This window comes from Granulicatella adiacens ATCC 49175, from assembly GCF_025150565.1.
In the GTDB taxonomy this organism is placed as follows: domain Bacteria; phylum Bacillota; class Bacilli; order Lactobacillales; family Aerococcaceae; genus Granulicatella; species Granulicatella adiacens.
Genome location: NZ_CP102283.1, coordinates 1557129 through 1614799, shown reverse-complemented (window position 1 = coordinate 1614799; position 57671 = coordinate 1557129). Strand labels below are relative to the sequence as shown.

General features: G+C 38.6%; 61 protein-coding genes, 2 tRNA genes, 1 pseudogene and 1 other annotated feature (1 of these 65 only partly in view). Of the genes and pseudogenes, 58 read left to right on the top strand and 6 right to left on the bottom strand.

Going from position 1 to position 57671, the window contains the following annotated elements:
* Positions 1-7: 7 nt before the first annotated feature.
* The 4 genes from NQ540_RS07955 (at position 8) to NQ540_RS07940 (ending at position 3256) form a co-directional block, all read left to right on the top strand.
* A tRNA-Arg gene (locus NQ540_RS07955) sits at positions 8-81 on the top strand.
* A gap of 10 nt (positions 82-91) precedes the next feature.
* Positions 92-165, top strand: a tRNA-Pro gene (locus NQ540_RS07950).
* Positions 166-296: 131 nt separating this feature from the next.
* The gene (locus tag NQ540_RS07945) at positions 297-758 is read left to right on the top strand and encodes a CtsR family transcriptional regulator (RefSeq protein ID WP_005607067.1); all 462 of its coding nucleotides are present in this window, start codon (positions 297-299) and stop codon (positions 756-758) included.
* A gap of 20 nt (positions 759-778) precedes the next feature.
* Complete coding sequence (locus NQ540_RS07940; RefSeq protein WP_005607065.1) at positions 779-3256, top strand: ATP-dependent Clp protease ATP-binding subunit; 2478 nt, start codon at positions 779-781, stop codon at positions 3254-3256.
* A 48-nt stretch (positions 3257-3304) separates the two neighbouring features.
* Here the strand turns inward: NQ540_RS07940 and NQ540_RS07935 are convergent, their stop codons facing one another.
* Positions 3305-4162, bottom strand: coding sequence for a helix-turn-helix domain-containing protein (locus NQ540_RS07935; protein WP_005607064.1), 858 nt, complete (start codon positions 4160-4162; stop codon positions 3305-3307).
* A 134-nt stretch (positions 4163-4296) separates the two neighbouring features.
* Here NQ540_RS07935 and NQ540_RS07930 point away from each other — a divergent pair, with 134 nt between their 5' ends.
* The 3 genes from NQ540_RS07930 (at position 4297) to NQ540_RS07920 (ending at position 7519) form a co-directional block, all read left to right on the top strand.
* Positions 4297-6039, top strand: coding sequence for a M3 family oligoendopeptidase (locus tag NQ540_RS07930; protein WP_005607062.1), 1743 nt, complete (start codon positions 4297-4299; stop codon positions 6037-6039).
* A gap of 616 nt (positions 6040-6655) precedes the next feature.
* Complete coding sequence (locus NQ540_RS07925) at positions 6656-7063, top strand: SRPBCC family protein (RefSeq protein ID WP_005607059.1); 408 nt, start codon at positions 6656-6658, stop codon at positions 7061-7063.
* A 93-nt stretch (positions 7064-7156) separates the two neighbouring features.
* Positions 7157-7519 (top strand): MarR family winged helix-turn-helix transcriptional regulator, encoded by a 363-nt coding sequence (locus NQ540_RS07920; RefSeq protein WP_223429366.1) that lies wholly within the window; start codon positions 7157-7159, stop codon positions 7517-7519.
* Positions 7520-7589: 70 nt separating this feature from the next.
* On the opposite strand, the gene NQ540_RS07915 is transcribed toward NQ540_RS07920, so the two are convergent.
* On the bottom strand, positions 7590-7994 hold the full coding sequence (locus tag NQ540_RS07915; protein ID WP_005607054.1) for a hypothetical protein: 405 nt from the start codon (positions 7992-7994) through the stop codon (positions 7590-7592).
* Between the two features lie 220 nt (positions 7995-8214).
* Between NQ540_RS07915 and NQ540_RS07910 the strand changes: the two genes are divergently transcribed.
* Complete coding sequence (locus NQ540_RS07910; RefSeq protein ID WP_005607050.1) at positions 8215-10440, top strand: pneumococcal-type histidine triad protein; 2226 nt, start codon at positions 8215-8217, stop codon at positions 10438-10440.
* Between the two features lie 147 nt (positions 10441-10587).
* Positions 10588-11913, top strand: coding sequence for a C1 family peptidase (locus NQ540_RS07905; RefSeq protein WP_005607047.1), 1326 nt, complete (start codon positions 10588-10590; stop codon positions 11911-11913).
* A gap of 691 nt (positions 11914-12604) precedes the next feature.
* Here NQ540_RS07905 and NQ540_RS07900 read toward each other — a convergent pair.
* Positions 12605-15130, bottom strand: coding sequence for an ABC transporter ATP-binding protein/permease (locus NQ540_RS07900; RefSeq protein ID WP_039849143.1), 2526 nt, complete (start codon positions 15128-15130; stop codon positions 12605-12607).
* A gap of 148 nt (positions 15131-15278) precedes the next feature.
* Between NQ540_RS07900 and NQ540_RS07895 the strand changes: the two genes are divergently transcribed.
* Entirely contained in the window at positions 15279-15683 is a 405-nt protein-coding gene (locus NQ540_RS07895) for a cytidine deaminase (RefSeq protein ID WP_039849142.1), read from the top strand.
* A 35-nt stretch (positions 15684-15718) separates the two neighbouring features.
* Here the strand turns inward: NQ540_RS07895 and NQ540_RS07890 are convergent, their stop codons facing one another.
* Positions 15719-16432, bottom strand: coding sequence for an SMI1/KNR4 family protein (locus NQ540_RS07890; protein WP_005607042.1), 714 nt, complete (start codon positions 16430-16432; stop codon positions 15719-15721).
* A gap of 143 nt (positions 16433-16575) precedes the next feature.
* Between NQ540_RS07890 and NQ540_RS07885 the strand changes: the two genes are divergently transcribed.
* The 9 genes and pseudogenes from NQ540_RS07885 to NQ540_RS07845 all read left to right on the top strand — a co-directional run bounded on the left by NQ540_RS07885 (position 16576) and on the right by NQ540_RS07845 (position 25826).
* Entirely contained in the window at positions 16576-17136 is a 561-nt protein-coding gene (locus NQ540_RS07885; protein ID WP_005607041.1) for a LemA family protein, read from the top strand.
* A 32-nt stretch (positions 17137-17168) separates the two neighbouring features.
* The gene (gene htpX, locus NQ540_RS07880) at positions 17169-18059 is read left to right on the top strand and encodes a zinc metalloprotease HtpX (protein WP_005607040.1); all 891 of its coding nucleotides are present in this window, start codon (positions 17169-17171) and stop codon (positions 18057-18059) included.
* A 54-nt stretch (positions 18060-18113) separates the two neighbouring features.
* A complete protein-coding gene (locus tag NQ540_RS07875) occupies positions 18114-18419 on the top strand; it encodes a hypothetical protein (protein WP_005607039.1) in 306 nt (101 codons plus the stop codon).
* A gap of 208 nt (positions 18420-18627) precedes the next feature.
* Positions 18628-19395, top strand: coding sequence for a hypothetical protein (locus tag NQ540_RS07870; protein WP_050755103.1), 768 nt, complete (start codon positions 18628-18630; stop codon positions 19393-19395).
* Between the two features lie 170 nt (positions 19396-19565).
* Positions 19566-20639 carry a D-alanine--D-alanine ligase gene (locus NQ540_RS07865; protein ID WP_005607036.1) on the top strand — a complete coding sequence of 358 codons (1074 nt, stop codon included), beginning with the start codon at positions 19566-19568 and terminating at the stop codon, positions 20637-20639.
* A gap of 11 nt (positions 20640-20650) precedes the next feature.
* Positions 20651-22036, top strand: coding sequence for a UDP-N-acetylmuramoyl-tripeptide--D-alanyl-D-alanine ligase (locus NQ540_RS07860; protein WP_005607035.1), 1386 nt, complete (start codon positions 20651-20653; stop codon positions 22034-22036).
* Positions 22037-22623: 587 nt separating this feature from the next.
* Entirely contained in the window at positions 22624-24153 is a 1530-nt protein-coding gene (locus NQ540_RS07855) for a DEAD/DEAH box helicase (protein WP_039849140.1), read from the top strand.
* Between the two features lie 109 nt (positions 24154-24262).
* On the top strand, positions 24263-24973 hold the full coding sequence (locus NQ540_RS07850; RefSeq protein WP_005607032.1) for a CPBP family intramembrane glutamic endopeptidase: 711 nt from the start codon (positions 24263-24265) through the stop codon (positions 24971-24973).
* Between the two features lie 171 nt (positions 24974-25144).
* Positions 25145-25826: pseudogene (locus NQ540_RS07845) on the top strand (CPBP family intramembrane glutamic endopeptidase).
* A 60-nt stretch (positions 25827-25886) separates the two neighbouring features.
* Here the strand turns inward: NQ540_RS07845 and NQ540_RS07840 are convergent.
* Complete coding sequence (locus NQ540_RS07840) at positions 25887-26738, bottom strand: IS3 family transposase (RefSeq protein ID WP_233420212.1); 852 nt, start codon at positions 26736-26738, stop codon at positions 25887-25889.
* On the bottom strand, positions 26717-27271 hold the full coding sequence (locus tag NQ540_RS07835; protein WP_005608245.1) for a transposase: 555 nt from the start codon (positions 27269-27271) through the stop codon (positions 26717-26719). The genes NQ540_RS07840 and NQ540_RS07835 overlap by 22 nt, the downstream gene beginning before the upstream one ends.
* A 419-nt stretch (positions 27272-27690) precedes the next feature.
* Here NQ540_RS07835 and NQ540_RS07830 point away from each other — a divergent pair, with 419 nt between their 5' ends.
* The 39 genes from NQ540_RS07830 to NQ540_RS07640 all read left to right on the top strand — a co-directional run.
* Positions 27691-28722, top strand: coding sequence for a lipoate--protein ligase (locus NQ540_RS07830; RefSeq protein ID WP_005607025.1), 1032 nt, complete (start codon positions 27691-27693; stop codon positions 28720-28722).
* A 152-nt stretch (positions 28723-28874) separates the two neighbouring features.
* A complete protein-coding gene (locus tag NQ540_RS07825; protein WP_005607023.1) occupies positions 28875-29531 on the top strand; it encodes a DUF443 domain-containing protein in 657 nt (218 codons plus the stop codon).
* A gap of 35 nt (positions 29532-29566) precedes the next feature.
* Positions 29567-30223 (top strand): DUF443 domain-containing protein, encoded by a 657-nt coding sequence (locus NQ540_RS07820; RefSeq protein ID WP_005607021.1) that lies wholly within the window; start codon positions 29567-29569, stop codon positions 30221-30223.
* 34 nt (positions 30224-30257) lie between these two features.
* Complete coding sequence (locus tag NQ540_RS07815) at positions 30258-30917, top strand: DUF443 domain-containing protein (protein WP_005607019.1); 660 nt, start codon at positions 30258-30260, stop codon at positions 30915-30917.
* 2 nt (positions 30918-30919) lie between these two features.
* Positions 30920-31165, top strand: coding sequence for a hypothetical protein (locus NQ540_RS07810; RefSeq protein WP_005607017.1), 246 nt, complete (start codon positions 30920-30922; stop codon positions 31163-31165).
* On the top strand, positions 31147-31299 hold the full coding sequence (locus tag NQ540_RS07805; RefSeq protein ID WP_005607015.1) for a hypothetical protein: 153 nt from the start codon (positions 31147-31149) through the stop codon (positions 31297-31299). Before NQ540_RS07810 ends, NQ540_RS07805 begins: the two co-directional genes overlap by 19 nt.
* Positions 31300-31307: 8 nt before the next feature.
* Positions 31308-31733, top strand: coding sequence for a hypothetical protein (locus NQ540_RS07800; RefSeq protein ID WP_005607013.1), 426 nt, complete (start codon positions 31308-31310; stop codon positions 31731-31733).
* 25 nt (positions 31734-31758) lie between these two features.
* The gene (locus NQ540_RS07795; protein ID WP_005607011.1) at positions 31759-32184 is read left to right on the top strand and encodes a hypothetical protein; all 426 of its coding nucleotides are present in this window, start codon (positions 31759-31761) and stop codon (positions 32182-32184) included.
* Positions 32185-32212: 28 nt separating this feature from the next.
* Positions 32213-32638 carry a hypothetical protein gene (locus tag NQ540_RS07790; RefSeq protein ID WP_005607009.1) on the top strand — a complete coding sequence of 142 codons (426 nt, stop codon included), beginning with the start codon at positions 32213-32215 and terminating at the stop codon, positions 32636-32638.
* A gap of 22 nt (positions 32639-32660) precedes the next feature.
* Positions 32661-33086: a hypothetical protein gene (locus NQ540_RS07785; RefSeq protein WP_005607007.1), complete on the top strand. Its 426-nt coding sequence runs from the start codon at positions 32661-32663 to the stop codon at positions 33084-33086.
* 30 nt (positions 33087-33116) lie between these two features.
* Positions 33117-33545 (top strand): hypothetical protein, encoded by a 429-nt coding sequence (locus NQ540_RS07780; protein ID WP_005607005.1) that lies wholly within the window; start codon positions 33117-33119, stop codon positions 33543-33545.
* A gap of 26 nt (positions 33546-33571) precedes the next feature.
* Entirely contained in the window at positions 33572-33997 is a 426-nt protein-coding gene (locus NQ540_RS07775) for a hypothetical protein (protein ID WP_005607003.1), read from the top strand.
* Between the two features lie 25 nt (positions 33998-34022).
* Positions 34023-34451: a hypothetical protein gene (locus NQ540_RS07770; RefSeq protein WP_083789004.1), complete on the top strand. Its 429-nt coding sequence runs from the start codon at positions 34023-34025 to the stop codon at positions 34449-34451.
* A gap of 25 nt (positions 34452-34476) precedes the next feature.
* Entirely contained in the window at positions 34477-34824 is a 348-nt protein-coding gene (locus tag NQ540_RS07765) for a hypothetical protein (RefSeq protein ID WP_324602847.1), read from the top strand.
* 109 nt (positions 34825-34933) lie between these two features.
* Positions 34934-35359 carry a hypothetical protein gene (locus NQ540_RS07760; protein WP_005606998.1) on the top strand — a complete coding sequence of 142 codons (426 nt, stop codon included), beginning with the start codon at positions 34934-34936 and terminating at the stop codon, positions 35357-35359.
* Positions 35360-35372: 13 nt separating this feature from the next.
* On the top strand, positions 35373-35798 hold the full coding sequence (locus tag NQ540_RS07755; protein WP_050755101.1) for a hypothetical protein: 426 nt from the start codon (positions 35373-35375) through the stop codon (positions 35796-35798).
* 51 nt (positions 35799-35849) lie between these two features.
* Positions 35850-36275, top strand: coding sequence for a hypothetical protein (locus NQ540_RS07750; protein ID WP_050755100.1), 426 nt, complete (start codon positions 35850-35852; stop codon positions 36273-36275).
* A gap of 18 nt (positions 36276-36293) precedes the next feature.
* Positions 36294-36719, top strand: coding sequence for a hypothetical protein (locus NQ540_RS07745; protein WP_005606992.1), 426 nt, complete (start codon positions 36294-36296; stop codon positions 36717-36719).
* A gap of 15 nt (positions 36720-36734) precedes the next feature.
* A complete protein-coding gene (locus tag NQ540_RS07740) occupies positions 36735-37142 on the top strand; it encodes a hypothetical protein (protein WP_083789002.1) in 408 nt (135 codons plus the stop codon).
* A 29-nt stretch (positions 37143-37171) separates the two neighbouring features.
* On the top strand, positions 37172-37831 hold the full coding sequence (locus NQ540_RS07735; RefSeq protein WP_039849138.1) for a DUF443 domain-containing protein: 660 nt from the start codon (positions 37172-37174) through the stop codon (positions 37829-37831).
* 14 nt (positions 37832-37845) lie between these two features.
* Entirely contained in the window at positions 37846-38502 is a 657-nt protein-coding gene (locus NQ540_RS07730; protein WP_005606987.1) for a DUF443 domain-containing protein, read from the top strand.
* Positions 38503-38550: 48 nt separating this feature from the next.
* On the top strand, positions 38551-39303 hold the full coding sequence (locus NQ540_RS07725; RefSeq protein WP_005606986.1) for a DUF1310 family protein: 753 nt from the start codon (positions 38551-38553) through the stop codon (positions 39301-39303).
* Positions 39304-39448: 145 nt separating this feature from the next.
* The gene (locus tag NQ540_RS07720; RefSeq protein ID WP_039849136.1) at positions 39449-39805 is read left to right on the top strand and encodes a hypothetical protein; all 357 of its coding nucleotides are present in this window, start codon (positions 39449-39451) and stop codon (positions 39803-39805) included.
* 20 nt (positions 39806-39825) lie between these two features.
* Positions 39826-40647: an alpha/beta hydrolase gene (locus NQ540_RS07715; protein ID WP_039849135.1), complete on the top strand. Its 822-nt coding sequence runs from the start codon at positions 39826-39828 to the stop codon at positions 40645-40647.
* Between the two features lie 55 nt (positions 40648-40702).
* Positions 40703-40917: a binding site (T-box leader), on the top strand.
* 58 nt (positions 40918-40975) lie between these two features.
* Complete coding sequence (locus NQ540_RS07710) at positions 40976-43618, top strand: valine--tRNA ligase (RefSeq protein ID WP_005606981.1); 2643 nt, start codon at positions 40976-40978, stop codon at positions 43616-43618.
* 107 nt (positions 43619-43725) lie between these two features.
* A complete protein-coding gene (locus NQ540_RS07705; protein ID WP_005606978.1) occupies positions 43726-44997 on the top strand; it encodes a bifunctional folylpolyglutamate synthase/dihydrofolate synthase in 1272 nt (423 codons plus the stop codon).
* Between the two features lie 43 nt (positions 44998-45040).
* Positions 45041-45724, top strand: a complete 684-nt coding sequence (radC, locus tag NQ540_RS07700; protein ID WP_005606977.1) for a RadC family protein — start codon at positions 45041-45043, stop codon at positions 45722-45724.
* Positions 45725-46021: 297 nt separating this feature from the next.
* Positions 46022-46222: a cold-shock protein gene (locus tag NQ540_RS07695; protein WP_039849134.1), complete on the top strand. Its 201-nt coding sequence runs from the start codon at positions 46022-46024 to the stop codon at positions 46220-46222.
* 152 nt (positions 46223-46374) lie between these two features.
* Positions 46375-46515, top strand: a complete 141-nt coding sequence (locus NQ540_RS07690) for a hypothetical protein (protein ID WP_223429367.1) — start codon at positions 46375-46377, stop codon at positions 46513-46515.
* 136 nt (positions 46516-46651) lie between these two features.
* Positions 46652-49753, top strand: coding sequence for a SpaA isopeptide-forming pilin-related protein (locus NQ540_RS07685; protein ID WP_005606970.1), 3102 nt, complete (start codon positions 46652-46654; stop codon positions 49751-49753).
* 308 nt (positions 49754-50061) lie between these two features.
* Positions 50062-51063 (top strand): rod shape-determining protein, encoded by a 1002-nt coding sequence (locus NQ540_RS07680; protein ID WP_005606968.1) that lies wholly within the window; start codon positions 50062-50064, stop codon positions 51061-51063.
* Positions 51064-51097: 34 nt separating this feature from the next.
* The gene (gene mreC / locus NQ540_RS07675) at positions 51098-51946 is read left to right on the top strand and encodes a rod shape-determining protein MreC (protein WP_005606967.1); all 849 of its coding nucleotides are present in this window, start codon (positions 51098-51100) and stop codon (positions 51944-51946) included.
* Positions 51946-52506 (top strand): rod shape-determining protein MreD, encoded by a 561-nt coding sequence (gene mreD / locus NQ540_RS07670; RefSeq protein ID WP_005606966.1) that lies wholly within the window; start codon positions 51946-51948, stop codon positions 52504-52506. The genes mreC and mreD overlap by 1 nt, the downstream gene beginning before the upstream one ends.
* Before the next feature lie 121 nt (positions 52507-52627).
* A complete protein-coding gene (locus NQ540_RS07665; protein ID WP_005606965.1) occupies positions 52628-53269 on the top strand; it encodes a Pr6Pr family membrane protein in 642 nt (213 codons plus the stop codon).
* Between the two features lie 14 nt (positions 53270-53283).
* Positions 53284-54363 (top strand): rod shape-determining protein, encoded by a 1080-nt coding sequence (gene mreB / locus NQ540_RS07660; protein WP_005606964.1) that lies wholly within the window; start codon positions 53284-53286, stop codon positions 54361-54363.
* Positions 54360-54554, top strand: a complete 195-nt coding sequence (locus NQ540_RS07655; protein ID WP_005606963.1) for a DNA-directed RNA polymerase subunit beta — start codon at positions 54360-54362, stop codon at positions 54552-54554. The genes mreB and NQ540_RS07655 overlap by 4 nt, the downstream gene beginning before the upstream one ends.
* Positions 54555-54625: 71 nt before the next feature.
* Complete coding sequence (clpP, locus tag NQ540_RS07650) at positions 54626-55219, top strand: ATP-dependent Clp endopeptidase proteolytic subunit ClpP (protein ID WP_005606962.1); 594 nt, start codon at positions 54626-54628, stop codon at positions 55217-55219.
* Between the two features lie 187 nt (positions 55220-55406).
* Positions 55407-57161, top strand: coding sequence for a flavocytochrome c (locus tag NQ540_RS07645; protein ID WP_005606961.1), 1755 nt, complete (start codon positions 55407-55409; stop codon positions 57159-57161).
* A gap of 262 nt (positions 57162-57423) precedes the next feature.
* Positions 57424-57671, top strand: the 5' end (the start) of a protein-coding gene (locus NQ540_RS07640) for a phosphotransferase enzyme family protein (protein ID WP_005606957.1). It continues 868 nt past the right edge of the window; only the first 248 of its 1116 coding nucleotides appear in the window; it begins with the start codon at positions 57424-57426; its stop codon lies off the right edge, out of view.

The following is a 57671-nucleotide window of genomic DNA, read 5'->3' as shown; positions in this document are numbered from 1 at the left end:
ATACAATGCACCCATAGCTCAATTGGATAGAGTACTTGACTACGAATCAAGCGGTTACAGGTTCGACTCCTGTTGGGTGCATTTTTTCTTACGGGAATTAGCTCAGCTTGGTAGAGCACTTGGTTTGGGACCAAGGGGTCGTAGGTTCGAATCCTGTATTCCCGATAGTTATGAAGAAAAGAAGCTAAACATTTGTTTAGCTTCTTTTTTTTGTTTAAAAGCAATATAATTGGCAAGGAGAGAAAACTTCTGTATAATTAAAGTCAAATATAGTCAAGGTTAAAGGAGGAAGATGAATGCAAAATCAAAATATGTCCGATTTGATAGAAAGTTATTTGAAAAATGTATTGCTTTCGAATGAAACAGTAGAAATCAGACGCAGTGAGATTGCAGATCAATTCAATTGCGTTCCTTCTCAAATTAATTACGTGATTAATACTCGTTTTACCATCCAACAAGGGTATGTCGTAGAAAGTAAGCGAGGTGGCGGTGGATATATCCGCATAATGAAAGTAAATTTAGTGGATGAAATGGATGTTCTAAATACTTTAGGAGATTTAATTCCGCCTCAACTATCAGTACGAGAAGCAAATCATTTATTACAAAATTTATATGAGAACGAATTAATATCAAAACGTGAAGCCCAAATGATGGCTTTGATGATGGAAAAGGACACGTTTCCAGTTTCTGTTAAAAACGGAGATGAAATTCGTAGTATTATGATGAAAAAATTAATCGATAACTTGAAGTATCGTTAGAAACAGAAAGGATAAAGTCCATGAGTGAAATTTTTACACCAAAAGCAAAAAGTGCGATGGTTTTAGCTGCTAGAGAAGCTATTTTATTTAAGCATCAGGCTGTTGGAACAGAGCATTTATTATTAGGATTAATCTTGGAACAAGAAGGGATTGCTGGTCATGTACTACGTGCAGCAGGCCTCACAGCAGAAATTGTTCGTACGGAAATCGAATCACTGACTGGATATGGCTCAAACCGTAAACAGATGGATCCTTATTTAATGCCTTATTCTCCTAGAGCAAAAAAGGTGATTTTATCTGCTACAGATGAAGCAAAACGCCTCGAAGTGCCACAAGTTGGAACAGAACACTTATTATTAGCCTTATTACGTGAGGAAGTATTAGCAACGAAGATTCTTCGTGATAACCAAGTTGACCCTCAAGAATTAATGAAAGAAATCTACGGGAAAATAGGAATTCAACCAGCTAATTCAGGAGCTGCTAAAAGAAAAGCTCGCCAAGAATCTAGCCAAGAGGGAACGCCTACATTAAATGGATTAGCACGTGATTTAACAGAACTAGCGCGCCAAGGTAAGATTGATCCAGTGGTTGGTCGTGAAGAAGAAGTACGTCGTATTATTCAAATCATTAGTCGTCGTACGAAAAATAATCCAGTCCTTGTTGGGGAACCAGGTGTTGGTAAAACAGCTATTGTCGAAGGGTTGGCTCAACGAATGGTTTCTGGTGAAGTTCCTGAAGAAATCGCTGAGAAGCGCTTAATGATGTTAGATATGGGTGCAGTCGTTGCTGGAACGAAATATCGTGGTGAATTCGAAGAGCGCATGAAGAAAATTTTGGATGAAGTGTACCGTGAACAAGATGTGATTCTCTTTATTGATGAGTTGCATACGTTGATTGGCGCAGGTGGAGCGGAAGGTTCGATTGATGCTTCTAATATCTTAAAACCAGCGCTTGCCCGTGGAGAAATCCAAGTCATTGGGGCAACAACTTTAGACGAGTATCAAAAATATATTGAGAAAGATGCTGCATTAGAGCGTCGATTTGCCTCCATTCAAGTGAATGAACCGAGTGCAGATGATACCGTTGAAATCTTAAAAGGCCTTCGCAAACGTTATGAAGAGCATCACCGCGTGGAAATCACTGACGCAGCGATTGAAGCAGCAGTTCAATTATCAGTCCGTTATATTACGTCTCGTAAATTACCAGATAAAGCTATCGACTTGATGGACGAAACAGCAGCTAAAGCTCGACTAGATCGTAGTGGCAAACACTCACCGCTTCAAAAACTCGAAGTAGAAGTGGCAGAACTAGCAGTGAAGAAAGACGAAGCGATTCGTGAGCAAAAATTCGAAGAAGCAGCTCGTTTACGCAAGAAAGAACAAGCCAAACGCGACAAGCTTGAAAAACTACGCAAGAAAGTAGAAGTTGAAGCCAAACAAGAATTCGTCGCAGCCATCACAGACGAAGATATCGCAGAAGTGGTATCGCAATGGACAGGAATTCCATTGAAACAAATGGAGAAAAAAGAAAGTGAACGTCTGGTACATCTTGAAAAAGAATTGCACCAACGAGTGATTGGACAAGAAGAAGCCGTTTCAGCGGTCGCTCGTTCGATTCGCCGTGCTCGTAGCGGATTGAAGGATCCAAAACGTCCAATCGGTTCATTCTTATTCCTTGGATCTACAGGGGTTGGTAAGACAGAGTTAGCTAAAACTCTAGCAGAAGCGATGTTTGGCGACCAAGACGCGCTCGTTCGTATCGATATGTCTGAGTACATGGAGAAACACGCGGTTAGCCGTTTAGTGGGTTCACCTCCAGGATACGTTGGATTCGATGAAGGCGGACAATTAACAGAGAAGATTCGCAACAAACCTTACTCTGTGATTCTTTTAGATGAAATTGAAAAAGCCCACCCAGATGTGTTTAATATCTTATTACAAGTCTTAGATGATGGACATTTGACAGATTCGAAAGGACGTAAAGTCGACTTCAGAAATACGATTCTAATCATGACATCAAACCTTGGGGCAACGGCTCTAAGAGATGAAAAATCAGTTGGTTTCGGTGCGAAAACCGTACAACATGACCATGCCGCAATGGAAAAACGCATTCGCGAAGAGTTGAAGAATGCGTTCCGTCCAGAGCTATTAAACCGTATCGACGAAATTATCGTCTTCCATAAATTAACGAAACCTGAACTACGTCAAATCGTTCAATTGATGACAAAAGACATTAAGACTCGTCTTGCGGAACTCAATATCGAATTGAAATTTACTTCTGGTGTGATTGATTTAATCGCAGAAGAAGGATTCGATCCAGAATATGGGGCACGCCCAATTCGTCGTGCAATTCAAAAGAAAATCGAAGACCCACTTAGTGAAGCACTCCTCAGTGGAGAAGTTCGCTTCGGACAAAAAGTAACAATCGGTTCTCAAAAAGGGAAAGTGACGATTAAAGAAACAAAAGTCGCTCCTAAAAAAGAAGCAGTAAAAGCATAACATAATAAAAATAGCCACTTCTATACTCTATAGAAGTGGCTATTTATTTTAGTAACTTTGTTTTTGTAAGAGCAAGTGACAGAGCGTGAGGTCACTCATATCTTTTACGTTAAGACCTGTTTGTTCTGCAAAACGGTCGATGCGATACTGCAAGGTATTCCGGTGTAAGAATAATTTTTTGCTAGCTTTTGAAACGTTTCCGTGGGCATCCCAAAGTGCTTCAACGAACTCTTTTACTTCTTCTACGTTTAAAAGAAGGAGTAGTTCATCCGCAATCGGGGCAATATCCACCAGTCCATTGGCGATTCCCCATAGTAGAACAGGAGAAAACTCGAGGCAAGAACGTTTGTGAGAATGTAATAAATATTCAACAAATAGAGCTTTCTCGGCTTGGTATAGTAAGGGTGTATTCGTATTGGTCGCCCAGCGGTTCCCAATAAAGATTTGTAGCTCTACCGCAAAGTCGTCTTCAATAGCGGATTTTACTTCAAAAAGAGTGCTAGCAAGAGCGGTTGAGACTCCCGGATTCACGACCAGCGTGTAATGATGGCGGAAGTTTTTGAAGATGGCAAGCGATCCAACGGTTAGGTTCTCGACAAATTCTAACCAGTCTTTTTCGTGAAAGACGCCTTCCTGTTTTGGAAAGACGGCTAAATGCACGCTTTGAATATATGCGGTCTCGCTTGGAAGAGCCCCTTTTCCTTCCAAGTAGGCAAGCCAAGGATGCGTTGGTGCTGTTGTTTTTGTCGGTTGTATAGTTAATGTTTGAATGAGGAATCGTTCGCGCTCTGATAAACTTTCTTCTAAGAGAAAAATCGTTTCACCGTTCAACTCTACAGGAACAGCATTTTGAGTCGATTCTCCAAGAACGGCATCAGGGAACAATTCTTTCCAAGTCTTTTTCATAAGAACTCCTTTTTGAAAACTGTTTGCCTCTTAAGTATACACGTTGTTTGTGGGAGAATAAAGGTACTTACACTATGAATTTTCAGAAAAATTGGGTAGAATAAAACATATAGTGAAAATAAGGGGGATCCAAAATGTCAACAGAATGGTCATTAAAAGAAATCTATCCTTCATTTGAAAGTGAAGAGTTTAAACGTGACTTTGAACGTTTTTCAAACTTTAGAGAGGTATTCAATAGCTTAACGCTAGAAGATAACTTAGAGTCTATCAAAGAGGCAATTGAGGCCTTAGAAGAGTTCAGCGTTTTAAGCAGCCGTCTTGGAAACTACATTAATTTAACATTAACAGCGAACACAACAGACGAAACAGCGAATAAATACCGTACTTTATTCGGTAATGCATATGCTTCGTTAAACAGTGCGTATACAAAAGTCTACAAATTTATCGGAAGCGTGGAAACAGATATTACGGCAGACGAAGATTTAAAAGACTACGAATTCTACTTTGCAGAAGCGAAACAACAATACAAACATCTATTATCGGATGAATTAGAAGATGTCATTGCGAAATTCTCTATTAGCGGAGGAGATGGTTGGGAACAACTCTTCGAAGCGATGACTTCAGGCGTTGAAGGCGAATTTAAAGGCGAAAAAGTAACGCTTAGCGAAATTCGTAATATGGCGTATGATGCTGATGCAGCGGTTCGTAAAGAAGCGTACGAAACTGAATTAAAAATGTACGATACGATCAAAGAACCAATTGCATTTGCCTTAAACAATATTAAACAACAAGTGCTAACAGAAATAAGCTTACGTGGTTTTGAATCTCCACTCGCACAAACATTAGAAGCATCTCGTATGTCTCGTCAAACATTGGATGCACTTCTTGAAGCGATTCGCGAATATTTACCACAATTCCGCGCTTACTTAAAGCATAAAGCTTCCCTCTTAGGTCATGAAAATGGATTACCATTCTACGACTTATTTGCACCAATCGGAGAAAGCTCACGTCGTTTCACAATCGAAGAGTCGAAAGAATTCTTATTAGAAAATTTCAAAGGGTTCTCAGAAGATTTAGCACAGATGACAAAAGAAGCATACGAAAATAACTACATCGACTTCTTACCACGTAAAGGAAAAGTGGGGGGCGCGTTCTGTAGCAACCTACCATTCATCAAACAATCACGTATCTTAACAAACTTCTCTGGCTCATTAAGCGACGTTGTAACGATTGCGCACGAATTAGGACATGCGTACCACGGTTTACATATCGAAAATCACCGTGTATTAAACCAAGAGTACTCAATGCCTGTTGCTGAAACTGCGTCAACCTTCAACGAAAATATCGTAATGAACACAGTGATTAGACAAGCGAGCGATGCTGAAAAAGTAGCGTTACTTGAATCACAATTACAAGATACAACACAAATCATCGTGGACATCTATTCACGTTACTTATTTGAATCAGCGGTATTTGAAAACCGTGAGAAGAGCTTCATGTTCTCGAAAGATTTAGAACAATTAATGTTGGATGCGCAAAAAGAAGCATACGGCGATGGATTAGATCCAGACGCAATGCATCCATATATGTGGGCTTGCAAACCGCACTACTACAGCAGCGGCTTAAGCTTCTACAACTTCCCATACGCATTCGGAGGATTGTTCTCTAAAGGATTATATGCCATCTATCAAGAGCAACCTGAAGGATTCGTTGAAAAATATCAAGAGTTATTGCGTGCGACAACAGTAACTTCTGCGGAAGATACTGCGAAGGTGTTGGGCGTGGATGTTGAGGACAGCGCATTTTGGAAGAAGGCACTCGCGCAAGTTGCCGACAACATCGAGCAGTTCATTGCTTTAACTCCGGTAAAAGCATAAAAACATCTTGCGATGTTTAGTCCAATCCGTTGGAATAAAACAAAATAATTAATAGTGCTATAAAGTACTTCGAGCCCTTTCGGAACTCTTCATAGCAATCATTATAGCTGTATCGGGCTGAGTCTTACGTCTCAGCTCCTATCGAGCCTCAAAGTGACTCTAGGAAATAAATTTCCAGAGTCACTAATTCGCATCGATTACATTCGCTATGATGATTGCTATAGAATCCGAAGGGCTCTTTCGTACTTTTATGGAGTTTGTTTTTGTTTTATTCCTGCGAGTTTGTAGGGCTTCGCAAGATATTTTTATGCTTTCCTTTTTTGATGGACTGCTGCGATGTTATCGGCAATGCTTAGGAAGGGAACGCATTGTCACTGAGAGTTACTTGAAGGGAGGAGAAGAGACCTCAATAGTGGTGGGGACTTCGTTAGAGGAAGGGGCCACGTTTTATTGCCGAATCCGAAGGGCTCTTTCATTCTTTTTAAGAATATTCTATCCTAGTTGTGAATTTCCATGATTTGTATGCTAGTAATAAAATCAATAAAGATTCTATTCTGTTTGACACTAATGATAAAAATATTTATAATAAGTATACTTATTATAAGGAGGAAGAATTATGGAATTTAGTTTTAGCTTAAAAATCCAAACAACTAAAGAAGAGGCTTGGGAGTACTATGCCAATATTGAAAAATGGTATACTTGGGAGGAAGATTTAAAAAATATTACTTTAAAAGGTAATTTTGAAACAGGTTCAAAAGGAATTATGGAGCTTGAAGGCATGCCTCCAATGGAATACGAACTTACTCATGTAAAAGTATTTGAAGAATTTTGGGATAAAACGGCTACTCCATTTGGGGATATACTTTTTGGACATCAAATTATCGATAATAATGATGGGAGTGTAATTATAAAACATTCTGTAAGCTTAGATAGTGAAGATATCCAACACTTGGAATTTTTAAAACAAGTTTTTTCAGATGTTCCAGACTCTATCTTTATTCTAAAAAAATACTTAGAAAGTTAAGGTGATCTTTGATTGTTTACATCAAAATATAAGAATGATTCTGAGAAATCGACCGGTTTGCTATTTATGAGAGCCTATAATAAATGGCATTTTATGATTAAACAAGAACTAAAAAAAATTAACCTAACACATCCTCAGTTTGTAGTCTTAGCTGCACTTGCTTATTTACTGCAAACTGAAAATGAGGTTACTCAAGTAATGATTTCTAAACTTTCGGGAATAGATGTTATGACGGTGTCTCAAATTTTAAGTTTGTTGGAAAAAAAGGATTTTGTAAAAAGACAAGAACATTCCAGAGATACTAGAGCAAAAGCCGTTATTTTGAATGAAAAAGCTGAATTAATATTAAAAGAAGCAGTACCTAAAATTGAACATATTGACGAAATGTTCTTTGGAAAATTAGGGAATGATGAAGATACTTTTAAGTATTATCTTGGAAGATTGAATGAGGAATAAAAAAACACCGGTTTAGCCGGTGTTTTTTTGTAAATGAAATATATAGGAATATCGTCTCCATTAAAGAGTTTTAAGCCTGTTTTCTTCGTTTGAAGAATTTGTAGATAAGGAATAACAATTGGTGAAATAAAACAATTGCAAGGATATACAAGATGCCCTCGTGAGTGATGAGAAATTCTTTTTTTGAAATATCAAAAGTTCCAACAAACAAAGCAAGTAGCGTAGAGAAACTTAAAGCTATTGATTTTTTCCACTCAAGGAGGTTCGTATTCTTAACTGCCATTTTAAAAAGTGGAAACAGATAAATTCCAGATAGCAAAATACAACCAACAAGCGATTGGAAATCAAATCGGAATACCCCTCCTTTTGGAGCTTGGCTAATGACATCCATGAATTTAGCCCAGATAAAAATAACTCCCCAAAACAATCCGTATAAGGTATTCATCAAGATGAGTTTTTTGAAAGAAGAATTCATAATAAGCTCCTTTTGGTAATTGATTTTCTGTTAGTATAATTCAAATTTTTTATTTATCGATTAAAACTCGATTCTTTTAGGAATTTTTTAAACAGTTATAGTTAGAGTTAAAAGTTTAAGATTGAAGATTTTCCTCACAAAGTGGTTGACAGAAGCGAGGTAGGGTAGTATATTGTAAAACGTAATAAATACGATTTAGAATATTTTTGGGGGAAATTCAATGAAATTACTAAAGAAATCACTCTTTATTGGAAGTGCCAGTATCGCTCTATTAGGTGGATTAGTTTGGGTGAATCAACAAGGCGCTGTGAAACAAGAAGAAGCAGTTACTGAGGATACAACAAAAGAAGAAATCGATAAGGAAAAAATGGCCAAATACGAGAAAGCGGCTGAAGAAATTAAAAAGAATAAACCTAAAACGATCGTGGGTGAAGTTTTTACGAATGGATATCTTAAAAAACACGGAGATCACTATCATTTCGTCTATGGAGAAGTTCCAAAAGATGCTATTTTCGAGCATAAAGACGGGAAAACACCTTATCCGTTGAATTCTACCGAGGACCATTATACTTTCGATTTCAAAGATGTTGTTGAGGAGAATGAGCTTGGATATGTGGTGAGACACGGAGACCATTACCACTTTATTTATAAGAGTCAATTGAATCAAACCGCGCATTCGTTTTCTTCACCAGGTCTAGTTCAATCCAATTTTGGAGGGACAACAGGAGCATTCCTGTCAACGCCTCCTTCAAGTTCTAGAGAGGAGGATCAAACACCTGATACCTCTTCAGGTGAAAAACAATTTCCAGGAATTCATTATCCTACGAGCGATGGATTTTTATTTGATGGAAATCATATTATTGGAAAAACAAGTAAGTATTTATTAGTAGCTCATAATGGTAGTTTAAAAGATGTTCATGTAATTCCTTATGAGCAACTCGTAAATAGTCAATGGGAATATTTGATTCCTAAGGAAAACCTAGAAGAAGCCAGAGCACGGTATTATGGTCGAAAGGTTGAGGAAGCACCCGAGACTAACGAACCAAATACCACGCAGGAACCGACTCCTTCAGAAAATACGACCCAAGAGAATAAAGAGGAAAAAGAATTAGAGAGAAAAATCGAGGAAAAAATTGCTCGAATTATGAAAGAATATGGGGTTAAACGAGACCAAATTGTGGTTGATAAGGAAAAGAACTCCATTATTTATCCTCATGGAGATCATCATCATGCTGAACCGATTGATGAGAGTAAACCGTTTAGTGGTGGGCATTCTCATCACAATTATGAAACCTCTAAACCAGAAGATGGAGTAGCCAAAAAACGGAATAATAAAGTGTATACTGGTGCGGAATTAGAAGAAGCAATTGCGCTGTTGAAAGCAAGCACCTTTAACAATCAGGCCTTTACTTTAGCCAACGGTCAAAAGCGTGTTTCATTCACATTTGCTCCGGGAATCGATGAGAAATTAGGAACGAATATGATTGTGAAACTCACGACTCCAGACGGTCATCAATTAGAGAAACTATCTGGTCGAGTGTTTGGAGATGGAGTTGGAAATATTGCCAATTTTGAACTTCTTAAATCATATCTTCCAGGAGAAACATTTAAGTATAGTATCACTTCAAAAGATTATCCAGAAGTTCATTATGAAGGGACATTCACAGTGACTGCATCTCTTGCTTATGAAATGGCTAGTCATACTATTTTCTATCCGTTTTATGCCGGGGACACTCATCTCAGATTGAAACCACAGTATAAGATTCCGGGAGGAACGGAAGCATTAGTACGTGTGTTTGATGAATTCCACGGGACACCATATTTGGAAAATAATTATAAATTAGGGGAAATCCAGTTGCCGATTCCTGAAGCCTATAAAGGGGTTACTTCTACTCCAGGGAATGTCATTCGTGTGACCTTTATGGCGAACCCTTACGAAGAAAATGAATCGTATTATGTGGTCGAAGTTCCTGTCTTAGATCCAAAACAAAAGACCGAAGAACCGGGAGTGCTCAAACAATTCCAAGAGCATGCGCAAAAAGACGCAGAAAATACGAAACCAACCACAGCAACTGCAGGGGAAAAGGAACAAGGAGAAAAAGAAAAACAACCAGAAGAGACGCCTCAGAGCACTTCAGAAGAACAAAAGGAAACAACGAAAGAAGAGAAACCTTCAGACTCAACTTCTAAGCCAAGCACTTCGCAATCCCAATCTGAAACTCCATCGACTCCAAAGCCTCATGAAAATGAAGGAAGTGAGCCTAGTTTAGATTCAGGAGAGAATGAAGAGCCTGCAGTGGACCCTGTCCAAGAAAAACTTGCTAAGTTTGCAGCTGGTTATGGCGTAGGATTAGATAGTTTAGTGTTTAATATGGATGGCACAGCGGAATTGCGCTTGCCGGACGGACGGTCCATTCCAATTAATATGGCAGATTTTACAAAATAAGAGGGTATTAGAAAAAGACGGTAGGGATACCGTCTTTTTTGATGGAAGCAAAATATAAATGATATTGTTGCTTTTTTATTAAATCGTATTGCATCCGTTTCTTAAGAGGAGTACGATAAGAATATTAAGGTTAAAGGAGATGAAGTTATGTTTACGTTAACGAAGGAATTGACGAAACAATATAAAGAAAGTTTTCAAAGTAAACCAGAGCGTATTGTGGCGCAAAATGCTGCGGTGAAGAATGGTTTGAAAGGTGCTAGTGAAACGGTCGCTTCTGTTGTGGAAAATCAGCCGGTGTATTCGATTGATTTAGAACACGGAAAAGTAGCCAATCAAAAGGCTTCTGGTCGTTGCTGGATGTTTGCGGCGCTCAATACATTCCGCCACAGACTTTTTAATAACTTCAAGCTCGAAGAATTCGAACTCTCACAAAGCTATACTTTCTTCTGGGATAAATACGAAAAGGCGAATTATTTCCATGAAAATATTTTGAAAACAGCGGGCGAACCTGTGACAAGCCGCAATGTAGCCTTCCTTTTACAAACCCCTCAACAAGACGGTGGGCAATGGGATATGATCGTGTCTATCTTCAAGAAATATGGGGTTGTGCCAAAGAGTGTGATGCCGGAAAGTTTTTCAAGCTCGGCTTCAAGCGATTTGAACAAATACTTAAATAAAAAACTTCGCCAAGATGCAAAAGTGCTTCGTGACCTAGTGGCAAGAGGTGCTAGCGAAGCGGAAATCAACGAAACGCGTAAGCAATTAATGCAAGAAGTGTATGACTTACTTAGCGTGACTCTTGGAACTCCACCAGAAACATTCGACTTCGAATATCGTGATAAAGACAAGGAATTCCACCGTCACTTGAATTTGACACCACAAAGCTTCTTCGAACAATTCGTGGGCTTAAACTTGGACGATTATGTGTCTATCATCAATTCACCGACAGCGGACAAACCATTCAACTGTTCCTACACTGTTGATATGCTTGGAAATGTCGTTGGCAACCAAGTGCGCTACTTGAACCTTGATATGGCAACCTTCAAAGAGTTAGCGATTCGCCAATTAGAACAAGGGGAATCTGTATGGTTCGGTTGCGATGTCGGTCAATCTTCAAACCGTGGTAACGGTCGTCTTGCGCTGAATAACTTTGACCTTAAAGGTTTAACGGGAATCGATTATTCACTCACAAAAGGCGAACGTCTTGAATACGGCGATAGCTTAATGACGCACGCAATGGTATTAACAGGGGTGAACCTTGTCGATGGTAAACCAAATCGCTGGAAAGTGGAAAATAGTTGGGGTGAAGAATCTGGGGTTGAAGGGTTCTGGATGATGAGCGATGCGTGGATGGATGAGTATACGTATCAGATTGTTATCAGAAAAGATTTGCTTACAAAAGAGCAACTCGACGCTTTCAACAGCGAGCCAATTGTATTAGCGCCTTGGGATCCAATGGGGTCTCTAGCCTAGGATGTGAGACATCGCGCTGAGAAATGGACCGTTGGACCGGAACGCCGGAAGGGACTCGGAACGAGTCGTGCGGACGTTTCGGGAAACGCACGGCATTTCTGCGATGGCGAGCTCAACTACAAAGGATGTGAGACATCGCGCTTAGAAATGGACCGTTGGACTGGAACGCCGGAAGGGACTCGGAACGAGTCGTGCGGACGTTTCAGGAAACGCACGCCATTTCTGCGATGGCGAGCTCAACTTCATCAAAAAACTGAATCAGTGTCACTTTAAACATCTTCAGATGTATGCATAAAACAAAATAAGTCCTCTGGACATCTTCATAGTGGTGACAGTAAAGGCACCGGATTGAGCCGAAGTCTCAATTCCTAGCAAGCTTCAAACCGAGGGTAAGTGATGAATCACGAACCCTCGGTAATTCACATTGCTTGCACCTCTTTACTGTTCCCACTATAGAGTCCAGAGGATTTTTGTTTTTTTAGTTTAGGTAATAGAATCCGTGCTTCCTAGAGCCAAATCAATTGGTTGTGAAAAGTCGAGTTGTCTTGTGCTTTTTAGGGCTAGGGGTGCTGAATACGGCTTTCTAAAATTAACATAACTGTTAATTAACATATATGTTAATTTTGGAAATGTAGGCAATAAAAAAGGTGGGTAAAGTCTTGGACTTTATCCACCTTTTGAAGTGTTGTGGTTATTCGCTGCGGAGCGATTCGACTGGATCTTTCTTCGCTGCAATGCGTGAAGGGATGAGACCGGCTAAGACTGTAAGAACGATAGAAATGACAATTAGGATAAAAGCGGCATCCCATGGTAATTGTGCAACTCCGTCGACCTTGGTTGTCTGTGCAACAATCGCATTAATAGGGAAAGTTGCAAGGAGCGTAATCGTGATACCGAGTACCCCGGAAATAAATCCTTCGATAGCAGTTTCTGCAGTAAAGATGCGACGGATATCTTTCTTCGAAGCCCCCATTGCACGTAGGATTCCGATTTCTTTTGTACGTTCGAGAACTGAGATGTACGTGATAATCGCAATCATAATTGACGATACAATGAGCGAAATAGCTACGAAGCCAACAAGTACTGTTGTAATCACACCCACCATTGTTGTAATGGATGACATGATGGTTTGAATATCGTCAGAGTAGGCGAGCACTTTATCGTCGTCGCCGGCATCTTTTTTCGCCGTGTTATAGGCGTTGATGAAGTCCTTCAACTCTTGTTTTTGTTGGAAAGAAGAGGTGTAGAACTCGATGGCAGCCGGTTTGGATTTGTCGATAACACCCAATTTTGCCAGGTTTTCTTCGTAAGTGGCAGCCAAGTTGTCGTTGTATTGTTGGACGTATTGCGCTTGTTGTTCAGGCGTCATTTTTGCCAATTGAATTTTTTCTTCTTCGGTTAAATCAGCCGAATTGAATGGTTTTGGATCTTTGGCAAATTCTTTTCCAGTAAATACATTGATGGTTGGTTTGGCTTCTTGCTCCTTCACGATGTCACTATTTTGAATTTGCTCAGAAGTGTAATCGATAAGGGCGCTTGTATAGGCCACACCACCAGAAGGAGAGTTCACACTAGATCTTGTGCCTTCTTTTTGACGAAGAACACCGACGATTTTAAGCTCAAGGCCATTCTCGATTTGTGTCTTCATATACGATTTGTCGTCAATTTTATTAATCCATTGGTTGTTCTCCTTAACGAATCGGTTCGTGTTGACAACGGCTTTGAATGTTTTTCCGATGAAATCACTATATTGATATGTTTGAGAACCTAATTCATCTAGTTTTTTTGCATCGTTTAATTCGCTAGGATCTTTGATACGTAAACTATAGAGTAGCAAATCACTAATTTCGTTATTCTCATCGGCAATCAGAACGATTTCTGATTTATCTGTTGGCAAACGTCCTTCCAAAACATCGTACTGACTTTCTAACATGTTCGTATCACTCGAAAGTTCACTCCAATAGTCAATATTATGCAAGTAGCCTTTCATTGTTTGGTTAGAAGTTTCGACTTCATCTGCAAGAGTGGAAGGAAGGATACTTTTTGGGCCATCGGAAGTATCGCTCGCATAAATGTAAGGTTGTAAATTGTATTGGTAACGAACATCTTTTGTAAGTGCTTCGACTTGAGAAGCATTCTCTTCCAAATATTTTTTAAAAGAAGCTAAATCATTTTTACCAATTTGTTTTTTTAATAATTTTGTAAGGACAGTATTAACGCCAAGCTCATTATTGTCTTTATAAGGCTTATCGCTTAAGTCCGGGGAGGTCGCTAACAGATTGCTTTGGTTCTGCTCGCTAATCGTCAGTGGAAGAGAGACAAGGGTATCTTCTTGCACCTTTTTTACGTAGTCGCTCACACCATTCGAGAGCGCTAGGATAAGGGCAATCCCGATAATCCCGATGGAACCAGCAAAGGCGGTTAGGAAGGTACGGCCTTTCTTCGTCAATAAGTTATTAAATGAAAGAGCAAGAGCCGTCATAAAGTTCATTTTCGTCTTCGTGAACTGAATGTCGCCTTGTGTTTTCTCTTCTGTTAGTTCGTATGGATTCGAATCGCTCAAGATGTTTCCATCTAATACTTGTACGATACGTGTGGAGTACGTCTTTGCAAGTTCTGGGTTATGCGTCACCATGATAACCAGCCGTTCCTTGGCGATGTCTTTTAATAACTCCATGATTTGAACTGAGGTCTCAGAATCAAGCGCTCCTGTAGGTTCGTCGGCTAAAACGACTTTTGGATTATTCACAAGGGCACGCGCAATCGCGATTCGTTGCATTTGTCCCCCAGACATCTGACTTGGTTTCTTATATAAATGGTCTTTTAGGCCAACTCGTTCGAGCGCTTCGATGGCACGTTTTTTGCGTTCAGCTTTTGAAACACCAGAGAGCGTCATCGCAATCTCGACGTTAGAGAGTGCCGTTTGGTGACCAATCAGATTATAGGATTGGAAAACAAATCCGATCGTGTGGTTTCTGTAACTATCCCAATCGCGGTCTTTAAATTGCTTTGTTGATTTTCCTTGGATGAGTAAATCACCAGATGTGTATTGATCGAGTCCACCGATGATATTTAATAGGGTGGTTTTCCCAGAACCCGATTGCCCGAGAATGGAGACAAACTCATTTTCACGGAAGCGAATCGATATATCCTTCAACGCGTGAAACTCTTGATTAGCTGTATGATAAACTTTTGAAATATGTTGTAGCTGTAACATCATTTAGCTCCTTTCGTAGTTGGGTTAAGTGTACCACAGTTGAAGGGGCATAACCTAGGACTCTGGTCGGAAATTTAAATTTTTGAGTATTGAAACTATTGTTAAAATCTGTATAATAGGAATACAACACAAAAAAGGAGTTCAACGAATGACAATTGATAAAGTAGCTCTTATGGAGCAAGCAAAAGAAGTGTTAAAAAATGCCTACTGTCCTTATTCCAAATTTCCTGTAGGTGCGGCTGTTTTATACAAGGATGGACGTGTGATTACAGGGGCGAATGTGGAAAATGTATCGTTTGGTGTGACAAACTGTGCCGAACGTAGTGCTATTTTTTATGGAGCTTCGCAAGGCTATCGCCAAGGAGATATTGCAGCTATTGCGGTTGCAGGAAAGACAGAAGGCTTCCTACCTCCTTGTAATATTTGCCGTCAAGTCATGGTTGAATTCTGTGGACCAGAAACTCCAGTATTTCTATTGAACGGAAAAGGAGATATCCTTGAATTGAAATTAGAGGAGTTAGTTCCTTACTCATTTACAACATTGAATATGTAATCGAAAAGGCTTTAGAACATTGTTCTAAAGCCTTTTTATGATTCTGGCTGGCTGTATTGATAACAGATTTGATACTCTGGATACGAAGAAAATTGTAAGGAGAGATACGATTGTACAAACTGAAATCTCTCCAGAGCAATGTTTCGCTCATTTTCATTTTTAGAATGTTCCAAGAGGTATGCTATCCAACGAAGAAATAGCTGGGGAGTGGTATCTTGCAGAATTTCAAGTAGCTCTTCTTGATAGGGGAAGTTTTCTTGTCCCATGTGTTGGTTTAAAGTATGAATAGAGATCCAATCTTTTGAATCATAAGAAAGCTCTTCGGTAGTTTCGTGTAATTGTTCTAGAAATGAAGAGAAGTTCTCCGCTAAGGTGAGCCATTGATCCATTTCCGTATCCACTAAACGAATACTTGGTTCGGAATGGGGGCCTTTTTGGACATCAAAGCAATAATAGATAGGGCCATCCTGGAAGAAAACAATCAAATACTCAGGCAGAGAAGTCTGTTCACTTTGCCATTTTTCGCAAAGAATACTAGGGAAAAAATCACCCGAAGTAAAGCCGCAAATTCCATTACACAAAGCATAATCAATCCCAAATCGAGTAGGCTCGCTTGTATAGATTTTAGTGTTTTTGAAGTATCCTGCTCCATTTTCGTGAATAAAATCGATATATGCTTTAGGAATAGGCAAAGGATACTCTTCAGGGATATCCTGTTGGATGGGGGATAAAAAGTGGTTTTGAATCATAAATCTCCTTCAGGCTGTTCATTTTGACTAGAGAGGGATGTACACAGCCTCGTAATCTGATATAATATATTTATCTTCTATTTTACACGTATTTTTGAAAATATGGTATAATAGGGGTACTTAAATTAAAGGAGCGTGACATTATGTCAGTAGTATTTACTATTTTAGGAATTGTCGTTGTGCTAGCTATTTGGGGCGTTTTCGCTTATAACAGCCTTGTACAACAAAAAAACTGGGTGAAGGAAGCATGGGCACAAATCGATGTTCAATTGCAACGTCGTAATGACTTAATTCCAAACCTTGTTGAAACGGTTAAAGGATATGCAAAACACGAACAAGAAACATTATCTCAAGTAATTGCGATGAGAAACCAAATCGCTGGGATGGGAAATGACGTTTCACCACAAGAAAAAATGGATGCATCTAACCAATTATCAGGTGCTTTAAAAACTGTTTTTGCTTTGGCTGAAAGCTATCCAGATTTAAAAGCCAACACTAATTTCTTAAACTTACAAGAAGAATTGACAAATACAGAAAACAAAATTTCTTATTCTCGCCAATTGTACAATTCAAGTGTTGCGAAATACAATATTACTGTTGAATCTATTCCAACAAACATTGTTGCTGGATTTGGTGGATTTACAAAAGAAGAATTGTTAGAAACTCCAGTAGAAGCTCGTAAAGTTCCTGAAGTTAAATTCTAATTAATAGTTAATCTGAAGGAAGGAGTACTGATATGTTACATCAGCAAATTGCTTCTAATAAAAGAAGAACAATTGTTGTGATTGCTTTATATATGGTGCTCTTCATCGCGGTAGGAATCGGTATTGGGTATTTCACATTAAATAATGCAACAGCTGGAGTAATCCTTGCTGTAGTGATTGGTGGAATTTATTCATTGATGATGATTTCGAATGCGACAAATGTAGTGATGCAGTTAAATCATGCCCGAGAAATCACGGATAAGAATCAAGCGCCAATGTTATGGAATATTGTGACAGATATGTCGATGGTTGCTCAAGTTCCAATGCCTCGAGTGTTTATTATTCAAGACGAATCTCCAAATGCTTTTGCAACAGGAAGTTCACCTCAAACAGCAGCAGTAGCAGTGACAACAGGGTTACTTGAACGATTAAATCGTGAGGAATTGGAAGGCGTTATTGCTCATGAATTTGGGCATATTCGCAACTATGATGTTCGTTTACAAACCATCGCTATTGCGCTTGGAGCAGTCATAGCATTACTGGTTCAATTCGGTAGTCGAATGATGTTCTGGGGTGGCGGAAGAAGAAGTAGTGATAATGATGATGAAGACGGAGCCAATGCAATTTTTATGGTAATTGGTCTAGTCGCAATGATTCTTGGACCATTTATGTCGACGATTTTACAACTCGCATTATCCAGAAACCGTGAATATTTAGCGGATGCAACAGCAGTCGAATTTACAAGAAATCCTTATGGACTTATTTCTGCCCTAAGAAAGATTTCTGAAGCACCGCCAATGACGGAAGCGAATAAACAAAGTGCAACATTATACATTTCGAATCCGTTTGGAGAAAGTGGAGATTCACTTTTTGCAACCCACCCTTCAACGGAAAACCGTATTAAACGTTTAGAAAAAATGTAGAAATTAGACTGGGGGCTTCCTCAGTCTTTTTGTTTTCAGAAAGAGGTTAAGTGGATGTCGTTTATTAGAAAAAATGTACTACTGGAAGAAGGGACGTACTTATATTATCTACATGAAGAAAGTCTCTTTCACGAAGAATCTTATAAGGAATTATGTGTATATATTGAAGGGTTAGAATCTATTTCATTAGAGGACTTTAAAAATCTTGTTTTTCTTCATCACCAAGTGATTCGTCATTTAGTGTATCATTTTGATCCTGTGGATATTGTTGAATTAAAGAACTTTCCAACAGATTACTGGGAAGTGATTGAAAGAATAGACATTGCGGTGAAAAGAATCACTCAGAAAGTCAAATGCTAAGAATGGACACTCCTATAGAAGGGAGAAAGAGAGTTGAAGAAATCACTTCAACTCTTTTTATGTGTAAAGGGAGGAAATTCTACTTTAGAATGTTGCTAAATTGTTACAAAAGAAAACGGTTCATTTGCAAAATGTAATCTAATTTATATGTTTTATAGTTTGAAAATCATTTATAATGGAGATTATAAAACTTAGGAGGTGGGAGTCTGTGGCAAAACAATTGTATATCCATTATGATAGCGTATCGAACCATGTGTTGGCGAAATCGATCGCGTTCCATTTGTCTGCCTTACCACAGTCTGAAATCCCTCAAAATATCCTCCTTTTGAATGGGAAATCTAGTCTTGCCACTCATGATTCTTATACTGGATTTATGTGGATTAAAGGACGCAAAAATGTGTTGGAATATCTTCAAGGTGTAGCAGAAGGAAAAGAAGCTCCATCAAACTGGGTTGATTTTGACTCTATTGAATTCGTTCATCAACTCACACCGCAAGAGATTGCGGATCTACTCTATATCTCTCATGCGAAAACACATTTACACTCACCGTTTTTCTATAAATTACAAAATAATTTTATTTACCTATGTTTGGATAATGAATATTCTAAAGTGTATTATCGAAAAATCGAACAGTTTTTACCACTCTTATCAAGACAAGTACAAATTGAGATGACGGAAATTTTAAATCAATCACCGAAGTTTTTCTTCTTTGGTTCTGAAAAAGAAGCAGAAGCGATTTCGATTGAAGCTTTGAAAGAAATGATGCCTCTTTACCGCGAAGGAATCAGTTTGGCATTTGATCAAGTGAATAAGCAAGAGGATATTTATGAAATACCGATTTTCTTGACGGAAGATCGTTACCATTACGCAAATAAAGCAGTGACACAAAACGTGCGTATTGGACAATTAACGTATAACGAAACGTATCAAAATTGGAAAATTTCAGCAAAATTACCAATGACGGATGCCATTTAAAACACTTTTCAAAGAGAATCTTTGGAAAGTGTTTTTTGTTGGTTTTGTCTGAACTTGTAAGGTTTCCGCCGTTTTGTTATACTGTAACGTGCAAGGTTATTATCTAAAATAACAGACATGGACCACATAGATTGGTCGTTCGCTGGAAGCGAATAGTTTGGAGGATTCATATGAAAGTTGTTGTCATTTATGGCGGAAAAAGTGCCGAGCATGATATTTCAATCTTAACGGCAGGATCAATTATTAAAGAGATTTATTTTGAATATTACGATGTAGAGCCCGTGTATATTACAAAAGAAGGAACTTGGTTAAAAGGGGAAGCATTAAAGGCTCCAGTTGCCTTTGATCAAGCGCTTCGTTTAACAGAAGGGCTGGAAGCTCGTTTTGCAACGGTTGAAGGGGAAGTATCCACAGGAGTTCGCATTCAACCAAGTGATATTGCAGGACCGGATACAGTCGTTTTTCCAATTTTACATGGACCAAACGGAGAAGACGGAACCATTCAAGGACTATTTGAAATTCTAGATTTACCTTATGTAGGATGTGGCGTTTTAGCAAGTGCCAATGGGATGGATAAAATTGCTAGTAAGCACCTGTTCCAACAAGCAGGAATTCCACAAGTGCCATTTGTTCCTTTTGTGAAGGCAGATTTCAAAAAATCTCCTGAAGCGATTTACAATCGTATTGAAGGAACGCTGCGTTATCCAGTGTTTGTGAAGCCTGCTAACATGGGATCAAGCGTAGGGATTTCAAAAGCAACAAATCGTGAAGAATTAACCGCTGCGATTGAGGAAGCTCTCAAATACGACCGCCGTATTGTTGTAGAGCAAGGAATTGATGCCCGCGAAGTCGAAGTAGCGGTTCTTGGAAACGATGAAGTGAATACTTCAGTTGTTGGAGAAGTGGTCAAACAAGCAGGATTCTACGATTACAATGAAAAATACATCAACAATACAACAACACTTCAAATTCCAGCTGCAATTCCTGAGGAAGTTTCCGCAAAAATTCGTGAATATGCCGAAACGGCTTTCCGTGCGATTGATGGCAGTGGATTAACCCGTTGTGATTTCTTCCTTACTGAAACACAAGAAGTCTTCATTAATGAAGTGAATACAATGCCTGGGTTCACACAATTTAGTATGTATCCAAAATTATGGGAAGCAATGGGGATTTCTTATAAAGATTTAGTCGAAGAATTGATTCGTTTAGCCCTTAAACGCTATAACGATCGTCATGCAGAGTAAGGAGAAGAACGATGAGTATTGGAACAGTTGCCGAAATCACAAAAGCAGTTGGCGCGATTGATTATCAATCGGCACATCGATTCGAAACGATTGAGTCAGTAGCCTTTGATACTAGAAAATTAGGTCCGAATAGCCTGTTTGTTCCTCTAAAAGGGCAAACAGACGGACATGATTATATTGAACAAGCGATTCAAGCCGGCGCAACAGCCGTGTTATGGGGAAAAAAAGATCTTACACCACCAGAGGGAATCTGCGCCATTTGGGTAGAAGACCCTCTTGAAGCTTTTCAAAAATTAGCGAAATGGTACTTAGAAAAAGTATCTCCTCGTGTCGTTGGAATTACAGGAAGTTCTGGCAAAACTACGACGAAAGACATGACAGCAGCCGCTCTTGGCGCACGCTACCGTGTCTATAAAACACAAGGGAACTTCAATAACGATATCGGCTTACCACAAACGATTTTAGATATGCCGGAATCAACTGAAGCACTTGTCTTAGAAATGGGAATGAGTAATTTCCACGAAATCGAGTTCTTATCAAAATTAGCACGCCCAGAAGTTGTTGCGATTACGCTCATTGGTGAGTCGCACATGGAACAACTCGGAAGTAAGGAAGGTATTGCAAAAGCCAAACTTGAAATCCTTTCTGGACTACAAGAAAAAGGAACCTTTATTTATCCAGCGCATGAAGACTTAATTACAGCAGGGATTGCGCAAGCTGAAAAACCAGCAACCTTCAAAATCGTTACAGTCGGCGAAGGAAGCAAGGAACTCTCAACTAAAAATATCGAACTGTATTCAGACCACACTGCGTTTGAATTAGTGACACCAACTGAAACTGTGGCAGTAACATTGCCAGTTCTTGGAGCGTATAATGTTTCAAACGCACTTTTAGCCATTGAAATTGCACGCACGTTAGAGGTACCACTCTCAGATATCGTGTCTGCCTTAGCGAACTTCGAATTAACGAAGAACCGTACGCAATGGGTGAAAGGACAAAACGGAGTAGCCATCTTAAACGATGCTTACAACGCCAGCCCAATCGCGATGAAATCGGTGATTCAATCATTTGTTTCAGTTGAAGCAACAGGCCGTCGCGTCCTTGTTCTTGGAGATATCCGCGAACTCGGAGAACATTCGAAAGAATTGCACGCCAGCATCTCAGAAGTCATTTCTCCAAGCGAAGTCGCACTTGTGTACTTGTACGGCGAAGAAATGGAAGCACTCTATGATGCGTTGAAAGACCAGTTTGAAATAGCAGCGCTTCACCATTACATGGACAAAGAAGCTTTGATTGCTGACTTAAAAGCCGAACTTAAAGAAGGCGACCAAGTCCTCATCAAATCAAGCAACGGCACAGGCTTACTCGCCGTTGTCGATGCCTTAAAAGCAGAATAACAAATATAAAGGAAAGTGAGAGACGCACAAACGTCTCTCGCTTTTTTGTCCCCTCATGGAGAACTACCCATTATAAAGTGTCCCCATTTCTCAACCGCACCACGAGAAGCAAACTCCCACCTCCTCCCGCTTTTAAAGGTTGTCAATGCGCTGTGAATACGGGCGGAAAATCTAGCGGATTCAATAGTAGCAGTAATGGGGAATCGCATTAAATGCGAATTAGCTGGAGTTAGAAATTGATTTCTTACTCCAGCTTTGAGGCTTTAAAGGTGAGAGACGAAAGACTCGAACCGTTGCCCCATTACAGCTATTATTGAAAAATCCGCAAGGATTTGGAGCCCGTAAATTCTTATTCCCTAAGCTTTTTCAAAGAATAAAAAGCAGCAGTCGGCGGTCTGTATTCTTTGCATTCTCGCTGGATGCGTGCTATACTATTCGCTGAGTTGAGAAATGTACACACATTTATAATAGATAGTTTGAAATTTAAACGATTGTAGAAGTCTGGTGCTCTTACGAAAAGCTCCAGACTTTTGTTATGAAGGGAAATCCCTCGTGTGCTTCTCACCGAAGTATCCAAGGAGGAAAATATGAAATTTAATGAATTAGGATTGGATTCTGCCTTACTAGAATCTATCGAAAAAATGGGGTTTGAAGAAGCAACTCCCATTCAAGCACAAACCATTCCAAAAGCATTGCAAGGCTTAGATGTGATTGGGCAAGCGCAAACAGGGACTGGTAAAACAGCCGCATTTGGTTTGCCAATGCTTCAAAAAATCGACCCAAGTAAAAAAGGCGTACAAGGACTTGTCATCGCACCAACTCGTGAACTTGCGATTCAAACACAAGAAGAATTGTTCCGTCTCGGACGCGACAAAAAAATTCGTGTACAAGCGGTTTACGGTGGAGCGGACATTAACCGTCAAATTCGCCAATTAAAAGAGAATCCACAAATCGTTGTGGGAACTCCAGGTCGTTTATTAGACCACATTTCACGCCGTACATTGAAACTAGGGGCAGTGGAAACACTTGTCTTAGACGAAGCGGATGAAATGTTAAACATGGGATTCTTAGAAGATATCGAATCGATTATCAAACAAGTTCCAGAAAACCGCCAAACGCTTTTATTCTCTGCAACAATGCCAGATGATATTAAACGTATCGGTGTTCAATTTATGAAAGATCCAGAGCATGTTCGTATCAAATCAAATGAGATGACTGCGACATTAATCGATCAATATTTCGTAAAATGTAAAGACTACGAGAAATTCGATATTATGACACGTTTATTAGACGTTCAAACGCCTGAATTAACTATCGTATTCGGACGTACAAAACGTCGTGTAGATGAATTAGCACGCGGACTTGAAATGCGTGGCTACCGTGCAGAAGGAATCCACGGGGACTTAAGCCAACAAAAACGTATGAGCGTTCTTCGTGACTTCAAGAACAACCATTTAGACATCTTAGTCGCTACAGACGTTGCGGCACGTGGACTAGATATCTCTGGCGTTACACACGTCTATAACTACGATATCCCACAAGACCCAGAAAGCTATGTACACCGTATCGGACGTACAGGTCGTGCGGGTCAAGAAGGAATGTCTGTAACATTCGTGACACCAAACGAAATGGATTACCTACGTGTGATTGAAGAATTAACACGCAAACGTATGACAAGTCTTCGTCCACCAACGCAAACAGAAGCCTTGGAAGGACAAACAAAAACAGCCATCGAGTCTATCGACGAAATGATGAAAACTGTGGAACCAAGACGTTTCAAAGAAGCGGTCTCTTACTTATTAGACGAGTACGAACCAGAAGAATTGGCAGCTCTATTACTTAAGAGCATGATTAAAGATCCAACTGAAATTCCAGTTAAAATCACGCCAGAACGTCCATTGCCAAGCCGCAAACGTGGCAACAGCCGTGGAAACTACAACCGTAATGACCGTAAAGACAACCGCGGACGTAACGGAAAAGGAAGCTTCAAGCGTAAAGAAGATCGTCGTGGCCGTGGCTTAGAAGACGAATATACACGCGGATATAAAGGGAAAGATTCTCGCCGCCGTAACAACAAAAAGAAATCTGACAAAGGATTTACCATCCGTCAGAAATAATGAATGGAGCAGACTAGTAAAACGCTAGTCTGCTTTTTTTAGAATCTCATATTGACAGTGTCTGCTATAAAACGGTAGTATAAGGAAAAAACATATGAGGTAGAAGTAAATGGGTGCTCGATTGAAAAAACCGCTTTGGGTTCTATTCTTTTTTGTAATGAAGATTGCCATAAATGAAGGAATTGAATTTGTGTTCAAAATGAATTTGTGGAATCTAGGTCGTCAAGCGGATATGTGGGAGTTAATTGTTACGATTATTTGCGGTGGCATTTTGGTATTTTGTATGTACAAAGTACACACAAAATTATTTAAGCCAACAGTAAAAAGAAAGTTTCAACTGATGGATTTAATTTTTGTTTTTGTAACGTATATTGCTCTCACATTTTCAAGCTATTTTATTTATAATTTGTGGAGTTCAATGGCTTATGGGACAGGTCGATCAAAACTAGTTGATTTTTTCTTTAGGGCAGGTCTACCACTTACAACAGATAAATATATTTTTGCTTTAGAAGTACTAAGAATCGTTTGTTTTGCACCTTTGATTGAAGAACTTTTTTATAGAGGATTTCTGAATAATTTACTTCGAGGAAAAGTGAATACTTTTGTTAGAATGTCCATTGTATCAATTCTATTTACAGCTGTTCATTTTCCGACTTATATCCATAATTGGATACAGTTTTTAGCTTATCTTATTGGTTCTATTGTTTTTTTTCTTGTGTATGAACGAAGAAGAAGTTTGTTTGACGCAATTTTATTACACAGCCTTTATAATGGACTTCTTGTAATCTTGTTCATCGAAATACCGAGACGTTTCTTTTAGAAGATTAGTCAGTGACTTCTTATTAGGAGTCACTTTTTTTGTAGATTTTTGTTTTAGGTTCATTTTAGTTTTAAGGAGTACTCTCTTATTAAGGAAGACGCCAAAAGAAACAAGCGATTTTCTTTCAATAGAACAGTGTTTTGATACAATAAGGAAAAGAGGGAACCAATCATGACTGTCTTAACTAAAATCAGACCAAAAGAACCATTAAAAACTTTAAAGTGGGTTGACATCCTCATCGTGACGATGATCATGTTCGGGGAGTTTATCATCCGATCCACACAACAATTTCTACAGAGTTTACAATCTGTAACGGAAGTGGTCCAGTAGTATACGGAGACGACAACGTCCTATAGCGACGGGGCAGCGTATTCGAGTAACTTTACCTACTAGCGATTGCACTCTTGTACTTAGTCATCCGTCATTACGACTTCAAGCAGTTGAAGGTCCGTTTTCACTGGTCCGTACTCATCTGGGTACCGGTATTATTCACGATTGTCGGACTGTTTGGCGATGTCGTAACCACGCTGAGCGGCGAATATAATTACTTCGACCCAGCGCTTATGGGCTGTTAAATGGTTTCTACGAAGAGTTCTTCTTCCTTGGATTAATGACATCGGTGAAGGAAGAGCATCAGTGGAAGGCCTTGGCGTTCTCAACCCTTGTTCGATTCTCATTCCATACGTATCAAGGAATGTTGTGGGCAATGGTTATCGGAGTCGTGTATGGATTATTCTACTATTTCATGTACAAAAAAGTGATGAAAAACCTATTACCATTCTTCCTTATGCACGCATTGGCAGATATGTTTGGTTCAAGCTTCATCTACTTATTAATCGCATGGGCATACTAACACTGAGCAAAGCGCATCCTCGAAATGATATGTACCCAGAATCCTGGACACATTTTTAAATTAAGCTGAACACATGGATGTTTCCCTGTATAGAACAGGGGGCATCCATTTTGTTTTTTCTTGAATTCTTTTGTTATTGTAATAATCTATATATTCTTCCACAGCCGTTTGAAATTCCTTAAAGGTAGAATATTCCATTTCAAAACCGTAGAACATTTCGTTCTTCATTCTGGCGAAAAACGTTTCTATAATGCAATTATCATAACAATTTCCTTTTCGGGACATTGATTGAATAATCCCTCGTTCATTTAATGATCTTTGGTAAAATGCGTGTTGATATTGCCAACCTTGATCAGAATGGAGAATCAATCCATTAACATCAGGGAATTTTTTGAAAGCTCTATTTAGCATCCTTTGAATCTGTTCTAAGTCGGGGCTTAGAGAAAGATCATAGGAGATTATTTCATTAGTAGACATATCTAAGATTGGAGAAAAGAAACATTTTCCCCAAGAAAAAGTGAATTGAGATACATCTGTACTCCATTTTTGAAGAGGCCTTTTGGCCACAAAATCTCTGTTAATAATATTATCAGCAACTTTTCCAACACTACCACGATAAGAATGGTATTTTTGTTTAGGGCGTTTTCCAAACAAATCATTTATATGCATCAGACGTTGAATTCTTTTATGATTAACAACGTAACCTCTACGACGAAGTTCTTGGTAAATTCTTCTAACACCATATCTACCTTTATTTTCATGAAAGATTGTTTGGATTTCCAATAATAAATCCCCATTCTTTTCAGCCACAGCATCTACTTTATTTAATTCAAAATAATAAGTAGATTTAGCCATTTTCATCGCTTTAAGAAGATATTTTAGTTGGTATCCTACTTCTCGAAGTTCCTTGATGATCGCTGCTTTCGCGCCTTGAGAAGCGCAGCTTCCTGTTCTTTTCTCAAGGCTCTCAGTTTTTTTATAACAGCAATTTCAGCTTCTAAATATGCATTTCGCTCACGTAATCGAACTAATTCTTCTCGTTCGGATTCTGAAAGGTTACCAGTCACAGCCTTTTTATTCATAATAAGCTCCTTAGATAATGCTTGTCTACGTTTCTCATTCTTTAGACCATTATATCCATAAGTTAGGTACTTGTGAACCCAAGAACTTAATAATCCGCGACTAATTCCTGCTGGAAAAGAAACCTCTGAAAGAGTCTTCCCGTTTAAAACCTGTAGAATAAATGTCAATTTTTCTTCTGCTGTCCATTTTCTTTGCCTTTTAACGCGCTCTAATCCTTTAGGTCCGTGAATTTTTTCAATTTTATCCCAATCCAGTATTTTTCTTTGGAAACTCCTTTTCATAACTTTTTCAGGCGTTTCGGCCCATATTCCTTGTCGATATAATTCTACACATTTCATTTTGAATTCAAATGAGTAACGCATAATAAATACCCCCTTTACTGGTTTGTCCAGTAAAGGGGGTACATATCAAAAGGGTGCGCTTTTTATGTTTCCTCATTCTTCTTGCGGATTTTTGATAGTAACTATAACGTTGCAACGGTGTAAGTCTGGGTCTTACACCTTTGAAGCTTCAAACGCGGAGTTTGGAATGGTCCAACTCCGCGTAATTCACATTCAATGCGAATCACGTTACAGTTACTATAAAACCGCAAGAATTCGAGGAAACATCAATGCGGGATTTCCGGTTGACTGACTATGAAAGGCTGCAATTACCATATATGGTAATTGCGTGTTGGAGTGGAGTAAAAATAGTGTAAAATCAAGCTTCTTTCTTATGTGTGAGGAGGGCGGTTATGGTATGATAGCGCTAGTGATATCAGTAAAAGCGAGGGGATTTTTAGATGTTTTATGTAAAAAATCAACGAAATGGGAAAGAAATCTACGATGCAACGACAAACTTAGCCATCGAATATTTCTTATTAAATGAGAAGAAACTCGATGAACCAATTCTGTTATTTTATATTAACGAAAATGCGATTATCATCGGGAAAAACCAAAATACCATCGAAGAAATCAATCAAGATGGTGTTGATAAACTTGGCGTACAAGTCGTTCGTCGTTTCTCAGGTGGTGGAGCCGTATATCACGATATGGGAAATATTTGCTTCTGCTTCATTACAGAAGATGATGGCGATAGCTTCCGTGACTTTGGGAAATTCACAGAACCAGTGATTGAAGCCCTCCATAAGATGGGAGCGACAGGGGCAGAGTTACAAGGACGTAACGACCTTCTGATTGACGGTAAGAAATTTTCTGGAAATGCGATGTATTCAAACAATGGCCGTTTAACAGCGCACGGAACATTAATGTTGGATCTAGATGTGAGCATTTTGCCACAAATTTTACGTCCAAAACAAGAGAAAATCGAGTCAAAAGGAATCAAGTCGGTTCGTTCACGCGTGACAAATATCAAACCGTACTTAGCGCCTGAATACCAAGACTTAGACATCTTACAATTCCGCGAAGTACTCTTGAAAAACATCTTCAATGTGGAAGATACATCAACGATTAAAGAGTATGTTCTAACGGATGAAGACTGGGTGCGTGTAGAAGAATTACGCAGAAAGTACTTCAACAACCCGGATTGGAACTACGGAAAAAATCCAAAATTCGAATTCAAACAGTCCAAACGTACACCAGCCGGACAAATCGAGTTCAGCTTGAATGTTGAAAAGAATGCCATCAAAGACATTAAGATTAACGGAGACTTCTTCGGTCTTGGTGAAATCAGCGATGTAGAAAAAGCCCTTGTAGGCGTAGGATACAACCGCGAAGACTTAACAAAAGCCTTCGAAGCCATCGACATCCGCCGTTACTTCGGTAATGTGACAGTGGACATCCTAGTGAACCTATTACTAGGGGTAGAAGAATAAAATAGAATACTCGGCTACAGTGGCCGATGATGCAACCGAACCTGGCAGTAATGCTGGGTTCTTTTTTATGAAAAGAATAGTCAATTAAAATCCTACAGTATATAATGAAGTAATAATGACTTTTATTTAATTTTTTCGGGAGGAAATGAAATTTGAACGAGCTTGACATCAGATGGACGAAGTTTACTTTTTACAAATTTGTTACGGATTCAAATGGGAAAACCTATGTGATGGATACCCGTACGATATCGAACAAATTATTAGAATTCGGAAACCTTTCGTCTTCTATTAGTGTGGATATGATTGAAATCGATCCAAACAATACAGCATTCGAGCAAAAAGCCACACTGACAAAAGAGTTTGTAGGCCTTACGGGTGCGGTGCAAGTGTTTAGTACACTCACTTTTCGAATGATTACCAATTTTTTTGCAACGAATCCTTTGTATCAGCAACTTTTTATGAAGTTTTTCCTGTTTGCTTGTTCGCTGTTCATTTCTTTTCTTCTTGCAAAGTTTTACTTCTATGTTTATGACAAACAAGCGAAAGAGAACCTTCCGGAACAATCAAAAAGATATAGAGCTACATTTAAAGTGCATTCGCAAAGAAGATTTTCAGGATATCTTTTTGTAGCTATTATTGGCGCTTTATTCTTGGTATTTTTAAGCACGAATAATGGAACAGAAGGAGCGATTCTAGTAATGAATTCGTTACTTTCACTAGTGTTCTTTATTGTTTGTTTAGGGATGTGTCCTGTAGATTTGTATTACAGAGACCAAATATTTATTTTAGAAAGCATTAAAGAGATTTAGTAACGCTATCGTTAATCTAGCTAGGAGGTGATTGAATGGTACAGTTGAAGTTTTCAAATTCGAATATTTTTTCTTTTAAGTTAGTTGTAGGTGTACAGGGAAAGAAATATTTGATGGACCTGAGCTCAGTGCGTCCTAAGAGTGTGATATGGGGCGGTTTACCTGATACCGTTTCGGTCACCGCTTATGAATTAGAGAATGAAAATGTTCAATTCGAACTTAAAAATAAAACAAGTAATGGGTGGAAAGCAGGGGTCATTGTCGCTATTCAACCGCTATTATATACATTGTACAACTTCTTATATAGTTTGTTTGTGAGCTACAAGATTGGTCAGCAACTGGGCATTAAAAGTTTACTGTTTGCCATCTCTATGCTTATTTCATACTTGATTGTTATTACTTTTTTGAACTTTAATAAAAAGAAAGTAATGAATCGATTGGGGCAAAAACGTTCTGTTCAGACATTTGTTTTTAGACCGACTAAGAGAATTTATGATGGTTATTTCATTTTTATAATTAGCTTGGTTTGCTATGTTGTCTATTTATCTTTCAATAATGGTTCTGAGGGAGCGCTTCTGATTGTGAATACAGTACTTTCGATGTTGTGTTTTGCATATACGAATAGTGCAATTCCAGTAGCGGAGTATTACCAAGCAGGCACCTATGAATTAGTTGAAATCAGAGAGGAATAATAATAGGTACTAAAGTTTTTCAGGAGGTGATTGAATGGTACAGTTGAAGTTTTCAAATTCGAATATCGGATGTTATCAGATTGTTGAAGCGTCGAATAAAAAGAGATATGTGGTTGATTCCAGTTCGATAAACTCTAAAGGAACAGTGTGGGGATTTTGGCCTGAAACCATTACTGTTACTGGGTATGAAATCGATAAAAATAATGTTCAATTTGATGTAAGACAAAAACCTCTAGATAGACCAATGACAAGTCTGGTCATAGCGATGCAACCAATCTCTGCTGGATTATATTTCCTTTTGAAAAATACGTTTATTGCTCTGGAAGTTAGTCAACAATGGTTGCTAAAGTTGGCACTGTATCTATTCACGATGATTTTTGCATCTATTTTTGTGAAAATCTCTTTATCACTTTCGCATAAAAAGGCGATGAGAAAATTAGGATCAAATCTTTCAAAATACACGTTTATTTTTAAACCAAAATCAAAGAGAGATTATACCGGATATATATGTTTTGGAATGAATGCTATTTTATTCTTTATATTTCTATATTTAAATGATGGAGCAGAAGTAATTATTTTAATTCTAAATGGAATCATCGCATTGCTAAGTTTTATGCTAACAACAAGTGCAATTCCTGTAGGATATTATGTTAATTCAGGGATGATTGAACTAGTTGAAATCAGAGAGGGATAACAATGAAGAAAGTTCAAAAACTAGGAATCGTGCTACTTGGACTTTGTCTCTTGGCGGGGTGTTTCTTCAAACCACAAATCACGAAGGAGCAACAAAATAATGTGGCCACTCGAATTGTTAGGAACTATGATGTTCAAGAGATTGAGTTTATTAGTTTTACAAAAAATGAGAGCACGGGAAGTTATATTTTGAACGTAAAATTAATAATGATGAGAATAAAGAAATTTCGATGCTATTTAGTGATTTAAAATTTCTTGAACAACCAGATGGAGATTTGTTACTTGGGCCAATTGAGGAGTTCCAGGATATAAAACGTGCAGAACAAATAACTGGTAAGATTGATTTATCAAAAATCAAGATAAAGTACATCGGGGAAAAGTAGGAATTCATATGAAAAAGAAAGCAGCAATAATCGGTAGTGCGCTATTATTATTTACAGTCGGTGGAGTGACAGCACTCAACGTGATTGCTCCAAGTTGGAGAGAGAATACCCTCTTTGCGACAGCAAGAGACGAGCAGTTGGCGTGGCTGAAAGAGCATGAAAAACAAATCTTAGCCTGGGTCAAAAATCATTATCCACAAGTGAATACTATTCAATTTGACTGGAATTCGGTAAAGGTAAGAGCAGTAAGTAATAGTGTGATGAATGTTGGGTATAATTTATCTGTCAAAGGTACTGTAAATGAAATTCCTGAAACGGTAATTTTTGTGGATTTCTTAATGGAGAAAAAAGAGGATGTGCCTAATATGTCTCAAATCGGAATGAACCACTCACCGAGAATAAAAAAGGACGGAGTATTATACGAATACGAGTGATATCTAAAAAGATTGGAGTTTAGATATGAAAAAGAAAACTGCAATCGCAGCAAGCGCCCTCCTGTTACTGACAGTAGGTGGCGTCTCAGCGCTCAACGTCATCAATCCAAGTTGGCGAGAGAACACGATTTTTGCGACGGCAAAAGATAAGCAGTTGGCGTGGCTGAAAGAGCACGAAAAACAAATCGTAGCGTGGATTCACTCAAGATATCCAAAGATAGAAAAAGTACAGTTTGATTGGAAAACTCTAGAAGTCGGCCCCGTGAGCAATGGTGTAATGAATGTTGGATATAACTTGTCGGTTGAAGGGAAGTTTAACGATATTCCAGAAACAGTAATCTGGGTAGATTTCTTATTGGATAGTGCAGACAGCATTCCGGAAATATCAAAAATAACAATGAATCAACCGCCTAGCATTATCAAAGGAAATACTATATATAACTTCGAGTGATTTTTATAATTGAGATTGGAGTTTAGATATGAAAAAGAAAACAGTGATTACAGCAAGCGCCCTCCTGTTACTGACAGTCGGTGGAGTTACAGCGCTTAATGTGATCAATCCAAGTTGGAGAGAGAATACCATCTTTGCGACAGCAAGAGATAAGCAGTTGGCGTGGCTGAAAGAGCATGAAAAAGAAATCGTGGCATGGATTCACTCGAAATATCCGAAGGTAGAAAAAGTGCAGTTCGACTGGAATACATTTGAAGTTGATCCCGTGAGCAATGGTGTAATGAATGTTGGATATAATTTGTCCGTCGAAGGGAAGTTTAATGATATTCCGGAAACAGTAATCTGGGTAGATTTCTTACTGGATAAAGCGGACAGCATTCCTGACTTGTCCAAAATAAGAATGAATCATCCACCTAGAATTCATAAGGGTAAATTGTTGGATATTTATGAGTAAATACTAGAAATGTAGGGATGTTATGAAAAGGAAATTTGTACTAATCGGTAGTACGCTTTTAGTCTTAGCGTTAGGTGGAGTGACAGCCTTGAATGTAACGAATCCAGATTGGAGAGCTAACACCATTTTCGCGTCGACTAAAGATAAGCACTTGGCGTGGCTGAAAGAGCATGAGAACGAAATCGTGGCGTGGATTCAATCTAGGCATCCTAAAATTACCACTGTGAACTTCGATTGGAACACGTATCGAGTAGGAGCTATTAGCAATGGTGTTCAAATAGTTGGGTATAATTTATCCGTAAAAGGAACTTTTAACGATAATCCAGATACTGCTTTATTTATAGATTTTTCTTTAGAAACAAAAGATAGTATACCGGAGATGGTAAATATTCGAATGAATCAACCGCCTAGAATAAAGAAAGGGAATGGTTTTTACATTTTTGACTAACGTCATTGGATTTAGGAGTGTGGGAAAAGTATGAAAAAGAAAGTAGCAATTACAGTTAGCACCCTGCTGTTACTGACAGTAGGTGGCGTCTCAGCGCTCAACGTAATCAATCCTAGCTGGAGAGAGAACACGATTTTTGCGACAGCAAGAGATAAGCAATTGGCATGGTTGAAAGAGCATGAGGAAGAGATTGTGAAATGGATTCATTCAGCATATCCAAAAGTGGAATCCGTGCAATTTGATTGGAATACTTTAAAAGTGAGGCCCGTTAGCAATGGTGTTTCAATAATCGGGTATAATTTGTTGGTTAAAGGTACATTTAACAATATTCCTGAAACGATTATTTTTGTAGATTTTCGTATGGAAACTGCAGACAGTGTTCCAAATATGTCGCAGATTCGAATGAATCAACCACCAAGTATCAAAAAGGCTGATGGTGGAGTGTATTATTTTGAGTAGCCTCCAAAAAAGATGGGAGTACGGATATGAAAAAAAAATTTGTAATTATCGGTAGTACGCTTTTAGTCTTAGTGTTAGGTGGAGTGACGGTTTTGAATGTCACGAATCCAAATTGGAGAGTTAACTCCATTTTCGCGTCGGCTAAAGATAAGCAATTAGCGTGGCTGAAAGAGCATGAAGAAGTGATTGTAAAGTGGATTAAGTCTAGACATCCTAAAATTACCACTGTGAACTTCGATTGGAACACGTATCGAGTGGGAGCCATTAGTAATGGCGTTCAAACAGTAGGATATAATTTATCCGTAAAAGGAACGTTTAATGATAATCTAGATACTGTATTGGTCATTGATTTCAGTCTTAAAAATAAAGATGATATTCCAACAATGAATGATATTGGGATGAATAATCCTCCGAGCATAAAAAAAGGCAAGGGCCTATATATATTTGAGTAGGGCAGTTGAAATGAGTGGGAAGAGTATGAAAAAGAAAGCAATAGTGATCAGTAGTGCACTCTTATTACTGACAGTAGGTGGTGTTACAGCGCTCAACGTGATTGCTCCAAGTTGGCGAGAGAACACCATTTTTGCGACAGCAAGAGACAAGCAATTGGCTTGGTTGAAAGAGCACGAAAAACAAATCGTGGCATGGATTCACTCAAGATATCCAAAGGTAGAAAAAGTACAGTTTGATTGGAAAACTCTAGAAGTCGGCCCCGTGAGCAATGGTGTAATGAATGTTGGATATAATTTGTCAGTTGAAGGAACGTTTAACGATATTCCAGAAACCATTATTTTTGTAGATTTTCTAATGGAAACAGCTGATAGTATTCCAAAAATGTCGCAGATTAGAATGAACCAACCACCAAGTATCAAAAAGGCTGATGGTGGAGTGTATGATTTTGAGTAACCTCCCAAAAGATGGGAGTACGGATATGAAAAAGAAAGCAGTAATTATCAGCAGTTCACTGTTAGTACTAGCACTAGGTGGAGTGACGGCTTTGAATGTCACGAATCCAGATTGGAGAGCTAACACCATTTTCGCGTCGACTAAAGACAAGCAATTAGCATGGTTGAAAGAGCACGAAAAACAAATCGTGGCATGGATTCACTCGAAACATCCAAAAATTAATTCAGTGGAATTTGATTGGGAAACTATGGAAGTTAGCGGAGTATCCAATGGTATAGTAAATACAGAATACAATCTATCTGTAAAAGGTACTTTTAATAATGACGAAAATACGATAATATTCATTGATTTTGGATTAGAAAAAAAGGGATAGCGTACCTAATATGTCAGGAATCAGAATGAATCAACCTCCAAGAATTAGAAGGAATAAAGGTCTATATATTTTTGAGTAAATTAGTTGAGATGAAAAGTGTGGGAAGAGAATGAAAAAGAAAACAGTAATTACAGCAAGCGCCCTCCTGTTACTGACAGTCGGTGGCGTAACAGCGCTCAACGTGATCAATCCAAGTTGGAGAGAAAACACCATTTTTGCGACTACAAGAGACAAGCAGCTTGCCTATCTTAAAGCGCACGAGAAAGAAATCGTAGAGTGGATTCACTCAAAGTATCCGAAAGTAGAATCAGTACAGTTTGATTGGAACACATATCGAGTGGGAGCAGTTAGTAATGGAGTTTCCAATAATGGCTACAAACTAAGTGTAAAAGGTACGTTTAATGATCTCCCGGAAACTGTTCTTTATGTCAGTTTTAGTTTAGATGATGCTGATAGTATGCCAGATATTTCAAGAATGGGGATGAATCATCCACCAGGTATTCGTAAAAATGGTGTCATAATTAATTATGAGTGATTGGAGTTCGTGTATGAAAAAGAAAGCAGCAATTACAGCTAGCGCTCTGCTATTACTGACAGTAGGTGGAGTAACAGCACTCAACGTGATTAATCCTAGCTGGAGAGAGAACTCAATCTTTGCAACGGCAAGAGACAAGCAACTCGCCTATCTTAAAGCGCACGAGAAAGAAATTGTAGCGTGGATTCACTCAGTGTATCCGAAGGTAGAAACTGTTCAGTTTGACTGGGATACTTTAAAGGTGGGCCCAGTGAGCAATGGCGTATCTATCAATGGATATAATTTGTCGGTACGGGGTAAATTTAATAACATGCCGGAGACAGTATTGCACATTGATTTTAAATTAGACAATAAAGACAGTATTCCAAGTGTTTCGAAAATGGGTATGAATAATCCGCCACTTAGAAAAAGTGATGGGATTTGGAAACCATATGAGTAATCAAAATGTTTTGTTTGAAAGGTGAATTTACTAGAGGGAATGAGGGTTATGATGAAAAAGAAAGCAGCAATTACAGCAAGCGCCTTGTTATTACTGACAGTAGGTGGTGTCTCAGCACTCAACGTCATCAATCCAAGCTGGAGAGAGAACACGATTTTTGCGACGGCGAGAGACAAGCAATTGGCATGGCTGAAAGAGCATGAGGATGCGATTGTAAAGTGGGTTCATTCAAGATACCCAAAAGTTGAAACTATTCAATTTGATTGGAATACATTAGAAGTTAGAGCGGTGAGTAATGGAGTGGCCATTATTGGTTACAATTTATCAGTCCAGGGAGTTTTTAATGATAATCCCAAAACTATAATTTTTGTCGATTTCTTGATGAAAAAGAGAGAGGACACTCCAAATTTATCTCAAATTAGAATGAATCAACCTCCGATGATTAGAAGAGGTAAGGTTATCTATAATTATGATTAGTAAAAAGGTGAAACCGTAATGAAAAAGAAAACAGTAATTACAGTTAGCGCTCTGCTGTTACTAACAGTAGGTGGCGTCTCAGCACTCAATGTTATCAATCCAAGCTGGAGAGAAAACACGATTTTTGCGACGGCGAGAGACAAGCAACTGGCATGGCTGAAAGAGCACGAAAAACAAATTGTGAAATGGATGCGCTCAGTATATCCTAAGGTAGAATCGGTTCAATTTAATTGGGATTCTTTAACAGTTGGACCTGTGAGTAATGGAGTATCTAATAATGGATATAATTTGTCAGTCAAGGGAACGTTTAATGAAATTCCAGAAACAGTTATTTGGGTAGATTTTTTAATGTCCGGTGAAGGGGATATTCCACAAATGAGTCAAATTAGAATGAATCAACGTCCTGGTATAAAACGTGGCGGTACGATGTATGACTATGAGTAAAAAGGTGAAACAGCAATTACAGCCAGCGCCCTCCTGTTACTAACAGTAGGTGGCGTAACAGCGCTCAACGTAATTAATCCAAGCTGGAGAGAGAACACAATCTTTGCGACGGCAAGAGACAAGCAATTAGCGTGGCTGAAAGAGCACGAAGAAGAAATTGTGGCGTGGATTCGTTCTAGATATCCAAAAATAGAATCTGTACAGTTTGATTGGAATACTCTAGAGGTTGGAGCTGTAAGCAATGGAATCTTTGCTGAGTCATATAATTTATCGGTAAAAGGAACCTTTAATAATAATCAAAAGACAATAATTTTTATTGATTTTAGATTAGAGCACTCAGATAGCATTCCAGAGATGTCTCGAATAGGAATGAACCATCCTCCAAGAATTAAAAGAGATGGTGGGATTTATATCTACGAATAAAACAATCTATACAAAAAGGAGGGGAAGCCTTGAACAAATTAACTTTTAAAAACTCGATGTCTACGTGCCATAAAATAGTGACAGACTCAAACGGCAAGAGATACATCATGGACACGAGCACCATCAGACCAAATGTGTACGGTTTTGGGATTATTCCAAAACAAGTGAGTGTGGACATGGTTGAGTTCGGCTATCACGATCAAAATTTTGAGTTTAAAGCTAAACCCTCACCAAAGTATATAGGGGCAGTTGCGGCGACACAACCACTAACGACGATACTGTTTAAGATGTTTGAGAATATTTTCTTAAAATATAATATTCATCAGCGAGCTCTTTTGAAATGGGGGATCGTTGCTTTATCGGTATTTATCGCATACTTACTTGTAAAAGTTTACGTCAAACGAGCTCAGAAGAAAGTTGCAGAAAGATTGCTAGAAAACGCAAAACGATATACTGCAACATTTACGTTTAGCAAAAGAAGAGATTTTTCTTATTGGTTTGGAATAGGACTTGTGGCTATTTTTGTGTTTTTATTTATGCGATCAAATAATGGAAGCGAAGGAATTTTATTGATTCCGATTACGATACTATCGTGGTATTTTTTTATCGTTTGGTTAGGCATGACGCCTATTCATTATGACTATGAGAAACAATATATTAGCCTTGTCTCAATCGAAGAGAAAAAGTAAAAACGGAGTGGAATATGGAAGAAGTAACAATCACTAACGCTAATTCGATGTGTTATAAACTGTTGACCGACGCAAAGGGTAATCAATATTTGATGGATGTGAGTACAGTTTCGAATAAACTTTACTGCTTTGGAGTTCAAACAGATAAAGTAACAGTCGATATGATTGGGATCGATAAAAATGATTCAAGGTTTGAACAAAAGAATCTGCAATCAAGTACTTTCGTTGCGATTACAGCAGGAAGTCAATTGTTTGCGAATATAGTGTATCGCTCGTTAACTGAATTCATAAGAGAACAAAAATTACATCAACAAATTATTTTTCAAGTGAGCCTCTTTATGATTTCAATTCTCTTTGCGGCACTACTGATGAAATTATTAGCTACGATGTCAAAGAAATACGTGGCAGACCGATTGCCTACGAATCCAAAGAGATATGTTGCAACATTTAAAACGACGTCCAAACGACATCTTTCGTTTTACATTCCACTTTCCATTAATGTAATTCTTTTTTTATTTTATTTAAGAGCTAGCATTGGTGGAAGTGTGGTACTTTTAGTTTTTAATACTATTTTGACGCTTTGGATTTTGATTGGTTGTTTTGTAGGATTTCCAGTAGATATTCTTTATAAAAACAAGGAATTTCAATTAGAATCCATCAAAGAAAAGTAACGAACAAAAGATGATAGAAGAAATACAATAATCTTTAGGAGTACTCATATGAAGAAAAAGAGAAAAATAGGGAGAATCATAGTAGGGATTCTATTATCATATGTCGCCATAGTACTAATTTCGAAATATCGGGAGAAAGTATATATTCGAGAAGAGTTAAAGAAGCCAGAAGTCATTGCAGTCATTGAAAAAGCCCTAAGAAGTATAGAGAATAATATTATCAGAGAACCTAATGGAATAGTTGTTAGTGATAAAAAGATTAGAAATCAAGATACTAGTGATAGAGGTGTTAGCGAAAACAATATCATCAAATCATATGAAATTGATTATGATAAAACCCAACTGAATTCATGGGGGTTTGGAATTGAAGCTGAAATATCGATAAATGGGAATCCCGATTTAAGAATAGGCTTACTCATCAGTAATAAAGAGAGTACTGGGAGGTTTGAGGACAAGAATAAGGAATCGGAAAATTATCAAATTAACAGCTATTCTATTTCTAGAGAGGCGGATGATTATCTTAGAGACGAAGAAATGAAGAGGCCAGAAATAGTAGCTTTGATAAAAGAAGAGCTTCTAAAGCTGGATCCAGAGGCATTTACTGAGAAGGGGAAAATTCGTTCTTACAAGGTTAATGTGGATAAAATGCCATCTGTAGAGGATAGGGGCCTTAATTCTGAGCTTTTGATTAACGGGAATGAAAACTTGAGAATGAAATTCACTATTATAAAAAAAGACGGGAAATATGAATTTGGTGGTGGTTTTACTTATGAAGAGTTAGATAAGTTCTTGAAACAGTAATCCGTTATGTGCCACAAAAATTAATTAAACCAGCCGAACCTAGCAGTGATGCTGGGTTCTTTTTTACGAGCAAGTATAGTAAAAACGCTGGTGGAGCAGTATAATAAAGATAAATTCAGGAATCCGTTTTTAGGGAGAGGGGCTGTTGGAAATGAGTCAAAAAGCTAGAGAAATTGTCACCATTGCGTTTGGGGTCACTAGTTGCGCAAATGCAATCTATCAGCTAGTATTTCGTCGAGATATCGCACTGTTTTTTTTGAGTGTGATGGTTAGTAGGCTTGCCTTTTATACTTGGGTAAATCGGGATAATCCAGATAAGTTCAAAAGGCTCAATCACGGATTAGTTGTCGTCTTTATTGGGATGGTAGCTGCTACTGCCTTTTTCCTCATCATGAATCATTTTTTTGGATTTGAGCAATGGGAGCCTTGGCAAAAATCCGTCGTTCAATTGTCGTTTATCTTTGGGTTAGTGCCAGTAGTGAATCGATATTTAAAAAAATAATCATTTAACGGAGGTGTCCTATGGCACTTTTACACGTTTCATTCTTTTCAAAAACATTAATGAGAACAATCCCCTTGTCAGTCTACTTACCTAGCGATGCGGTGGATTTTAATAATCAGTATCTTTCCGAAGGGCCGTACAAAGCGTTGATGTTACTGCACGGAGTATTAGGCAGCGAACAGGACTGGGTCAACCAGACGCGAATTCTTCGATACGCAAAAGAGAAAAATCTCGTCTTGATTATGCCTTCGGGGGAAAATCATTTCTACGTAGACCAACCGTGGAACTATACAAACTATGGAGAATTCATCGGGGTGGAGCTTCCAGAAATCTCACGTCGCATGTTTCCTATTTCTCGAAAACGGGAAGACTTAGGCATTGCCGGGCTTTCGATGGGTGGATACGGGGCACTTCGAAACGGCATCAAATATCCCGACACCTTTAGCGTGATTGGGGCGTTCTCTAGCGCGATTAAGAGACAGGCACTTCCACCTGAGGAGATTCCAGAAGCACCGTTCTTTTTAAGAAAAAGCTTTTTGGAGGCGGTCTTCAAAGATGAGGAGACCTTTGTAGCGGAAGGCAATCAGTTGTATCATGCCGTCCAAACAATGGAGCGTAAGGACGCGCTCTCAATTTTTATGGCATGTGGTACGGAAGATTGGCTTTTGGAAGACAATCGTAGCTATAGCAGCTTTTTGAAAGAACAAGGAGTGTCGCTAACGTATAAAGAGTACTTCGGCGGACACGAATGGGATTTCTGGGATTGGTCCATCAAAGAGTTTTTGGATTGGTGGATTCCAGAAGATGCAGACCTAGGCGTGTCTAGCGGGAATGTGAGGTAGAAGATAGCGCGATATTGTTGCAAGCGTCGGGTTTGAATGGTAGAATATTTTGTATATTAGAGCGATGAACAAGAGGAGTAAAATGACTTTGTTTACGAGAGAGGGAAGACTTGGTGCAACTTCCTAGCAAATTCATTTGAAGGTAGCTTGTGAGCTTACTCTACGAAAAGAAGTAATAGAGTACGGAGACGACACTTCGTTACCAACATCGAGGCGTAATGAATTTTTACGCGAATATTAGGTGGTACCACGAATTTAATCGTCCTATGGAGAGTGTCTTCATAGGATTTTTTTATTGGACACAAACAAGATACAAGGAGGAAAATCAATGGCTAAAGAAATGTCATCTAAGTTTCAACCACAAGAAGTTGAAGCTGGGAAATATCAATGGTGGGTTGATTCAGGCGTCTTCCATCCAAACGAAGATCCAAACGCTGAACCTTATTCAATCGTTATCCCGCCACCAAACGTAACAGGGAAATTACACTTAGGACATGCTTGGGACGTAACGTTACAAGATATGATTATCCGTCAAAAACGCATGCAAGGATTCGACACTTTATGGTTACCAGGGATGGACCATGCGGGGATTGCAACTCAAGCAAAAGTAGAAGAAAAATTACGCGGAGAAGGCTTATCTCGTTATGACCTTGGCCGTGAGAAGTTTCTTGAACAAACATGGAAATGGAAGGAAGAATATGCCAGCCATATCCGTGAACAATGGGCAAAAATGGGGATTTCTGTAGACTACCGCAGAGAACGTTTCACATTAGATAATGGGTTATCTGACGCCGTGAAGAAAGTCTTCGTTACATTATACGAAAAAGGCTTAATCTACCGTGGTGAGTACATCATCAACTGGGACCCTAAAGCAAAAACGTCATTATCCGATATCGAAGTCATCCATAAAGACGTAGAAGGTGCATTCTATCATATGAACTACCCTCTAGCAGACGGAAGTGGATTCCTAGAAATCGCAACGACTCGTCCAGAAACACTTCTTGGAGATACAGCGGTTGCGGTTCACCCATACGACGAACGTTACCAAGCGCTTATTGGGAAAACAGTTATCTTGCCGTTAATGAACCGTGAAATTCCAATCATCGCTGACGAATACGTGGAGCAAGATTTCGGAACAGGGGTTGTAAAAATCACTCCAGCGCATGACCCGAACGACTTTGAAGTAGGGAACCGTCATAACTTACCTCGTATTAACGTGATGAACGATGATGCGACAATGAATGAGTTAGCGGGTAAATACGAAGGCATGGACCGTTTTGCGGCGCGTAAAGCTATCGTGAAAGATTTAGAAGAAGCTGGCCTTCTTGTGAAAATCGAAAAACATTTACACAGCGTTGGTCACTCAGAACGTACAGATGTAGTGGTTGAACCACGTCTTTCAAAACAATGGTTCGTAAAAATGGGACCTTTAGCCCAGCAAGCCATCAATGCGCAACGTGCGGAAGGAGACAACACAGTAAACTTCTATCCGCCACGTTTCAATGATGCGTACTTACGTTGGATGGAAAACATTCACGACTGGGTAATTTCACGTCAATTATGGTGGGGACATCAAATTCCAGCTTGGTATCATAAAGAAACAGGCGAAGTATTCGTAGGCATGGAAGCTCCAAGCGACAGCGAAAACTGGACACAAGATCCAGACGTATTAGATACTTGGTTCTCATCTGCGTTATGGCCATTTTCAACAATGGGTTGGCCGGACGAAGATGCAGCCGACTACAAACGTTACTATCCAACAAATACACTTGTAACAGGATACGACATCCTTACTTTCTGGGTAAGCCGTATGATGTTCCAAGGGTTAGAATTTACAGGAAAACGTCCATTCAAGAATGTTCTAATTCACGGATTAATTCGTGACAGCCAAGGACGTAAGATGAGTAAGTCTCTTGGAAACGGGGTTGACCCAATGGAAGTCATCGAGCAATATGGTGCCGATGCGCTTCGTTGGTTCTTAGCAAACGGTTCTGCTCCAGGGCAAGATGTTCGTTACTCAACAGACAAGATGGATGCTGCATGGAACTTCATCAACAAGATTTGGAACGCAAGCCGTTACGCGTTAATGAACGTGGGCGACTTAACAGCGGACCAAGTGGATATCACTGGTGAGAAGACTCTTGCGGACAAATGGATTTTAACACGCTTGAATCAAACGATTGGCAAAGTGACAGAACTCTTCGAGAAATTCGAATTCGGTGAAGCAGGACGTCTCCTATATCGCTTCATCTGGGATGATTTCTGTGACTGGTATATCGAAATGTCGAAAGAAACATTAGCAGGGGACGACGAAGCTGCGAAATTAACAACACGTAGCATTCTTGTATATGTATTAGACAACACATTACGTCTATTACACCCAATCATGCCTTTCGTTACAGAAGAAATCTGGCAATCTGTTCCTCACGTTGGGGAATCATTAGTGGTCGCAACTTACCCAACGGTTCACCCAGAACAAATGGACGAAAAAGCAGCTGAAGAAATGGAATTCTTAATGGACTTCATCCGTTCAGTACGTATGGTTCGTAACGAAATGAACACACCATTATCAAAACCAATTAACATCATTGCGAAAGTGAGCGACACAGCACACTACACTGTCTTGAAAGAAAACGAATCTTACATTGCACGCTTCTCAAATCCAGAAGAATTTGTGTATGGTGAAGACGTTGAAGCACCATCTGACGCGGTAACTTCTGTTATCACAGGTGCTGAAATTTACTTGCCATTAGCAGGATTAATCAACATTGAAGACGAAATCGCTCGTCTTGAAAAAGAAGCAGAGAAATTGCAACAAGAAGTGGATCGTGTCGAGAAGAAATTATCGAACGAGAAATTTGTGGCAAAAGCTCCTGCAGCGGTTGTTGAAGCTGAACGTGCAAAAGGTGCAGACTATCAAGCACAACGTGAAGCAGTGTTAGAACGTATCGCAACATTGAAGAAAATCTAATCCGTTTTAACAGCGGGGAGAGCGTATGAAGTATCATGCGCTCTCTTTTGTATGTTATGGAGGGTCATTTTCTGTTAAGATAAATGAGGGAAACAGGAGGTGAGTGAATGATTCAAGAGTGGTTAAAAAAGAGCGAGAGTATTCCTCGCAAACATGGGTTGTACCGTATGGAGGCTATCTTAGGGGCGCTTGGCAATCCGGAACGTGAATTGAAGAGTATTCATATCGCAGGAACGAATGGAAAAGGGTCGACTGCTGCGATGGTGACGGCCTTTGCAAAGGCGCATGGATTGCGAGTAGGGACATTCACTTCACCGCATATGGACAGTATCAGGGAACGCATTCAGCTAGACGGAGTGCCTCTTGAAGAAGAGCCGTTCTGGCAAGCTGCATCGGTCGTAAGAGAGGTGGAGAGCCGCTTGTTCGAAGAGTGGGGAGCCTTTAATTATTTTGAGATTTTAACGGCGATGATGTTTGTCGTCTTTCAACAAGAAGCTGTCGACCTTGCGATTATTGAAGTCGGGATTGGCGGCCTGCTGGATAATACGAATGTTGGCCATCCACTCGTCAGTGTCATCACGACGATTGGCTTAGACCATCAAGACTTACTTGGAAGTTCTTTGGAAGAAATTACCGCGCAAAAAGCAGGCATTATTAAGTCTGGGCAGCAAGTGGTCGTCGGACCAGTCACGCGTGAATGTATGGATGTAATTCGTGGAGTCGCTAGTGAGAAAGGCGCAGCTGTGCAGGCATTTGGCGAAGCTTTTTCACTAGTAGAGGATTCGTATCAAGACGAAGCATTGACGATTCCGCTGGGACAGTTAGCCCTCCACGGAGCCTTCCAGAAGGAGAATGCGAGCGTTGCGATTCGAGCGTGCCAAGCATGGATGGAAGCAACGGGAAGAAGTATGCAGGCTGAGTTCATCGAAGCAGCTCTCCCTGTCGTTTCGTGGCCAGGGCGCATGGAAGTGTTGCAAGACACGCCACTTATTATCATTGATGGTGCTCATAATTTGCCTGCCATCGAGCGACTCATACAAAACATGACGGAACGCTTTGGCAAGAAACAGACACTCTTATTTAGTGCGCTTACTCGAAAGGATAGTCAACAAATGCTTGCAAGATTACAAGAAGCTCTTCCAGATGTGAACATCATCTTAACGAGTTTCCATCCTTCAAGAGGCCTGTCGATAGCTAGAAGTGACGTGGAAGCGTACTTAGATTCTCCCAAGATTTCCTTTGAAGAAAGCTTTGAAGAAGTTATCGAACGGTTTGCCTGCTCGATAGATGATAAGAGCGAATTATGGGTGACGGGCTCTCTCTATTTTATCGCTGAAGTTCGTCATTGGTGGAACAACCGCAAGCCTAAAGAAGAGTAGACATCGTAACTCTTTGTAGAGAAAATAAAGAGGAAGTGTCACAATGATTGAATCGAGATTATTAGAAGTACCTTTAAGCGCCATGCCACGAGAACGCCTCGAACGGTATGGCGCTAAAGTGCTTGAAACCCATGAATTATTAGCTATTTTACTAAGGACAGGTTCTAAAGATTTGAATGTATTACAATTATCCATTGTGGTTTTGAATACTTTTGAAGATTTGCATTCGTTAAAGATGGCAAGTCTGGACGAACTCATGCACATTAATGGGATTGGACGAACAAAGGCCATTGAACTAAAGGCGGCCATTGAACTAGGAGCCAGACTAAACAAAGCTTCTCAGATGAAACTAGGAAAAATCACGTCTTCTAAAATGGCGGGGCAGTGGATTGTAGAAGAGTTAAAAGATGCCTATCAAGAACATCTTGTAGCGCTCTATTTGAATACTAAGAATGAAGTAATAAAAAAGAAAATGATTTTCATCGGCGGATTAAATAGTGCTGTTGCTCATCCAAGAGAAATCTTTCGGGAAGCAGTGAGATATTCGGCAGCACGTGTCATCATTGGACATAATCATCCGAGTGGGAATCCTGAACCGTCTCAAGCAGATATTGATTTTACCAAAAGACTGATGGATTGTGGGGAATTAATGGGGATTGAACTTCTAGATCATTTTATTGTGGGGGGAGAGCATTTTATTTCTTTGAAAGAAATCGGAGTATTGTAAAAAAGATTTCGGTTTTTAGCTTACTTGAAAAAATGAAAAATGAAGAAAATGAATATTTTCAGATTTCACGAAAAATAAACGTGAAAAATAAGGAAAGCATTCGGAAAAAACGCATAAAACTTCAATTGTTCATAAAATTTCTATCCGAATTCGGAAATCCTCTTGTAAAAAGGTTTCTTAGATGGTATACTGAACTTGTGTTTTTGTTAGGTATAGAAATAGTGTAAAGATTTACTCCTTTCGAACCATTAGCAAGAATATGAATAACAAGTGCTATGGCACAAGGAGGAAATGTTCATGGAACAAGGTACAGTAAAATGGTTTAACTCAGAAAAAGGTTTTGGGTTTATCGAACGTGAAGGTGGAAACGATGTATTCGTACACTTCTCAGCAATCCAATCTGAAGGATTCAAAACATTAGAAGAAGGACAAGCAGTTCAATTCGATGTTGAAGAAGGCGCTCGTGGACCACAAGCAGCTAACGTAGTTAAACTATAATTTAAGTTTAAACGATGATACCACCGGTTTTCCGGTGGTTTTTTTATTTTGCCTAATACTTTTTTCAAACGATAAATTTGATTGATTAAAAAGTTAGAATGACTTGTTTAGGGAGAAAATTTTTGGGTCAAAAAATGACAGTGGTAATACTTATGATTGAAGAAAAACGGGAATTATTCCCAAGTTCTTTGAATTGCGCTTTCTTTTGGAGGTATATCAAGTTATCAGAAAAAAACCAAATAATACCTAAAAAATATGTGAAAATTCAATTGGTTTTTATAGAAATTTTATAAAAATTATGATAAATTTTAAAGGTAAAGAATGCTACGAAATTCACTAAAAAATGGATAGTAAACAATTTGGGAATAGACTAGCATAAAATTACATTGTACATTTACAATTGAATATTTAGAAAGGAAGGAAGAATGTATGAATAAGAAATTACGATCTTTGTTTCAAATCATTGTTCTTTGTTTAGGGATCTTTATCCAACCCTTCGTTGCTCTTACTAAAGTGCACGCCACAGAGTATAATGATGTCATCACTAGTGTTGGTGTGAAAAACAGCTCTGGTGGAGATTTGACTCAAGGGTTAGATATTTGGCAAGATTTTCGTCTTACTGCGACTTTTCAACTGCCAGATAACAAAGTGCATGAAGGAGATACGACAACTCTAAGTTTACCATCTGAGATTGCGTTTTCGAATTCGTCAAATATTGAACTTCGTGACGGGTCTGGTAACCTTGTAGCTACAGGACAATTAGATGCGGCTAACAAAACAATTACTATACGGTACACTAACTATGTTGAGAACAAGTCTGGTGTTCGTGGAGAGTTTTTTGTTTACGTACGTGTTGATCACAGTGTAGTGAGTCAAGAAAAAAATATCGATGTTAAGGTTACTGTTGGAAGTAAAGTTTTAGTTGCTGGGAGAGTGCGCTATAATGGGCCTCCAAAAAGATATGACTCTAAGATTGAAAAGAGTTCATTTCAACAGGCAGGAGATCCAGATAATGTAATTCGTTACAATATTACGGTTAACCGTAATATGGCCAACTATAGTAACGTAACGATTACGGATAAATTCACTTCTCCAAACATTTCATTTTTACCAGATACATTCAAAATCTATAAAGTAGATTGGGTGTGGAATAATGGAGATTGGACCTACCAAAATCTTCGTGATATGACTAGTACGTTGAAACCTAAATTGGTTCCAAATGCGAATGGAGATGGATTTACTCTTCCGTTAGGAGATACCAATGGTTTTGGATATATGATTGAGTATCAAGCTAAAGCCAACTATGATTTAGTCGATCGAGAAATTATTACGAATACTGCAAATATGATTTATAATGGCGGACAAACTGAACAGTCTACAAGTTCTCGTGCGTATCAAATTGCAGGAGGGGTTGCAGAAGGGTATGTTTTCACGATTAACATTCATAAAGTAGATGAAGCTGGACAACCTTTAGAAGGTGCTAAATTCGAAGTAGTTCGTGATCGTAACCAAGCTGTTGTAGGAACACTTACTACAGGACCAGATGGAAATGCTAGTGTAAATCAATTATTACGTGACAATTATACGATTCGTGAGATTGAAGCTCCTGAAGGGTATGATAAGTTAACTACGGAGATTAAAATTAATCCAACTGATTTTGGAACGGATAAAGCTGTAACGCGCGAAGTCCAAAATAGAAAGACTCCTCCAAGTACGAAGAAAATTACTTTCAGTAAAGTAAACTTAGGTGGAACTGAAATTGCGGATGCTAAAATCAAAATCTTCAAAGGTGAAACAGCAGAAGGCAATCCAGTACAAAGCTGGACATCAGAAGCAGGAAAATCTAAGGAATTAGATTTAGAGCCTGGAACATACACTTTCCACGAAGAAGCAGCTCCAACAGGATATCTTAAAGTAACGGATATTACTTTCACAGTTAACAGCGATGGAACAGTGACAGTAACAAAAGTCGGCGAGAAAGATTCTAAAGGTGAAGATAATAAAGTAGTAGCCAACGGCTCAACACTTAAAGTGACTGACAAAGATGATGACCTTCCACGTAAGATTACATTCAGTAAAGTAAACTTAGGCGGAACAGAAATCGCAGACGCTAAAATTAAGATCTTCAAAGGTGAAACTGCAGAAGGTAACCCAGTAGAAAGCTGGACATCAGAAGCAGGAAAAACTAAGGAATTAGATTTAGCACCTGGAACATACACATTCCACGAAGAAGCAGCACCAACAGGATACCTCAAAGTAACAGACATTACGTTCACAGTAAACCATGATGGAACAGTGACCGTAACAAAAGTCGGCGAGAAAGATTCTAAAGGTGAAGACAACAAAGTTGAAACCAACGGTTCAACACTTAAAGTGACTGACAAAGACGATGATTTACCACGTAAGATTACATTCAGTAAAGTAAACTTAGGCGGAACAGAAATCGCAGACGCTAAAATTAAGATCTTCAAAGGTGACAAAGCAGAAGGTAACCCAGTAGAAAGCTGGACGTCAGAAGCAGGAAAAACTAAGGAATTAGATTTAGCACCTGGAACATATACATTCCACGAAGAAGCAGCGCCAACAGGATACCTTAAGGTGACAGATATCACTTTCAAAGTGAACTATGATGGAACTGTAACGGTAACAAATGTTGGTGAAAAAGATTCTAAAGGTGAAGAAAACAAAGTTGAAACAAATGGTTCAACAATGACAGTAACCGATAAAGATGATGATTTACCACGTAAGATTACTTTCAGCAAAGTAAGCTTAGGCGGAACAGAAATCGCAGACGCTAAAATCAAGATCTTCAAAGGTGACAAAGCAGAAGGAACTCCAGTAGAAATCTGGACATCAGAAGCAGGAAAAACTAAGGAATTAGATTTAGCACCTGGAACATACACATTCCACGAAGAAGCAGCGCCAACAGGATACCTTAAGGTGACAGATATCACTTTCAAAGTGAACTATGACGGAACTGTAACGGTAACAAATGTCGGTGAAAAAGATTCTAAAGGTGAAGAAAACAAAGTTGAAACGAATGGTTCAACAGTGACAGTAACCGATAAAGATGATGATTTCCCTCGTAAAGTAACCTTCAGTAAAGTGAATATTGCTGGAAAAGAAATTGAGGGCGCTAAAATCAAGATCTTCAAAGGTGACAAAGCAGTAGGAACTCCAGTAGCAAGTTGGACTTCAGAAGCAGATAAGTCTAAAGAATTAAACTTAGCACCTGGAACATATACATTCCATGAAGAAGCAGCACCAACAGGCTACTTAGCAGTAACAGATATCACTTTCAAAGTGAACTTTGATGGAACGATTGAAGTGTTGAATGCTAACGGAAATTCTGTAGAATTCAAAGATGGCAAATTAGTCATCACAGACCAAACGGAACCTGAAAAACCAAATGAACCAAACTTACCAAATACTGGTAGCGTTTCTGAACAAGGAACTCTATTAGCTGGATTGGCATTGTTAAGTTTAGGTGTTGTTATGGTAGCTTCAAACGGCAAAAAGAGATTTAACTAAATCATCATCTGTATAGATTGATTTACTAGATTAATCTCTCTTCTTGTCAGACGATTGGAAAAAAGACAAAGGAATCAAGCAACTTTATGTTGTTTGATTCCTTTTTTTATATCGTAAAATCTATTCAAATATTGGAAACCTTCGAATGCAAAAATCACTAACAGATTACAGAAACCGCTTTAATATTTCAAAATAAAAAAGTTTTCTAAAAAGCTATAAAAAACAAGAATAAAGTGCCGAATTCTGATATACTAGAATAGAATTCTTACAGCCTGGTCTGTAGAAGAATTACTGAAGGAGGAAGTAGTGTGGTTGCATTTAATTTTAAAGCACAAAATATCGGAATTGACTTAGGAACAGCTAACACGATTGTTTATCTTGAAGATGAAGGAATTGTCACACGTGAACCTTCCGTTGTTGCAAAAAATATCGTTACAGAAGAAATTATCGCAGTAGGGAAATCGGCTTTCGAAATGATTGGGAGAACGCCTGAAAATATCGTAGCATTACGCCCAATGAAAGATGGCGTAATCGCAGACTATAATACGACAACTGCCATGTTAAAATATTTCATCCAATCGATTGTTGGCCGCTCATTTTTTAAACCAGTGGTCATTATTTGTGTACCAAGCGGAATCACAGACGTTGAAAAAAGAGCCGTTTTAGATGCTACTAAATATGCTGGAGCGAAAGAAGCTTATGTTGTGGAAGAACCTTTTGCAGCAGCAGTAGGAGCGGGCTTACCAATTACAGACCCAACAGGAAGCATGATTGTAGATATTGGTGGAGGAACAACGGACGTAGCAACGATTTCTTTAGGAGGAATCGTGAATAGTCGTTCGATTCGCGTTGGTGGAGATGAGCTCAATGAAGCTATTGTCCAGCACGTTCGTAAAACGTATAATCTACTGATTGGAGAGCGTACAGCAGAGGAACTTAAGATTCAATTAGGGTCTGCTTCTGTCGAAAAAGCGCAAGGAAGTATGCAAGTTCGTGGACGTGATATGGTAACAGGTCTTCCACGAGTAGTAGAAGTTCCCGCTAAAGAAATAGCAATTGCGATGAGTGAGATTATTCATCAAATTTTAGATGCCGTTAAAGATGTGTTAGAACAAACACCGCCAGAAATTTCTGCGGACGTTATTGATCATGGAATCGTTCTGACAGGTGGTGGAGCGATGCTTCGTCATCTTGCAGAGATGATTTCGAAGGAAACGCAAGTGCCAGCGTTTGTTGCCAATGACCCACTAGATTGTGTGGCATTAGGAACAGGAGCTATTCTAGCAAACCCATCATTAATGAAAAAATAGAGTCCGTTGAAAAATTTAATAGAGGAGTGATGATGTGAATCCAATTTTTTCAAATAAGAAACTAATTGGTTGGGTAATCGGAATCATTGTTGCATTAGCATTAATCATGTATTCCGTTACTTACGGAAGTAATATCGTGACTCAAGGTGTTAATGATGTAACCAATATTCTTGGAAGATTAGTCTCTTATCCAGCAAATAGTATTAATGATTTTATTGATAGTGTGGGTGATTTATCAAATACGTATCAAGAGAATCAATCCTTAAAACAAAAAATCGATACCATTCATGAATTAGAGGTTCAATTGAATGAGTTAAAACGTGATAACCAAAAAATGAAAGAAACGCTGAAGTTGCAAGATACGCTGAATGATTATACATTAGTGAATGCTACGGTCATTGCGCGTAATCCGGATACTTGGCGTGATGTAATTACGATTAATAAAGGATCAAATGATGGAATCCAACCTCAAATGTCGGTAATGAGTGATAATGGTTTAGTAGGAAAAGTTTTAGATGTGAATCCTACAAGCGCACGGATTGCCTTGTTATCGAATGCTGATAATACTTTAGTTCGTGTTGCGGCGATGATTCAAAATGAAAAAGAACCAATCTACGGGACCATTACCGGATATGACGAAAAGACAAATATGCTTGTTATGAGCCAAATTCAAGCTACTCAGGATATTAAAGTAGGAGATAAGGTTGTGACGAGTGGTCTTGGCGGCATTTCTCCAAATTCACTATATATCGGAACGGTTGAAGAAGTGGCAATGGATCGTTTTGGTTTATATAAAGAAGTGAAAATTCGTCCAGCGGCAGATACGAATGATGTTCGTTATGTAACAGTAGTCATTCGTACAAGCGAAAGTGAGGGGCAATAATGCGTAACTCCAGAAGAGTTTATTGGGTATTGTTTGTCTTCATTCTAGCTTTCTTAGTGGACGGTGTATTGACGAATCATTTTTCTACTTTATTTTTGCGCTCTGGCTATAGTTTAACACCAAGGATTATTGTCATTGCAGTTGTATTGCTGAATTTTATGATTGACCATAAGGCGATGTTTTGGTTTTCAGTGATTGCAGGATTTTTGGTAGATAGTTATTATGCAGGTATTCTAGGAATCTATATGGGAATATTTGCAGTGATTGTGCGAGTGATTCGTTTAGTACGTACAAATATTTTGCAAAATCCATTTACGTTAGGATTAGCATTAGTGTTCTTCTTAAGTTTGACAGAAGTTTCTGTATATTTCGTATATGCGTTAAGAGGCGTTGTCAGCATGGGATGGAACGAGTTTTTAGTGGAACGATTAGGGGCAACGCTAATGCTCAATATCGTGATTTATTATATTCTGTATATTCCACTTCGTAATTTTGCAAGGTGGGTGAATGCGACTCCAGTAGTGAGTCCGCATGATTTAATCAATCATCGAAGAAGTTAATCTATTTTACCAATAAGGGTTGGCGAGCGCCGGCCCTTTTTTTGTTTAGGCTATTAATACCGACTGTTGTAGCATTTATGCTATAATAAGGAGAATTAGTGTCTTTAGAAAGAGGAATGGAATGAACAAAGAAGTATTTTTGAAACTAAGTTTAATTTCTAAAGGAGTCATTGCTATATGTGCTTTAGTGGGATTCTTAATGGAGATGTTTCTCCACGGATGGTATTCTATTCGCTATTACACCAATCAATCTAATTTACTAGTAGTTATTTTTCTCATTTACTTACTGCTAAAATACCGTAAGGAAGGCCATTGGAGTCAGTGGGATATTCGATTAAAAGGTGGAATGACCGTTGCAATTCTTCTAACAGGACTGGTGTATCACTTCATGCTAGCTCCATTAAAAACACCTGAAGAATTTTGGACGATAGAAAATTTTCTAGTGCATTATATTGTTCCTTATGGAGCATTGTTAGATTGGGCACTTTTTGATAAAGGGCATTGTTATAAGTGGTGGGATCCGTTTGTATGGACGATTTTACCATTGGCGTATGCAATTATTTCTGTTGCGATTGCGTTAATTACACGAATTCCCATTGGAAATAACCCCGATGGACCGTTCCCTTATTTCTTTTTGAATGTTGATAAATATGGAATTTTAGGTGTTATTCAGTATAGTTTAGGATTAGCAGCCGCATTTTTAGTAGGCTCCTATGTCCTTGTACTTTTTAAAAATGGATTTAAAACAAAGAAATATTTATAAGAGAGGAGACTTTCATGCTTCGAGACATTGGTATTGACTTAGGAACTGCGAATATTTTAGTCTTTCTAAAAGATCGCGGGATTATATTAAATGAACCTTCGTTAGTTGCTTTAGATGAGCGTACTGGAGAAGTGATTGCAGTCGGAGAACGAGCATATCAAATGGTAGGACGTACTCCAAAAGAAATCAATGTTCATCATCCATTAAAAGGTGGAGTAATAGCGGATATTGCGGTTACTGAACAATTATTAGAATTATTCATGCAAAAATTAAATTTAAATAGCTGGTTTTCAAAACCCGATATTTTAATTTGCACGCCAACTAATATTACGACCGTAGAACAAAAGGCGATTATTCAAGCAGCGATTAAATGTGGTGGAAGAAATATCTATTTAGAAGAAGAACCAAAAGTGGCTGCGGTTGGAGTTGGACTCGATATCTTCTCGCCAATTGGAAATATGGTGATTGATATTGGTGGTGGAACGAGTGATATTGCCGTTCTATCGATGGGCTCAACAGTGACAAGTCGCTCGATTAAATTAGCTGGGGACAATATGGACTTTGCGATTTCAGAATATATTAAAGACAAGTATCAATTAATCATTGGAGAACGAACTGCAGAGGCGATTAAGATGTCGCTTGGAAGTGCAGTGGAAGTTGAAAATGAATCTGATATGATTGTCAAAGGAAGAGATATGACGACAGGGCTTCCAAAGACAGTGACAATCTATACGAATGAAATCTATCATTGCTTAAAAGAAATGTTAGATACCATTGGAGAAGAAGCTAGACTTGTTCTAGAGTCAACTCCTCCAGAATTAGCTGGAGATATTATCGAACGTGGTGTGATGGTTACCGGTGGAGGCGCCTTGATTAATGGGATTGATCGCATGCTCTCTGAAAAACTTCAAGTTCCAGTGATGATTGCAGAAAATCCACTTCAAAGCGTAGCAATTGGAACAGGAATTTTATTAAATCGAATTAAATCTGAAAGAGGCATTTTTGCTGCAATCCGTAGAATTTTTAGTGCGAAGAAAGTGGTAATGAATCCAACCGCACATATGATTGATGATGAAAGGACAGAAGAATCATGAAAGAACAATTAAAGAATAGTCGACATTTACTATTTACTGCTTTATTGCGTATTTTAGTTTTCCTTGTCATTGCCATCATCTTGTTTGCTCTTGGTTTAATGATTGGATATGCAGTTCTTGGCGAAGGTAAAAATCCGCTCGATATTTTTTCTAAAGAAATTTGGGATAAGATTTTTAGATTTATTAATTAGCAAGCATATAAATTGACCTTTATTGACTATAGCAGTAGACTTAAACAAATATTAGATTTGGAGGAAGTAGTATGAATTTAATTCCAACAGTTATTGAACAGTCTTCACGTGGAGAACGTGCTTATGACATTTATTCACGCTTATTAAAAGACCGTATTATCATGGTGAGCGGACCCATTCAAGATGACATGGCGAATGCGATTATCGCGCAATTACTTTTCTTAGATGCACAAGATCCTGAGAAAGATATTTATATGTATATCAACTCTCCAGGGGGAAGCGTAACAGCTGGTTTAGCCATCTACGATACAATGAACTTCATTAAAGCAGACGTTCAAACCATCGCAATGGGGCTGGCAGCGTCAATGGGTTCATTCCTATTAACAGCTGGAGCAAAAGGCAAACGTTACGCATTGCCAAACGCTGAAATCTTAATCCACCAACCTTTAGGAGGAGCACAAGGGCAAGCGACAGAAATCGAAATCGCAGCGCGTCAAATCTTGAAAACACGTGAACGTTTAAATAAAATCTTGGCAAAACAAACAGGCCAAAAATTATCACGTATCGAAAAAGATACAGATCGTGATAACTACATGACTGCACAAGAAGCCTTAGAATATGGCTTAATTGATGCGATTATGGAAAGCTCAAAAGAAATGAAATAATCGAAATGAAAAACACCTTCAGTATCATAATGATTACTGAAGGTGTTTTTGTCATTTCTGTTTCCGAATATTTATGACGAAAAATATTATTTTTATGTGAAATATTTCATTTAGTGTTTATTAAGGTTTCTGAAAGCGTTACAATAATTATTGTAAAAGGAATAACAAAATAGAAAAGGTGAGGAAAATGAAAAAAAGTTTAAACGTTCTTTTACTAAGTATATTATCGATTCTACTTTTATTCGGTTGTTCAACAGCCAAGCAAAGTGGAAAATTTGAAGGAGTGGGAACTGGTAAGCACGGAGAGATTAAAGTTGCTGTGACAATCACAGACGCAAAAATAACCAATATTGAGGTTATAGAACAAGGTGAAAACAAAGGCTTGTCTGAACCTGTTTATGAAGATCTAAAGGAAGCCATTATCGCTCAAAACTCTGCAGATGTGGATGTCGTGTCAGGAGCGAGTGCAACAAGCGAAGGGTATTTGGCAGCAGTCAAAGATGCTATTACGAAATCAGGGATTAAACTGGTAGCTTCAAAACAAACAAAAACGAAGAAAAGTGAACTTCCAACTGAGCAAACGTTTGATGTAGTGATTGTCGGTTCAGGTGGTGCAGGTTTAAGTGCTGCTATAGAAGCCGCAAAAGCAGGAAAATCAGTCGCAATCGTTGAAAAAATGCCAACGGTCGGCGGTAATACTCTGATTTCTGGTGGGGAAATGAATGCACCTGGTAACTGGGTACAAAAGAATCTTGGGATTACTGGAGACTCTGTAGAAGCATACTATAATGATACGATGAAGGGTGGAGATAATATTGGGGACCCTAAACTCGTTCATTTAATGGCAGAAAAAGCATTGGAATCAGCAGAATGGTTAAGAGATGATGTTCATGTTGAGTTCTTATCAGACCAATTATTCCAATTCGGTGGACATTCATTTAAACGTGCATTGATTCCTAAGGGACATACTGGTGCAGAACTAGTGTCTAAATTAAAAGCAAAAGCAGAAGAACTTGGCGTTAAAATCTTCTTGAACGTAAAAGCAGAGGAATTAATTCAAGATGCAAACGGTCGTGTGACAGGAGTGAAAGCAACTGACAAGACTAAAAAAGAAGTGACATTCCTAGCAACTAATGGAGTGGTATTAACAACAGGTGGGTTTGGTTCAAATGTTGAAATGCGTAAACAATACAACAAGGAATATGACGAACGCTATAAATCTACAGATACAGTTGGTACTACTGGGGATGGGATTGTAATGGCTCAAAAAGCAGGAGCGGTATTAAAAAACATGGAATATATCCAAACATACCCAATCGCAAATCCAAAGACAGGTATGATTTCCCTTTTGGCAGATACACGTTTTGACGGAGCGATACTTGTGAACCAAGAAGGAAAACGATTTGTAGAAGAATTAGACCGTCGTGACGTTATTTCGAAGGCGATTTTAGCGCAAACAGGTGGATACACTTACCAAATCTGGAACGATAAGATTGATGCGATTTCGAAAACAAAAGAAGCGCATAAAGCAGAGTATGATGAGTTGATTCGTGAAGGCTTGTTAGTGAAAGCTGATACGATTGAAGAAGCTGCAAAATTCTTCGATATCGATATCAATAACTTGAAAGAAACCATCGCAAAAGTTAATGAATATGCGAAAAATAAAGATGACAAAGATTTCCATCACCGTGGTGGTTTAGTATCTCTTGAAGAAGGTCCTTACTACATTCAAAAAGCCGTTCCTTCTGTTCACCATACAATGGGTGGATTAGTGATTAATGAAAAAGCAGAAGTATTGAATGATAAAGGAGAAGCAATCCCAGGGCTATATGCTGCTGGTGAATTAACAGGGGTTATCCAAGGGAAGAACCGTCTTGGAGGAAATGCGATTACGGATATTATCACTTTTGGACGTATTGCTGGGAAAGAAGTTAGTCATTAATCATTGACCAATTTATAGAAAAAAGAAATCTAAGTTAACAGGTTTCTTTTGGGAGTAAGGCCAGGGGAGTTTAAACGCACTTGGTCTTTCTCCCTTTTTAAATGAACATTCCAGGGGAAAAACAAGTTTAATCCCCCTACTTAATTTGAACTGTAAATGCTTTTCAATCATCGAAGTTTTTTCGCGTTATATCTTCCTTTTTACTCTTGGAAGCGGTACAATGGGAATGTATTATTTGTAAATTGCTAAAGGAGAAAAAGGAATGACAGTAGTAGAAAATCCATTAAAGGATGCCAAAGTGGCGTATGAATATTATGAACTACCAGGGGAGCTAGTTGATATTCAGCCTTTAGGGAATGGATTAATTAACAAAACTTATCAAATCACTCATACACAAGAAAATAAAGAAAAGCAATATGTATTGCAAGCGATTAATCATCATATTTTTCCAAATGTACGTGGATTAATGGAAAATATCGAGAAAGTAACAAGCTATCTGCGTGAAAAATA

Bases quoted from the DNA above. Each gene is read 5' to 3' on its own strand.
- NQ540_RS07900 (WP_039849143.1), bottom strand. From the start codon at position 15,130: ATGTTACAGCTACAACATATTTCAAAAGTTTATCATACAGCTAATCAA.
- NQ540_RS07865 (WP_005607036.1), top strand. From the start codon at position 19,566: ATGAAAGTTGTTGTCATTTATGGCGGAAAAAGTGCCGAGCATGATATT.
- NQ540_RS07755 (WP_050755101.1), top strand. From the start codon at position 35,373: ATGAAAAAGAAAGCAGCAATTACAGCTAGCGCTCTGCTATTACTGACA.
- NQ540_RS07875 (WP_005607039.1), top strand. From the start codon at position 18,114: ATGTCGTTTATTAGAAAAAATGTACTACTGGAAGAAGGGACGTACTTA.
- NQ540_RS07940 (WP_005607065.1), top strand. From the start codon at position 779: ATGAGTGAAATTTTTACACCAAAAGCAAAAAGTGCGATGGTTTTAGCT.
- htpX (WP_005607040.1), top strand. From the start codon at position 17,169: ATGTTACATCAGCAAATTGCTTCTAATAAAAGAAGAACAATTGTTGTG.
- NQ540_RS07725 (WP_005606986.1), top strand. From the start codon at position 38,551: ATGAAGAAAAAGAGAAAAATAGGGAGAATCATAGTAGGGATTCTATTA.
- NQ540_RS07665 (WP_005606965.1), top strand. From the start codon at position 52,628: ATGAACAAAGAAGTATTTTTGAAACTAAGTTTAATTTCTAAAGGAGTC.
- clpP (WP_005606962.1), top strand. From the start codon at position 54,626: ATGAATTTAATTCCAACAGTTATTGAACAGTCTTCACGTGGAGAACGT.
- NQ540_RS07695 (WP_039849134.1), top strand. From the start codon at position 46,022: ATGGAACAAGGTACAGTAAAATGGTTTAACTCAGAAAAAGGTTTTGGG.
- NQ540_RS07765 (WP_324602847.1), top strand. From the start codon at position 34,477: ATGAAAAAGAAAGCAGTAATTATCAGCAGTTCACTGTTAGTACTAGCA.
- mreB (WP_005606964.1), top strand. From the start codon at position 53,284: ATGCTTCGAGACATTGGTATTGACTTAGGAACTGCGAATATTTTAGTC.
- NQ540_RS07730 (WP_005606987.1), top strand. From the start codon at position 37,846: ATGGAAGAAGTAACAATCACTAACGCTAATTCGATGTGTTATAAACTG.
- radC (WP_005606977.1), top strand. From the start codon at position 45,041: ATGATTGAATCGAGATTATTAGAAGTACCTTTAAGCGCCATGCCACGA.
- NQ540_RS07915 (WP_005607054.1), bottom strand. From the start codon at position 7,994: ATGAATTCTTCTTTCAAAAAACTCATCTTGATGAATACCTTATACGGA.
- NQ540_RS07775 (WP_005607003.1), top strand. From the start codon at position 33,572: ATGAAAAAAAAATTTGTAATTATCGGTAGTACGCTTTTAGTCTTAGTG.
- NQ540_RS07945 (WP_005607067.1), top strand. From the start codon at position 297: ATGCAAAATCAAAATATGTCCGATTTGATAGAAAGTTATTTGAAAAAT.
- mreD (WP_005606966.1), top strand. From the start codon at position 51,946: ATGCGTAACTCCAGAAGAGTTTATTGGGTATTGTTTGTCTTCATTCTA.
- NQ540_RS07820 (WP_005607021.1), top strand. From the start codon at position 29,567: ATGGTACAGTTGAAGTTTTCAAATTCGAATATTTTTTCTTTTAAGTTA.
- NQ540_RS07815 (WP_005607019.1), top strand. From the start codon at position 30,258: ATGGTACAGTTGAAGTTTTCAAATTCGAATATCGGATGTTATCAGATT.
- NQ540_RS07790 (WP_005607009.1), top strand. From the start codon at position 32,213: ATGAAAAAGAAAACAGTGATTACAGCAAGCGCCCTCCTGTTACTGACA.
- NQ540_RS07855 (WP_039849140.1), top strand. From the start codon at position 22,624: ATGAAATTTAATGAATTAGGATTGGATTCTGCCTTACTAGAATCTATC.
- NQ540_RS07805 (WP_005607015.1), top strand. From the start codon at position 31,147: ATGCTATTTAGTGATTTAAAATTTCTTGAACAACCAGATGGAGATTTG.
- NQ540_RS07920 (WP_223429366.1), top strand. From the start codon at position 7,157: ATGATTAAACAAGAACTAAAAAAAATTAACCTAACACATCCTCAGTTT.
- NQ540_RS07910 (WP_005607050.1), top strand. From the start codon at position 8,215: ATGAAATTACTAAAGAAATCACTCTTTATTGGAAGTGCCAGTATCGCT.
- NQ540_RS07655 (WP_005606963.1), top strand. From the start codon at position 54,360: ATGAAAGAACAATTAAAGAATAGTCGACATTTACTATTTACTGCTTTA.
- NQ540_RS07705 (WP_005606978.1), top strand. From the start codon at position 43,726: ATGATTCAAGAGTGGTTAAAAAAGAGCGAGAGTATTCCTCGCAAACAT.
- NQ540_RS07895 (WP_039849142.1), top strand. From the start codon at position 15,279: ATGACAATTGATAAAGTAGCTCTTATGGAGCAAGCAAAAGAAGTGTTA.
- NQ540_RS07780 (WP_005607005.1), top strand. From the start codon at position 33,117: ATGAAAAAGAAAGTAGCAATTACAGTTAGCACCCTGCTGTTACTGACA.
- NQ540_RS07925 (WP_005607059.1), top strand. From the start codon at position 6,656: ATGGAATTTAGTTTTAGCTTAAAAATCCAAACAACTAAAGAAGAGGCT.
- NQ540_RS07810 (WP_005607017.1), top strand. From the start codon at position 30,920: ATGAAGAAAGTTCAAAAACTAGGAATCGTGCTACTTGGACTTTGTCTC.
- NQ540_RS07890 (WP_005607042.1), bottom strand. From the start codon at position 16,432: ATGATTCAAAACCACTTTTTATCCCCCATCCAACAGGATATCCCTGAA.
- NQ540_RS07685 (WP_005606970.1), top strand. From the start codon at position 46,652: ATGAATAAGAAATTACGATCTTTGTTTCAAATCATTGTTCTTTGTTTA.
- NQ540_RS07830 (WP_005607025.1), top strand. From the start codon at position 27,691: ATGTTTTATGTAAAAAATCAACGAAATGGGAAAGAAATCTACGATGCA.
- NQ540_RS07770 (WP_083789004.1), top strand. From the start codon at position 34,023: ATGAAAAAGAAAGCAATAGTGATCAGTAGTGCACTCTTATTACTGACA.
- NQ540_RS07715 (WP_039849135.1), top strand. From the start codon at position 39,826: ATGGCACTTTTACACGTTTCATTCTTTTCAAAAACATTAATGAGAACA.
- NQ540_RS07835 (WP_005608245.1), bottom strand. From the start codon at position 27,271: ATGCGTTACTCATTTGAATTCAAAATGAAATGTGTAGAATTATATCGA.
- NQ540_RS07745 (WP_005606992.1), top strand. From the start codon at position 36,294: ATGAAAAAGAAAACAGTAATTACAGTTAGCGCTCTGCTGTTACTAACA.
- NQ540_RS07785 (WP_005607007.1), top strand. From the start codon at position 32,661: ATGAAAAGGAAATTTGTACTAATCGGTAGTACGCTTTTAGTCTTAGCG.
- NQ540_RS07935 (WP_005607064.1), bottom strand. From the start codon at position 4,162: ATGAAAAAGACTTGGAAAGAATTGTTCCCTGATGCCGTTCTTGGAGAA.
- NQ540_RS07760 (WP_005606998.1), top strand. From the start codon at position 34,934: ATGAAAAAGAAAACAGTAATTACAGCAAGCGCCCTCCTGTTACTGACA.
- NQ540_RS07850 (WP_005607032.1), top strand. From the start codon at position 24,263: ATGGGTGCTCGATTGAAAAAACCGCTTTGGGTTCTATTCTTTTTTGTA.
- NQ540_RS07645 (WP_005606961.1), top strand. From the start codon at position 55,407: ATGAAAAAAAGTTTAAACGTTCTTTTACTAAGTATATTATCGATTCTA.
- NQ540_RS07930 (WP_005607062.1), top strand. From the start codon at position 4,297: ATGTCAACAGAATGGTCATTAAAAGAAATCTATCCTTCATTTGAAAGT.
- NQ540_RS07690 (WP_223429367.1), top strand. From the start codon at position 46,375: ATGATTGAAGAAAAACGGGAATTATTCCCAAGTTCTTTGAATTGCGCT.
- NQ540_RS07860 (WP_005607035.1), top strand. From the start codon at position 20,651: ATGAGTATTGGAACAGTTGCCGAAATCACAAAAGCAGTTGGCGCGATT.
- NQ540_RS07750 (WP_050755100.1), top strand. From the start codon at position 35,850: ATGAAAAAGAAAGCAGCAATTACAGCAAGCGCCTTGTTATTACTGACA.
- NQ540_RS07795 (WP_005607011.1), top strand. From the start codon at position 31,759: ATGAAAAAGAAAACTGCAATCGCAGCAAGCGCCCTCCTGTTACTGACA.
- NQ540_RS07800 (WP_005607013.1), top strand. From the start codon at position 31,308: ATGAAAAAGAAAGCAGCAATAATCGGTAGTGCGCTATTATTATTTACA.
- NQ540_RS07905 (WP_005607047.1), top strand. From the start codon at position 10,588: ATGTTTACGTTAACGAAGGAATTGACGAAACAATATAAAGAAAGTTTT.
- NQ540_RS07885 (WP_005607041.1), top strand. From the start codon at position 16,576: ATGTCAGTAGTATTTACTATTTTAGGAATTGTCGTTGTGCTAGCTATT.
- NQ540_RS07710 (WP_005606981.1), top strand. From the start codon at position 40,976: ATGGCTAAAGAAATGTCATCTAAGTTTCAACCACAAGAAGTTGAAGCT.